At 73.5% G+C, this 56,030-nt stretch carries 50 protein-coding genes and 1 tRNA gene (1 of these 51 only partly in view); 24 read left to right on the forward strand and 27 right to left on the reverse strand.

Going from position 1 to position 56,030, the window contains the following annotated elements; all coding sequences use genetic code 11:
• Both ABZ479_RS04290 and ABZ479_RS04295 read left to right on the forward strand, forming a co-directional pair.
• Positions 1-1,549, forward strand: partial view of a family 78 glycoside hydrolase catalytic domain gene (locus ABZ479_RS04290; RefSeq protein ID WP_500459794.1) — the final stretch only. Its footprint begins 1,658 nt before the window's first position; 1,549 of the gene's 3,207 nt are visible here — the last part of the coding sequence; its start codon lies off the left edge, out of view; it ends in the stop codon at positions 1,547-1,549.
• Between the two features lie 189 nt (positions 1,550-1,738).
• Complete coding sequence (locus ABZ479_RS04295; protein ID WP_500459795.1) at positions 1,739-2,800, forward strand: LacI family DNA-binding transcriptional regulator; 1,062 nt, start codon at positions 1,739-1,741, stop codon at positions 2,798-2,800.
• Here the strand turns inward: ABZ479_RS04295 and ABZ479_RS04300 are convergent.
• Positions 2,789-3,331, reverse strand: coding sequence for a GNAT family N-acetyltransferase (locus ABZ479_RS04300; RefSeq protein WP_500459797.1), 543 nt, complete (start codon positions 3,329-3,331; stop codon positions 2,789-2,791). The genes ABZ479_RS04295 and ABZ479_RS04300 overlap by 12 nt on opposite strands.
• Before the next feature lie 377 nt (positions 3,332-3,708).
• On the opposite strand from ABZ479_RS04300, the gene ABZ479_RS04305 reads away from it, so the two are divergent.
• Positions 3,709-4,305: a TetR/AcrR family transcriptional regulator gene (locus tag ABZ479_RS04305; RefSeq protein ID WP_500459799.1), complete on the forward strand. Its 597-nt coding sequence runs from the start codon at positions 3,709-3,711 to the stop codon at positions 4,303-4,305.
• A gap of 40 nt (positions 4,306-4,345) precedes the next feature.
• Here ABZ479_RS04305 and ABZ479_RS04310 read toward each other — a convergent pair whose 3' ends face one another.
• The 3 genes from ABZ479_RS04310 to ABZ479_RS04320 all read right to left on the reverse strand — a co-directional run bounded on the left by ABZ479_RS04310 (position 4,346) and on the right by ABZ479_RS04320 (position 8,056).
• On the reverse strand, positions 4,346-5,275 hold the full coding sequence (locus tag ABZ479_RS04310; protein ID WP_500459800.1) for an SDR family NAD(P)-dependent oxidoreductase: 930 nt from the start codon (positions 5,273-5,275) through the stop codon (positions 4,346-4,348).
• 66 nt (positions 5,276-5,341) lie between these two features.
• Positions 5,342-6,817: a GMC family oxidoreductase gene (locus tag ABZ479_RS04315; RefSeq protein ID WP_500459801.1), complete on the reverse strand. Its 1,476-nt coding sequence runs from the start codon at positions 6,815-6,817 to the stop codon at positions 5,342-5,344.
• A gap of 222 nt (positions 6,818-7,039) precedes the next feature.
• On the reverse strand, positions 7,040-8,056 hold the full coding sequence (locus tag ABZ479_RS04320) for an aldo/keto reductase (RefSeq protein WP_500459802.1): 1,017 nt from the start codon (positions 8,054-8,056) through the stop codon (positions 7,040-7,042).
• Between the two features lie 238 nt (positions 8,057-8,294).
• Between ABZ479_RS04320 and ABZ479_RS04325 the strand changes: the two genes are divergently transcribed.
• From ABZ479_RS04325 to ABZ479_RS04335, 3 genes are all read left to right on the forward strand, one after another.
• Positions 8,295-10,808: a SpoIIE family protein phosphatase gene (locus ABZ479_RS04325; RefSeq protein ID WP_500459803.1), complete on the forward strand. Its 2,514-nt coding sequence runs from the start codon at positions 8,295-8,297 to the stop codon at positions 10,806-10,808.
• 373 nt (positions 10,809-11,181) lie between these two features.
• Positions 11,182-12,102: a LysR family transcriptional regulator gene (locus tag ABZ479_RS04330; protein ID WP_500459804.1), complete on the forward strand. Its 921-nt coding sequence runs from the start codon at positions 11,182-11,184 to the stop codon at positions 12,100-12,102.
• A gap of 308 nt (positions 12,103-12,410) precedes the next feature.
• Positions 12,411-12,614, forward strand: a complete 204-nt coding sequence (locus ABZ479_RS04335) for a cold-shock protein (protein ID WP_500459805.1) — start codon at positions 12,411-12,413, stop codon at positions 12,612-12,614.
• Between the two features lie 238 nt (positions 12,615-12,852).
• Here ABZ479_RS04335 and ABZ479_RS04340 read toward each other — a convergent pair whose 3' ends face one another.
• Entirely contained in the window at positions 12,853-13,233 is a 381-nt protein-coding gene (locus ABZ479_RS04340; protein WP_500459807.1) for a MerR family transcriptional regulator, read from the reverse strand.
• A gap of 179 nt (positions 13,234-13,412) precedes the next feature.
• On the opposite strand from ABZ479_RS04340, the gene ABZ479_RS04345 reads away from it, so the two are divergent.
• Positions 13,413-14,342: an oxidoreductase gene (locus tag ABZ479_RS04345; protein ID WP_500459809.1), complete on the forward strand. Its 930-nt coding sequence runs from the start codon at positions 13,413-13,415 to the stop codon at positions 14,340-14,342.
• Between the two features lie 31 nt (positions 14,343-14,373).
• Here the strand turns inward: ABZ479_RS04345 and ABZ479_RS04350 are convergent, their stop codons facing one another.
• Entirely contained in the window at positions 14,374-15,057 is a 684-nt protein-coding gene (locus ABZ479_RS04350) for an acetate uptake transporter (protein ID WP_500459810.1), read from the reverse strand.
• Positions 15,058-15,283: 226 nt separating this feature from the next.
• Between ABZ479_RS04350 and ABZ479_RS04355 the strand changes: the two genes are divergently transcribed.
• Complete coding sequence (locus tag ABZ479_RS04355; RefSeq protein WP_500459811.1) at positions 15,284-15,703, forward strand: cupin domain-containing protein; 420 nt, start codon at positions 15,284-15,286, stop codon at positions 15,701-15,703.
• 61 nt (positions 15,704-15,764) lie between these two features.
• Here ABZ479_RS04355 and ABZ479_RS04360 read toward each other — a convergent pair whose 3' ends face one another.
• Complete coding sequence (locus ABZ479_RS04360; protein ID WP_500459813.1) at positions 15,765-16,298, reverse strand: DUF6884 domain-containing protein; 534 nt, start codon at positions 16,296-16,298, stop codon at positions 15,765-15,767.
• Positions 16,299-16,446: 148 nt separating this feature from the next.
• Between ABZ479_RS04360 and ABZ479_RS04365 the strand changes: the two genes are divergently transcribed.
• On the forward strand, positions 16,447-17,088 hold the full coding sequence (locus tag ABZ479_RS04365) for a TetR family transcriptional regulator (protein ID WP_500459814.1): 642 nt from the start codon (positions 16,447-16,449) through the stop codon (positions 17,086-17,088).
• 186 nt (positions 17,089-17,274) lie between these two features.
• On the forward strand, positions 17,275-18,291 hold the full coding sequence (locus tag ABZ479_RS04370) for a GlxA family transcriptional regulator (RefSeq protein ID WP_499600400.1): 1,017 nt from the start codon (positions 17,275-17,277) through the stop codon (positions 18,289-18,291).
• 627 nt (positions 18,292-18,918) lie between these two features.
• Here the strand turns inward: ABZ479_RS04370 and ABZ479_RS04375 are convergent.
• Both ABZ479_RS04375 and ABZ479_RS04380 read right to left on the reverse strand, forming a co-directional pair.
• A tRNA-Trp gene (locus ABZ479_RS04375) sits at positions 18,919-18,993 on the reverse strand.
• Positions 18,994-19,090: 97 nt separating this feature from the next.
• Positions 19,091-21,877: a multifunctional oxoglutarate decarboxylase/oxoglutarate dehydrogenase thiamine pyrophosphate-binding subunit/dihydrolipoyllysine-residue succinyltransferase subunit gene (locus ABZ479_RS04380; RefSeq protein WP_500459816.1), complete on the reverse strand. Its 2,787-nt coding sequence runs from the start codon at positions 21,875-21,877 to the stop codon at positions 19,091-19,093.
• A gap of 471 nt (positions 21,878-22,348) precedes the next feature.
• Here ABZ479_RS04380 and ABZ479_RS04385 point away from each other — a divergent pair, with 471 nt between their 5' ends.
• The gene (locus tag ABZ479_RS04385) at positions 22,349-23,524 is read left to right on the forward strand and encodes a TDT family transporter (RefSeq protein WP_500459817.1); all 1,176 of its coding nucleotides are present in this window, start codon (positions 22,349-22,351) and stop codon (positions 23,522-23,524) included.
• Positions 23,525-24,008: 484 nt separating this feature from the next.
• Positions 24,009-25,046, forward strand: a complete 1,038-nt coding sequence (locus ABZ479_RS04390) for an alpha/beta fold hydrolase (protein ID WP_500459818.1) — start codon at positions 24,009-24,011, stop codon at positions 25,044-25,046.
• 19 nt (positions 25,047-25,065) lie between these two features.
• Here ABZ479_RS04390 and ABZ479_RS04395 read toward each other — a convergent pair whose 3' ends face one another.
• The 3 genes from ABZ479_RS04395 to ABZ479_RS04405 all read right to left on the reverse strand — a co-directional run bounded on the left by ABZ479_RS04395 (position 25,066) and on the right by ABZ479_RS04405 (position 27,606).
• Positions 25,066-26,052 carry an SLAC1 family transporter gene (locus ABZ479_RS04395; RefSeq protein ID WP_500459819.1) on the reverse strand — a complete coding sequence of 329 codons (987 nt, stop codon included), beginning with the start codon at positions 26,050-26,052 and terminating at the stop codon, positions 25,066-25,068.
• A gap of 11 nt (positions 26,053-26,063) precedes the next feature.
• Positions 26,064-26,933 (reverse strand): MIP/aquaporin family protein, encoded by an 870-nt coding sequence (locus ABZ479_RS04400; RefSeq protein ID WP_500459821.1) that lies wholly within the window; start codon positions 26,931-26,933, stop codon positions 26,064-26,066.
• 172 nt (positions 26,934-27,105) lie between these two features.
• Positions 27,106-27,606: a carboxymuconolactone decarboxylase family protein gene (locus tag ABZ479_RS04405; RefSeq protein WP_500459822.1), complete on the reverse strand. Its 501-nt coding sequence runs from the start codon at positions 27,604-27,606 to the stop codon at positions 27,106-27,108.
• A 47-nt stretch (positions 27,607-27,653) separates the two neighbouring features.
• Here ABZ479_RS04405 and pdxR point away from each other — a divergent pair, with 47 nt between their 5' ends.
• Positions 27,654-29,105, forward strand: coding sequence for a MocR-like pyridoxine biosynthesis transcription factor PdxR (pdxR, locus tag ABZ479_RS04410; RefSeq protein WP_500459823.1), 1,452 nt, complete (start codon positions 27,654-27,656; stop codon positions 29,103-29,105).
• A 12-nt stretch (positions 29,106-29,117) separates the two neighbouring features.
• Here the strand turns inward: pdxR and ABZ479_RS04415 are convergent, their stop codons facing one another.
• From ABZ479_RS04415 to ABZ479_RS04425, 3 genes are all read right to left on the reverse strand, one after another.
• Positions 29,118-29,690 (reverse strand): LOG family protein, encoded by a 573-nt coding sequence (locus ABZ479_RS04415; RefSeq protein WP_500460203.1) that lies wholly within the window; start codon positions 29,688-29,690, stop codon positions 29,118-29,120.
• Positions 29,691-29,796: 106 nt separating this feature from the next.
• The gene (locus ABZ479_RS04420) at positions 29,797-30,669 is read right to left on the reverse strand and encodes an NAD-dependent epimerase/dehydratase family protein (RefSeq protein WP_500459825.1); all 873 of its coding nucleotides are present in this window, start codon (positions 30,667-30,669) and stop codon (positions 29,797-29,799) included.
• Between the two features lie 191 nt (positions 30,670-30,860).
• Positions 30,861-31,832 carry a GlxA family transcriptional regulator gene (locus tag ABZ479_RS04425; protein ID WP_500459826.1) on the reverse strand — a complete coding sequence of 324 codons (972 nt, stop codon included), beginning with the start codon at positions 31,830-31,832 and terminating at the stop codon, positions 30,861-30,863.
• 137 nt (positions 31,833-31,969) lie between these two features.
• Between ABZ479_RS04425 and ABZ479_RS04430 the strand changes: the two genes are divergently transcribed.
• Both ABZ479_RS04430 and ABZ479_RS04435 read left to right on the forward strand, forming a co-directional pair.
• On the forward strand, positions 31,970-32,608 hold the full coding sequence (locus tag ABZ479_RS04430) for an HD domain-containing protein (RefSeq protein ID WP_500459827.1): 639 nt from the start codon (positions 31,970-31,972) through the stop codon (positions 32,606-32,608).
• A gap of 188 nt (positions 32,609-32,796) precedes the next feature.
• Positions 32,797-33,720: an NADP-dependent oxidoreductase gene (locus ABZ479_RS04435; protein ID WP_500459829.1), complete on the forward strand. Its 924-nt coding sequence runs from the start codon at positions 32,797-32,799 to the stop codon at positions 33,718-33,720.
• Positions 33,721-33,820: 100 nt separating this feature from the next.
• On the opposite strand, the gene ABZ479_RS04440 is transcribed toward ABZ479_RS04435, so the two are convergent.
• Positions 33,821-34,249 carry a pyridoxamine 5'-phosphate oxidase family protein gene (locus ABZ479_RS04440; protein ID WP_500459831.1) on the reverse strand — a complete coding sequence of 143 codons (429 nt, stop codon included), beginning with the start codon at positions 34,247-34,249 and terminating at the stop codon, positions 33,821-33,823.
• A gap of 96 nt (positions 34,250-34,345) precedes the next feature.
• Complete coding sequence (locus tag ABZ479_RS04445; RefSeq protein ID WP_500459832.1) at positions 34,346-34,930, reverse strand: helix-turn-helix domain-containing protein; 585 nt, start codon at positions 34,928-34,930, stop codon at positions 34,346-34,348.
• A 133-nt stretch (positions 34,931-35,063) separates the two neighbouring features.
• Between ABZ479_RS04445 and ABZ479_RS04450 the strand changes: the two genes are divergently transcribed.
• The 3 genes from ABZ479_RS04450 (at position 35,064) to ABZ479_RS04460 (ending at position 37,227) form a co-directional block, all read left to right on the forward strand.
• Positions 35,064-35,900: an EamA family transporter gene (locus ABZ479_RS04450; protein WP_500459833.1), complete on the forward strand. Its 837-nt coding sequence runs from the start codon at positions 35,064-35,066 to the stop codon at positions 35,898-35,900.
• 63 nt (positions 35,901-35,963) lie between these two features.
• Positions 35,964-36,671 carry a B3/B4 domain-containing protein gene (locus ABZ479_RS04455; RefSeq protein ID WP_500459835.1) on the forward strand — a complete coding sequence of 236 codons (708 nt, stop codon included), beginning with the start codon at positions 35,964-35,966 and terminating at the stop codon, positions 36,669-36,671.
• 70 nt (positions 36,672-36,741) lie between these two features.
• Positions 36,742-37,227 (forward strand): MarR family winged helix-turn-helix transcriptional regulator, encoded by a 486-nt coding sequence (locus ABZ479_RS04460; RefSeq protein ID WP_500459836.1) that lies wholly within the window; start codon positions 36,742-36,744, stop codon positions 37,225-37,227.
• 51 nt (positions 37,228-37,278) lie between these two features.
• Here the strand turns inward: ABZ479_RS04460 and ABZ479_RS04465 are convergent, their stop codons facing one another.
• The gene (locus ABZ479_RS04465; RefSeq protein WP_500459837.1) at positions 37,279-37,932 is read right to left on the reverse strand and encodes an FMN-dependent NADH-azoreductase; all 654 of its coding nucleotides are present in this window, start codon (positions 37,930-37,932) and stop codon (positions 37,279-37,281) included.
• A gap of 156 nt (positions 37,933-38,088) precedes the next feature.
• Here ABZ479_RS04465 and ABZ479_RS04470 point away from each other — a divergent pair, with 156 nt between their 5' ends.
• The gene (locus ABZ479_RS04470; RefSeq protein ID WP_500459838.1) at positions 38,089-38,754 is read left to right on the forward strand and encodes a nitroreductase; all 666 of its coding nucleotides are present in this window, start codon (positions 38,089-38,091) and stop codon (positions 38,752-38,754) included.
• Between the two features lie 41 nt (positions 38,755-38,795).
• Here ABZ479_RS04470 and ABZ479_RS04475 read toward each other — a convergent pair whose 3' ends face one another.
• Both ABZ479_RS04475 and ABZ479_RS04480 read right to left on the reverse strand, forming a co-directional pair.
• Positions 38,796-39,017 (reverse strand): hypothetical protein, encoded by a 222-nt coding sequence (locus tag ABZ479_RS04475; RefSeq protein ID WP_500459839.1) that lies wholly within the window; start codon positions 39,015-39,017, stop codon positions 38,796-38,798.
• A 166-nt stretch (positions 39,018-39,183) separates the two neighbouring features.
• Positions 39,184-39,540 carry an STAS domain-containing protein gene (locus ABZ479_RS04480; RefSeq protein ID WP_500459840.1) on the reverse strand — a complete coding sequence of 119 codons (357 nt, stop codon included), beginning with the start codon at positions 39,538-39,540 and terminating at the stop codon, positions 39,184-39,186.
• A 470-nt stretch (positions 39,541-40,010) separates the two neighbouring features.
• Here ABZ479_RS04480 and ABZ479_RS04485 point away from each other — a divergent pair, with 470 nt between their 5' ends.
• The gene (locus ABZ479_RS04485; protein WP_500459841.1) at positions 40,011-40,682 is read left to right on the forward strand and encodes a DUF4097 family beta strand repeat-containing protein; all 672 of its coding nucleotides are present in this window, start codon (positions 40,011-40,013) and stop codon (positions 40,680-40,682) included.
• Between the two features lie 215 nt (positions 40,683-40,897).
• Here ABZ479_RS04485 and ABZ479_RS04490 read toward each other — a convergent pair whose 3' ends face one another.
• From ABZ479_RS04490 to ABZ479_RS04500, 3 genes are all read right to left on the reverse strand, one after another.
• On the reverse strand, positions 40,898-41,044 hold the full coding sequence (locus ABZ479_RS04490; protein ID WP_500459842.1) for a hypothetical protein: 147 nt from the start codon (positions 41,042-41,044) through the stop codon (positions 40,898-40,900).
• 79 nt (positions 41,045-41,123) lie between these two features.
• Positions 41,124-41,528, reverse strand: a complete 405-nt coding sequence (locus tag ABZ479_RS04495; RefSeq protein ID WP_500459843.1) for a VOC family protein — start codon at positions 41,526-41,528, stop codon at positions 41,124-41,126.
• A 227-nt stretch (positions 41,529-41,755) separates the two neighbouring features.
• Positions 41,756-42,133: a YidB family protein gene (locus tag ABZ479_RS04500; RefSeq protein WP_500459844.1), complete on the reverse strand. Its 378-nt coding sequence runs from the start codon at positions 42,131-42,133 to the stop codon at positions 41,756-41,758.
• 329 nt (positions 42,134-42,462) lie between these two features.
• On the opposite strand from ABZ479_RS04500, the gene ABZ479_RS04505 reads away from it, so the two are divergent.
• From ABZ479_RS04505 to ABZ479_RS04515, 3 genes are all read left to right on the forward strand, one after another.
• A complete protein-coding gene (locus tag ABZ479_RS04505) occupies positions 42,463-45,396 on the forward strand; it encodes a helix-turn-helix transcriptional regulator (protein WP_500459845.1) in 2,934 nt (977 codons plus the stop codon).
• 446 nt (positions 45,397-45,842) lie between these two features.
• Complete coding sequence (locus tag ABZ479_RS04510; protein WP_500459846.1) at positions 45,843-49,460, forward strand: S8 family peptidase; 3,618 nt, start codon at positions 45,843-45,845, stop codon at positions 49,458-49,460.
• A complete protein-coding gene (locus ABZ479_RS04515) occupies positions 49,460-50,101 on the forward strand; it encodes a hypothetical protein (protein WP_500459847.1) in 642 nt (213 codons plus the stop codon). Before ABZ479_RS04510 ends, ABZ479_RS04515 begins: the two co-directional genes overlap by 1 nt.
• Before the next feature lie 281 nt (positions 50,102-50,382).
• Here ABZ479_RS04515 and ABZ479_RS04520 read toward each other — a convergent pair whose 3' ends face one another.
• The 3 genes from ABZ479_RS04520 to ABZ479_RS04530 form a co-directional block, all read right to left on the reverse strand.
• Positions 50,383-50,961: a GNAT family N-acetyltransferase gene (locus ABZ479_RS04520; protein ID WP_500459848.1), complete on the reverse strand. Its 579-nt coding sequence runs from the start codon at positions 50,959-50,961 to the stop codon at positions 50,383-50,385.
• A 100-nt stretch (positions 50,962-51,061) separates the two neighbouring features.
• The gene (locus tag ABZ479_RS04525) at positions 51,062-51,592 is read right to left on the reverse strand and encodes a hypothetical protein (protein ID WP_500459850.1); all 531 of its coding nucleotides are present in this window, start codon (positions 51,590-51,592) and stop codon (positions 51,062-51,064) included.
• Positions 51,593-51,764: 172 nt separating this feature from the next.
• On the reverse strand, positions 51,765-52,154 hold the full coding sequence (locus tag ABZ479_RS04530; RefSeq protein WP_500459851.1) for a hypothetical protein: 390 nt from the start codon (positions 52,152-52,154) through the stop codon (positions 51,765-51,767).
• Positions 52,155-52,230: 76 nt separating this feature from the next.
• Between ABZ479_RS04530 and ABZ479_RS04535 the strand changes: the two genes are divergently transcribed.
• Complete coding sequence (locus ABZ479_RS04535; protein ID WP_500459852.1) at positions 52,231-52,581, forward strand: hypothetical protein; 351 nt, start codon at positions 52,231-52,233, stop codon at positions 52,579-52,581.
• Here ABZ479_RS04535 and ABZ479_RS04540 read toward each other — a convergent pair.
• On the reverse strand, positions 52,566-55,952 hold the full coding sequence (locus tag ABZ479_RS04540) for a S8 family peptidase (RefSeq protein ID WP_500459853.1): 3,387 nt from the start codon (positions 55,950-55,952) through the stop codon (positions 52,566-52,568). The genes ABZ479_RS04535 and ABZ479_RS04540 overlap by 16 nt on opposite strands.
• Positions 55,953-56,030: the final 78 nt, after the last annotated feature.

Here is a 56,030-nt window from a genome sequence, read left to right on the forward strand (position 1 = left end):
CACCTACACCACGCGCGGCGACCGGCACGGTGAGACGTGGCACCCCCGCTTCAACTACTTCGGCATGCAATGGGTCCAGGTCACCGGCCTGCCGGAGGGCTGCACACCCACCGCCGGGACCGTCACCGGTCTGCAACTCCACGCGGCCACCGCCACCGCCGGCACCGTCACGACCTCCAACGACCGCATCAACCGCATCCACCGCATGTCGCGGTACTCGATCATGAGCAACATGATGTCCACCTTCACCGACTGCCCCGGCCGGGAGAAGCTGGCCTATCCCGCGGACTACCTCCAGCCCTTCGGCTCCCTGCACCGCAACTTCGGCTACGACGCGTACCTGCGCACCATGCAGCGCCACCTGGCCGAGGGCCAGTCCAAGGCGGGCGACAACATCGGCAACGTCGCCCTCAAGGCACCCGTGTACGACTGGGGCTACACCGGCCGGTTCGGCGACGAGATCAACTGGGGCAACGGGATCATCCTGGTGCCGTGGTTCCTCCACGAGGTCTACGGCGACACCCAGACCATGGCGCGGTACTACCCGCAGATGCAGGCGTTCATGACCTACATCAGGACGCGGAAGGCGGGCACGGGCGCCGACGCCTGCATCGTCGACGCCGCCCTCGCCGACTGGATCGGCGCCGAGAACACCTCGGGCCGCATCACCGGAACGTGGGGCTACCACCAGATCGCCGACCGCATGGCCAAGATGGCCGGCATCCTCGGCCGTCACGCCGACGCCGCCGAGTACCGGAGCCTCGCCGCCAACATCAAGACCGCGTTCAACGACGCCTTCTACAACACGACCCTCGGCCGCTACACCGCCCAGGGCGACGCGGGCACCACCGGTGCCACCCAGGCCGCCCAGGCCCTCGCCCTCGACGAAGGCCTGGTCCCCGAGGGCGAACGGCAACGGGTACTGGACGCGCTGGTCGAACTGATCCACGCCTTCCAGCCGTTCGGCGGCGGACCGCACCTCAGCGGCGGCACCATCGGCCTCGCCCCGATCGTCCGCGCCCTGACGGAGGGGGGCCGCGACGACGTCCTGTGGGACGTGCTGCAGGAGGACACCCGGCCGAGCTACGGGTACTTCATGGCCCCGACCACGGCGAACCCGCAGGGGCTCACCACCCACCCCGAGCAGTGGGACATGGGCAACTCCAAGAACCACATGATCCTGCTGCAGATAGAGGAGTGGTTCCACAGCGGCCTCGCCGGCATCCGACAGGCCCGCGGCACGGCGGGCTACCGGAACCTGGTCATCGACCCGCGCGTCGTCGGGGACCTCACCCACGTCGAGGGCGGCTACCGGACCCCCCAGGGGCAGGTGGCGTCCGCTTGGTCCCTGAAGAAGGGCACCTTCCGGCTGGAGGTCGAGGTGCCGCCGAACACCACCGCCGAGGTCCGGGTCCCCACGGGCGGCCGCACGCCGCACGACGTCCCGAAGGGCGCGACCTTCCGGCGCGTCGAGGGCGACCGCGCGGTCTACGACGTGCCCTCCGGCACGTACGTCTTCGTGGCCCGGGACGTGCACCCGGCCGGGTAGCGCTCCCGCACTCCGGCCGGCGAACGCCGACGGCCGGACAGCGCACGGCCGGAACCGCACGAGGGCGGCGACCCCCGGGTGGTTCCGGCCGCGGCCCCGGACGTCCCCCCGCCCACCACGCCCCGACGACGGCGGACCGCCGCCCCGAAGACCCGGGAGGACCGGCTGAGCCAGACGACCATCCGTGATGTGGCCGCCGCGGCAGGCGTGTCCGCCTCCACGGTCTCCAACTACTTCCACCACCCGGGCAAGTTGACGACCGCGACCCTCGAGCGGGTCCACCGCGCGGTGGAAGCGCTCGGATTTGTCCCCAACAACGCGGCCCGCATGCTGCGCACGGGTACGAACCCCGTGATCGGATACCTCACCGCCGACCCCGTCGGCGCGGGGGCGTCCGAGACGATGCGCGCCGTCGAGCAGCGGATCGCGCAGGAGAACATGCACCTCCTCATCGCGACCGCGGGTTCCGAGGACCGCGAGCGGTCCTATCTCCGGCTGTTCGAACAGCAACGGGTGGCCGGTATCGTCATCGCCCCCGTCGCAGACGTCGAACCCGAACTCGCCAGGATCCGCGCCCACGGCATTCCCAGCGTGGTCATCGCACGGCCCGCGACATCGCCCACCCAGCCGTCCGTCTCCGCGGACCACGCCCTCGCGGGCCGCCTCGCCGTGCGGCACCTCATCGGGCAGGGGCGCAGGCGCCTCGGTTTCGTCTCGGACGATCTCGACGCCTGGCAGTCCCAGGATCAACTGCGCGGTGCCGTGGCCGCCCTGGGCGCCGCACCGGGTGTCGCCCTGGAGGTCATCCGCGCGGCCGGCGCGCCCCTGACCGCGGGGATCGCCTGTGCCGAGGCCATCGCCCGACGGCCCCCGCAGGAGCGCCCGGACGGTCTCCTGTGCACCAACGGCGGCCTGGCGGTCGGCGCCGCCCGGGCCCTCGCCGCCGGGCAGGGAGCCCCGGACGCCCTGGACGTCCCGGTCGTCGGCTACGACGCCACCGCACTGGCGCCGCTGGCCGGGGCGCCCGTCACGGCCGTCCGCGTCCCGTACCGGGAGATGGGCGAGGCGGCGGTCGACCTGCTCTTCGCACAGATGGCCGGGAGCCACCGGGAGGCACCCGCGGCGGACCCTCGCGCCCGCCCCCAACTGCGACTTGCCCCGGAGCTCGTGCTGCCGGCGTCCGCGCTCCCCGCGACCGGACCGACGACCGGCCGCCCGCGCCCGACGGCCGGGCGGAACCTAGGCCCCTGAGCCCTGCTTCCAGTCCCGGGCGAGGAGGCCCAGCAGCACCTCGTCCAGGAACTCGCCCATCACCCAGGCGGCGGACCGCAGCGTGCCCTCGCGCACGAAGCCGTTGCGCTCGGCGGAGCGCAGCATCGGGAGGTTGTCCGACAGCGTCTCGATCTGCAGCCGGTGCAGCCCGCGCACGACGAACCCGTAGTCGCACAGCACCGCGACGACGTCGGTGCCGTAACCCTTGCCGCGCGAGGACGGCAGCAGCCCCAGCCCGACGTGCGCGGACCGGTTGTGGGTGTCGATGCCCCAGAGCGCCGCGGTGCCGACCAGCGTGCCGCCCTCCAGTTCCACCACGGAGAACGGGACGCGCCGGTGATCGTCGTCGTCCACCACGAGCCGTGGATCCTTGGAGCCGGGGGTGACCGGCCGCCACGGCCCGCCCTCGGCCCGCGAGGCGCCCGCCACGTCCTCGTAGAGCTCGGTCCGCAGGATCGGGATGTCTTCCTCGTGCCGGGCCCTCAGCCCGACCTTGCTGCCTCGTAGCATGCGAGCTTCCTATCCGGCCCGGACGCCCGGCGGCAAACCGATTTGCGGTCACCGGAACGGGGGGACCAGGACCGAGCGCCCGCCCCACCGCCGTGGGGCAGGCGTCCGGCGGCTCTGACGAGGGTCACCGTGCCCGCGGGGACGCGAAACCGAGGGCCCCCTTGCCGGGGTGCGGGCCGCCCGGGTACCGGCACGGACTTCCGGCCCCGGGACGACCTGCATACGGGGAGACCGGACGGCCCACGGGTTTGTGACAGCGGCGCGAAGGGGAGCCCGTGAGCGCACGGCCGCGTCCGAGCCGCTGACGCCGCCGGCCGCACGCGACGGGTGGACGCACGGGCGCGGCGCCCACCCGCGCACTCCGTATCCTGGTGCGCATGCAGCACGACGACGGCGCCCGGCCGGCCACCACGCGACGCAGGGACGCCGCCGCCACGAAGGCGGCGATCCTCCAGTCCGCCCGGCGGCTGTTCGTCGAGCACGGCTACGACGGCGCGGGGGTACGGGAGATCGCCGGGGCCGTGGGTGTGGACCCCCGGCTGATCGGCCGCTACTTCGGCTCCAAGGAGCAGCTGTTCGCGGAAGTCGTCGCCCTGGCCTACCAGAAGACGCTGATGATGACGCCCGAGCTGAACGCGGACGCGGCCCGCGCGCTCCTGCTCGAATCCGACGAGTCCGCCCTGGAAGGGCTGCTGCTGACGCTGCGGTCCGCGACGAACCCGCGGGCGGTGGAGATCATGAGGGACGGCATCGAGCGGAACTACCAGCAGTTGCTCGCCGACGCGCTGCCCGGCGAACGGACCGCGGGCCGCGCGGCGCTCCTGGTCGCGATCTGCTCCGGCGTCCTGCTCACGCGCCTGGTCCTGGGCAACACCCAGCTCAACCAGCCGGAGGCCGAGGAGCTGATCCCGCTGCTCCACCGGGCCCTCGACGCCGTCGCCGTCGCACCCGGGGCGTCCGCGGACCGGGGGTAGCCGGATCCCGTACGCGGCGGGCCCCGTCGGCGGCGGGGCCTCACCGGCCGGCGTTCGCGATCATCCGCTCCGAGAGCGTCCACAGACGCCGCGCGTTGTCGGGGTCGACGGCGTAGCGGGCGACGCCCTGCAGCGGGGCGCCCCGGCGGTCGAGGACCGCGGCCTCGCCGCAGTCGGCGAAGTAGCGGCCGCCGACGCCCTTCAGCAACGGCGACACCGCGACGAGGACCGACGTGGCGGCGCCCTGCTCGACGGTCTTCATGAGCTCGGCGGGAACCCTGCTGCCGGCGTCCGCGATGTGCCGCTGCAGATTGGTGCGGATGGCGCCGGGCATCACGGCGTTCGCGGTGATGCCGTCGTCGGCCCAGCGGCGGGTGGCCTCCACCGCGAACAGGACGTTGGCGGTCTTGGACTGCCCGTACGCGAGCCACGGGTCGTAGCGGCGGAAGGCGAAGTGCACGTCGTCCCAGACGACGGGGGACAACTGGTGGCCGCTGGAGCTGACCGCCACGACCCGGGCGTCCCCGGCGGCGGCGAGCGCCTCGTGCAGACCGGTCGTCAGGGCGAAGTGCCCCAGGTGGTTGGTGGCGAACTGCCACTCCCAGCCGTGTTCGGTGCGGCGCTCCGGGCTCGCCATGACGCCCGCGTTGTTGACCAGGATGTCCAGCGGGCCACGCCACGCCGCGGTGAGGGCGGCGACGGACGCCGGGTCGGCGAGGTCGAGGTGGGTCACGCTCAGACCGCGGTTCCCGGTGCCCTCGGCGATGCGCCGGGCGACGTGCTCGCCCGCGGCCGTGTCGCGGACCGCGAGGACGACCTCCGCACCGGCCGAGGCCAGCGCCCGGGCCGTTTCCGCGCCGAGGCCGGACGACGCACCGGTCACGAGCGTGCGGCGGCCGGTGAGGTCGACGCCGCGTACGACGTCCGCGGCCGTGCTCGAGAAGCCGAAGGGGGTGGTGATGGCGGGCATGGGTGGACTCTTCCTTCGTGAAGGGGCGTCAGGGGTGCCGCTCGCGGCGGTCGGGGTGTGCGGGGTTCAGATGCCGTGCACCCGCAGCCCGGGGTCGACGACCGACTGCTCGTCGTCGCCCGCCCGGCAGGTGCCCGCGGGGTGGTTGATGGAGACCGTGGACTCACGGGCGGACCGCAGCAGGGAGGCGTCGTCCCTGGCGGTGGGGTACGAGGCGGGGCCGATGAGGGCGCGCGTGATCGGGCTGTCGCACAGCTCCAGGGTGCTGCGCAGTCCGGCCACGATCAGTTCCCGCTCCGCGGCCGCGGCGTAGTACCGCGGGTCGATGAGCGGCGCCGCCGCCGGGTCGGTGGAGGCGAGCCGCACGGTGCCGCGGCTCTCCGGGGCCAGCAGCGTGACCAGGCAGGAGAACCCGGGCGCCCTGTTGCCGAGCAGGTCGATCAGCATCGGGGTGAGCTCGGTGTCCGGGGCCTCGGCGGCGCCGCCGCAGCGCAGGAAGGCGCCGGCCTGGCCGATGGAGGCCGGCGGTCCCCGGCGACGTGCGGCGTACAGGGCCCGGTTCTCCTCGCTGTGGGCGTCGAGCCACGTGGAGCCGCGCACCACGGGCCGGCCGACCAGGGCCGAGGGATGGTCCTGGAGGCCGGCTCCCACCCCCGGCAGGTCCTGCACCACGGGGATGTCCCACGCGGCCAGGTGGGCGGCCGGGCCGATGCCCGACAGCATCAGCAACTGCGGGGAGCGCACCGCCCCCGCCGACAGGATCACGGAGCGGCCGCGGGCACGGTGCGTGCCCGCGGCGTCGGTGTATTCGACGCCGGTCGCGCGCGTGCCGTCGAGCAGCACGCGGCGCGCGAACGCGCCTGTGCGGACGGTCAGGTTGGGGCGGCCCATGGCGGGACGCAGGTGGCCGCGGGCCGAGCTGTACCGTTCGCCGTCCCGGACGTTGCTGTACAGCGGCCCGACGCCGTCGAGTTCGGCACCGTTGAAGTCCCGGTTGAGCGGCAGGCCGTACTCGACGCCGGCGGCGACGAACGCCGCCGACAGCGGGGTGACGTCCTTCGGCGTGGTGACCGGGATCGGGCCCCCGACGCCGTGCAGGCGCGAAGCCCCCGGTTCGTGGTCCTCGCTGCGGCGGAAGGCGGGCAGGACCTCCTCGTAGCTCCAGCCCTTCATCCCCTGCCCGGCCCAGCCGTCGTAGTCCGAGCGGTGACCCCGGTACCAGGCCTGGTAGTTGATGGAACCGCCGCCGCCCAGGACGCGCCCCGCCGAGAGGGGGACACCGCGGCCGCCGAGCCCGGGCTGGGGCACGGTGTCGTAGCTCCAGTCGAGTTCCCCGCGCAGCAGCCCCTGGAACAGGCCGTGCGGCGGCGCGATGCGCGCGTCGGTGTCCGCCGGCCCGGCCTCCAGCAGCAATACGCGCACCGGCGGTTCCTCGCTGAGGCGTGCCGCGAGCACGCTTCCGGCGGCGCCTCCTCCCACGATCACGTGGTCGAACACCTCGTCCGCGGCACGCGGGTCCCCGGCGGTGGCGCTGTCGGCCATGGACGTACTCCTTCGCAGGGGCAAGGGGCCCCCCCGGCCCGGACGGGGGCCCTCGTGACCACGGTAAATTCCCGTGGTTGACGCGTCCAATGAGGAACGCGCACCGCCCCTGTGCGTGCGCCTCATGACCGGCCCGGCCGTTCCCGGGATCCGGGCCGGCCACGGGAGTCCGGGTCGGCCACGGGAGGACGCGGCGCGCACCGGGCCCCCGCGGCCGGACGGTCAGGCCGGCAGGGGCGGCGTGACGCCGTCGAACCAGTTGGCCGCGGCCATCGCCGAGGCCTGCTCCCGGTCGCCCGTGACGGTGAGGGCGTCGAGGGCGGCGAGCTGCTCCGTGGTCAGGACGAGTTCGGCCGCGGCGGCGTTCTCGGCCAGGAAGGCCGCCCGGCGGGTGCCCGGGATGGGGGTGACGTCCGGGGCCTTGGCCAGCAGCCAGGCGAGGGCCACCTGCCCGGGGGTCGCCTCGTGCTGCTCGGCGATGTCGCGTACGGCCCGCACCGTCCGCATGTTGCGGTCGAAGTTCGCCTCCGAGTACCAGGGCAGGGCGCGGCGGTGGTCGTTCTCCGGCAGTTCCTCGCGCGAGGTGAGGGTGCCGGTGAGCGCGCCGCGTCCCAGCGGGCTGTACGGGACGACGCTGATGCCGAGTTCCCGGCACACCGGAAGGATCTCGGACTCGATCCCGCGCTCCCACAGCGACCATTCGGTCTGCAGCGCCGTGATCGGGTGCACGGCGGCGGCACGGCGCAGGGTGTCCGGCGCGGCCTCGGAGAGGCCCAGGTGGAGGACCTTGCCCTCCGCGACGAGTTCGGCCATCGCACCGACCGTCTCCTCGATCGGTGTCCGGGGGTCGACGCGGTGCTGGTAGTAGAGGTCGATGCGGTCGGTGCCCAGTCGCTTCAGGGAGCGCTCGACGGCCTTGCGGATGTAGCCGCGGCTGCCGTCCATCCGGGCCTCGGACCCGCCGAAGGGACCCGAGACGATGCCGAACTTGGTGGCGAGCACGAGCCGGTCGCGGCGCCCGGCCGTCGCGCGGCCGAGGATCTCCTCGCTGTCGCCGTAGCCCTCGGCGGTGTCGAAGAGGGTGACCCCGGCGTCCAGCGCGCGGTCGACGATCTCCCGGGCGGACCGCTCGGGGTCGTAGCCGGACTGCCCGTAGGGGTTTGCGTAGCTCATGGCGCCGTAACCCACGGCGCCGACGGCGAGTTCGTCGGGACCGAGGTGGCGTACGGGGATGGGCATGGCGAAGCCGGCCTTTCTGCCGCTGTGAGCAGCGGGGACGGGATGTCCTCAGCTGAGGACAACGGTAAGTCCTCACCCGAGGACAAGCAAGCGCGCAGGTGGCGGCGGCCGTGGCCGGGCGACGGGACCGGTGGGGGCGCCGGTCGGGGAGACCTGCCCCGGTTAGGGTGGAAAGAGCCCGGTATCCGGATGGGAGCGGTGCGTCCGACCCGGGACACAGCTGCAAGGGATGGCCGGCATGGGTGCTCCCACGAGAGGTCCCTCCACGGCGGCAGGTACCCCCCTGGGTCCGGCGACGGCCGTGATCGTGGTCGACGACGCCGCGGTCGTCCGCGGATGGGACGACGGGGCGGCGGCCCTCCTCGGCTGCCCGGCCCGCGAGGCGGTGGGCAGGCCCCTGGCGGACGTCCTCCCTGCCTCGGGCACGGGAGCTTCCGAGGGCGGAGCCGTCGAAACCGGAGCCGTCGAAACCGGGGCGCCCGAGGCCGGAGCCCCCGGTCTCGCCGGCCGGCTCGGAGCGGAGCGCGGATGGCAGGGCCGGCAGGTCGTACGCCGCGGGGACGGCCGCCGCCTCGACCTGGAGGTCGAGATCCTGCCCGTCCCCGCCCCGGGCGGGCCGGCCGTGCGTGTGATCCTCGCGGCCGACACCGCCCGCACCTGGTGGGCCCGCGCCAGCCGCTCCCTGCTGGAGGGGATCACCTCCACCGCGCCGGTGGGCATGGCCGTACTCGACACCGAACTGCGCTTCACCTGGGTGAACGACGCCATGCAGGAGATGTGCGGCGTTCCCCGGGAGCGGTTCCTCGGCCGCCACCCGGCCGAGGTCCTGCCCGGACTGGACATGGCGCGCACCCAGGCCGAGATCTGCCGGGTCCTGGAGACCGGGATCGCCTCCTCGGGCCGCAAGCACTTCGGACGCGTCCTGGCGGACCCGGACCAAGTGGCCTACTCCACCTCGTGCTTCCGGCTGGAGGCCGAGGACGGGCGGGCGCTCGGCGTCTGCTACATCGTCCTGTCCACCACCGACCACCACCGCGCCCAGCAGAAGCTCACGCTGCTGAACGAGGCCCGCAAGCACATGGGCAACACGCTCGACGTCGCCTCCGCCGCGCAGGAGTTGGCGGACGCCGCCGTCCCCGGCCTCGCCGACCACGTCACCGTCGACCTCCTCGCGATGGTGCTCCGCGGTGAGGAGCCGCCGCCGGGACCGGCCGACGCCGCCGCGGCGAGCCTGCGCTCGGCCGGCTACCGCTCCACCCGCGGCGACGTCCCGCCGCCCGTCCCGCGGGGCGGGCCCTGCCCGTGCCCCCCGCGGTCGCCCACCGCGCGTGCGATGTCCAGCGGCCTTCCGTCGCTCGTCTCCCATGTGGACCCGGGCGACCACCGGCGCGACGCCGACGACCCGGTGCGCGGGGTCCACGAGCGCCGCCTCGGCGTCCACTCCCGGATGACCGTGCCCATCCGCTCGCGCGGCACCACGCTGGGAGCGGCCACCTTCGCACGCTCCCGGGACTCCGGTCCCTTCCGGCCCGGGGACCTGGACATCGCCGAGGAACTCACCGCGCACGCCGCGGTCTGCATCGACAACGCCCGCCGCTACACCCACGAGCACGCCGCGGCACTGACCCTGCAGTGCAGCCTGCTCCCGGTGGACCTGCCGGCGCAGAACGCCGTCGAGGCGGCCTACCGCTACCTGCCCGCCGACACGGAGGCCGGCGTCGGCGGCGACTGGTTCGACGTCCTGCCACTGTCCGGGGCCCGGGTCGCCCTCGTCGTCGGCGACGTCGTCGGACACGGCATCCACGCCGCCGCCACCATGGGACGCCTGCGTGCCGCCGTGCAGACCCTCGCGGACATCGACCTCGCCCCCGACGAGGTGCTCGCCCACCTGGACGACGTCGTCAGCCGGATCGCCCTGGGGGCCGCCGATCCGTCCGGCGTCCTGGGGGCGAGCTGCCTCTACGCCGTCTACGACCCGGTCTCCCGGCACTGCACGCTCGCCCGCGCCGGGCACCCGGCGCCCGTGCTCGTCACCCCGGACGGCGACGCCCGGCTCCTCGACCTTCCCAGCGGCCCGCCCCTCGGGCTCGGTGGCCTGCCCTTCGAGGCCCTCTGCGTCCCGCTGCCGGAGGGCAGCGTCCTCGCGCTCTACACCGACGGCCTGATCCACAGCCGCTCGCTCGACACGGACCGCGGGCTCCGGCACCTGGTCGACGCCCTCGCGGCGCCCTGGGCCCCTCTGGAGGAACTGTGCGAGGCCGCCGTCGTGGGCCTGGCCGACGGCACGCCCGCGGACGACGTCGCGCTGCTCCTGGCACGGACGGGCGGCCTGGGGGAGGGGCGCGTCGCGTCCTGGGACATCCCCCACGACCCCGCGGCCGTCGCGTCCGCCCGGTCCGAGGCGGTCCGGCAACTGGCCGCCTGGGGGCTGGAGGAGCACAGCTTCACCACCGAGCTGGTCGTCAGCGAGCTGGTCACCAACGCCATCCGCTACGGCGCGGACCCCGTCACGCTCCGGCTCATCCGTGACCGCACGCTCATCTGCGAGGTCTTCGACGGCAGCAGCACCTCCCCGCACATGCGGCACGCCCGGACGACCGACGAGGGCGGCCGCGGCCTGTTCATGATCGCCCAGCTCGCCGAGCGGTGGGGCGCCCGCTACGGGAAGGGCGGGAAGACGGTCTGGTCCGAACAACCCCTCGGGCCCGCCGGCCCGGGGCGGGACGGCACGGACGGGAACGCGGCACGATGAGCGGCGCGGATCCGGCACCGCCGCGCCGGTGGCGGGGCGCACCCGCCCCGGCGCGTGCCCTTCGGCTTCCACGGGAACCGGATCGCCGACGACGAGATGGATCGCGCCCGGCCGGTTGCCGGCCAGGCGTGACACCGCCCCGCCGGCGCCGGGTGACCCCAACCCGGACGCCGTCCGCGGCGACGCGCTCCGCGAGGCGCGCACCCTCCGTGGTGTGGCCCACCGCTCGCCGCCGTGCGCGCCGCCGGCGAGGAAGCCGGCGCGCGGGAGCGGTACGCCGGGACGGCATGACCGACCGCCGGTGGACGCCGCTCCGGGCCCGGCGACCCGCCCCGGGCCGGCACGTCCCGCACACGTGGTATCCGTGGACGTCATGGACTTCACCGATGTGTCGCTGACCTCCCTGCGCGTCTTGCGGGCGGTGGCCGAGCAGGGGACGTTCACCGCGGCGGCGGCCGCGCTGGGGTACACGCAGTCGGCGGTCTCCCGGCAGATCGCCTCGATCGAACGCACCGCGGGCGCGGAACTGCTGGAACGACGGCCCGGCGGCGTGCGGTTGACCGAGGCCGGGCGGCTCGTCATGCGCCGTGCGACCGTCGTGCTCGACGAGATCGACGCGGCCGCGCGCGACCTCTCCGGCCTGCCCCCGCAGGGCGGCACCGTGCGTCTGGGCTGGGTGCCCACCACCGGTACGACGGTGGTCCCGCAGGCCCTCGCCGCCCTGCGGCGCGAGGCGCCCGGTGTGCGCGTCATCAGCCGCGAGGGCGGGACGGCGGCGCTGGCGCGCGCCCTGCGGGCCGGCAGCATCGACCTGGCCCTGTTGTCCTCGGCCCCGCCCTTCCGCGCACCCGACGACGAGTCGCCCCCACTGGTGCTGCGGACGCTCTCGGAGCGTGCACTCTGCGTCGCCGTGCCGGCCGGACACCCCCTGGCCCGGGGCGATTTCGTCGACGTCGAGGACCTGCGCGGGCAGCAGTGGATCGCCGGTTCGTCGTCCGGCTCGGACCGGCTCCTGGGTGTGTGGCCGGGTCTGGACGAACGGCCCGAGATCGTCCACACCGCCCGTGACTGGCTGGCGAAACTCCACCTCGTGGCCGGCGGGTGCGGGCTGACGACCGTACCGTCAGCGCTGGCCCCGGCCGCGCCGCCCGGAGTACGCGTCCTGCCCGTGCGCGGCGGCCCGCAGGAGCACCGGCGCCTCGTCCTGGCCCGGCTTCCCCGGCCGCCGGCCGAACCCGTCGCCCGCCTCGCCGCCGCCCTGCGCGCCGCGGCCCTCGGGGACACGTCCGGATGACGAGGGCCGGCCGCCGGCCGGACTCCGCCGGGACCTCGTGACGCGCACGCGGGCACGAACGGGGCCGACGTCGGCGGCGGCTTTCGGATACGTCCGGACGAATGCCGCGAACGGTGCCCCGCGAGGCCGTTCCGGCCACCCGACCGGGCCCCCGGGCAGCGGAGGTCGTACCGGAGAGATGCTGGACACGCCCGTAATCGGTGGCGCGAGAGGCGGCTCATCCGGTAAGCAAGGCCAGGGCCCAGCAACGGGGTCCGGCGGCGCACCACGGGGTGCGGCGCATCAGCAGCATGTGAGGAACGAACACAGTGGCATCTGGCGTCGTGAAGTGGTTCAACTCGGAGAAGGGCTTCGGCTTCATCGCACAGGACGGGGGCGGTCCTGATGTGTTCGCCCACTACTCCAACGTCTCCGGCAACGGCTACCGCGAGCTCGTGGAGGGTGAGCACGTCACCTTCGACGTGACGCAGGGGCAGAAGGGCCCCCAGGCGGAGAACATCGTCCGCGGCTGACCGCCGCGGCACGGACGTGGCCGCCGTCGTCGCACCCGGCGACGGCAGCCGCGCGCAATCGTGCCGAGGGCGGTACGCCGATCGCGTGCCGCCCTCGGCCCCGCCCGGGGCCGCGCGCCCCTCGGGGGCCCGCCACCGGCCCGGGCCCCCCGTCGTCCGCCGGCCCCGCGCGCCTCGTGCCCCCTGTGCCCCGTGCCGGCCCGCTCGCCGTACGGGCCCGCAAGGAGGCCGGCGCGGGTCAGTCGCCTGTGGGCCGGGCGACGTCCCAGGCCCGCAGGAACCTCTTGATCGCGTCGCGGTTGCGCTGCAGCACGTCGATCCGCCGTTCGATGCTGCTGAGCTGCTGGCGCAGCCCGTCCAGGTCCGCCGCCGCCGGGCACTCCGTGATGTCCGATTCTTCCTTCGTGGCCTCGAGGCAGGGCAGGACCTCGCGGATCATGTCGGTCGTGAGACCGGCCTCGAGCAGTTCGCGGATCTGCAGCACGCGGTCGATGGCGGGTTCGCCGTAACTGCGGTACCCGTTCGGGCTCCGGAACGGGTGCAGGATGCCGACCTCTTCGTAGTAGCGGAGCAGCCGCGTCGCGACACCCGTCTTCGCGGCCAGTTCCCCGATCTTCACAGCGCTCTCCTTCTCCGGACGTCCCTGCGGACGGCGTGTCCCGCCGTCATCGCTTGACCTTCACATTAATGGCAAGGTCTAGCTTCGTGCACGGCCCGGGGCCCGCCGCTGCGGGCCTTCGGCGGGACGTGTCAACGAGAAGGCGGTATCCGGAGATGTCGGCGGTTCCAGCAACGAACATGGGCAAAAAGGGTCGCGGGTGGACCGCCGACCGGATGGCCGCACAGGACGGCCGCACCTTCGTCGTGACGGGGGCCACCAGCGGCCTCGGTCTGGTGACGGCGCGCGAACTCGTCGCGCACGGCGGCCGGGTGCTGCTCGCCGTCCGTGACGCGGCGCGGGGTGAGGCGGTGGCGTCCACGCTGCGCGGAACGTACCCCGGCGCCGACGTGGAGGTGCGCCGGCTCGATCTGCTGGACCCGGACTCGATCCGCCGGGCGGCGGAGGAGATCGGCGCGGAGGAGTCCGTCGACGTCCTCGTCAACAACGCGGGCATCTCCATGGTCGGGCACTCCGTGACGCCGCAGGGCGCGGAGCGGCACCTCGCCGCGAACCACCTCGGCCACTTCGCGCTGACGGCCCTGCTGGAACCGGCGCTGCGCCGGTCGGCCGCGCCGAGGGTCGTCACGGTGACCTCGTACCTGCACGAGAAGGCCGAACTCGACCTGGACGACGTCGCGTGGTCCCGCACCTACACGCCGCTCGCCGGCTACTCGGCGTCCAAGCTGGCCAACGCCGTCTTCGGGGCGGAGCTCGCCCGGCGCGAGCAGTCGTCGGCGGTGCCCATCACCAGCGTTCTCGCGCATCCCGGCTACAGCAACACGCCGATGCAGGGCAAGGGCACCGGGCTCACGGGGATCGCCATGCGCGTCTCCGGCCGGCTCTTCGCGCAGAGCCCGGAGATGGGAGCGCTGCCCCAGCTCTTCGCGGCGACCGAGCCCGGTCTCCCCGGCGGCTCCTACATCGGCCCCGACGGCCGGGGCGGACGGTCCGGGCACCCCGTTCCCGTACGGCTGTCGGGAGCGGCCCGCGATCCGGAACTCGGCCGCCGCCTGTGGGAGCGCTCGCAGCAGCTGACGGGCGTCTCCTGGCCGGCCTGGCCGGTCTAGCCGGGTCGCAGGCCGCCGGTACGGTCCCGCGTCATCGCTCCTGCCGGGCCTCGGCGAGGGAGGTCTCCCGTTCGCCGGTGGAGGACGTGAGGGACACGGGGCGGTTCCGCCGGCGCCCGAGGCGGGCGAGGCGCTTCCCCGGGTCGGGGAAGGTCGGGATCAGATGCCGTCCCCACGTCGTGTTGATCACGCCGGCGAAGGATCCGTACAGGGCGAGCGCCGCGCTGACGAGGCCGGTGGCCCCGCCGGCCCGCCGCGCGGGGTCGGAGTCCGCGAACTCGGCGACGGACAGCACGATGAGCGTCGTCGTGGCACTCACGAAGACGGCGAGGAGCACGCCGGTGGTCCGCAGGGTCGCCACGGTCAGGTAGGCCGCCACGACCGCCCAGGGGAGGGCGAACACCCCCGTGGCGATGTGCGCGTCGTCGGGCGGCAGCGTGGGTTCGATGACGTGGGCGTACACGGCGTAGGACATCCAGAACGCCCCGAAGAGGGAGAACGCCGTGCCGCCGAAGGTTCCCCCCTGCTTGAGCTCGAAGACCCCGGCCACCAGCTGGACGACACCGCCGCACAGGAACGCCGTCGGAAGGACCGCGGCGGCCAGCTCCGGCCGGACCCCGGCGTTGAACAGGCCGAGCATCAACGTCGTCACCCCGAAGGCGGCCAGACCCAGCGGGGCGGGGTCGGCGACGACACGGGTGGGGGGTCCTGGCATGGGGGCTCCTGTGTGGGCGACGTCGGCCGGCGACGTCGGCAGGATGGCACCGGCGGCCACGGAAACGCGCCCGCCCGCTCGCGTGGCGCGCCGCTCCGGTCCCGATGGCCCAAAGGCGGGCGGCGCCGTGTCCCCCGGGGGGCCGGATGGCAGCCCCGGGTGGGCCGCGGGCACCATGGGAAGCGGGGCGGGCCGAGCCAGAGCCTCGCGGACGGAGGTCCCGACCATGGTCACCCACCAGCCGGGCCAGGAGCTGTTCCGGTCGTTCCTGCCGCAGGACGTCGAGTGGCGGACCTTCCCGGCGTTCCCGCCGGCGGCCCGTCTCGCCGTCGTCGTGGGGAACCCCGCCGAGCCCGCGCCCTACGTGGTCCGCGTCAAACTGCCCTCCGGCGAGAGGCTGATGCCGCACCGGCACGAAGAGGACCGGGTGTACACGGTCATCTCGGGCGTCTTCTACATCGGGCTCGGAGAGACCTTCGACGAGGACCGGCTGCTGGCGTACCCACCCGGGGCGGGCATCGTGCTGCCGGGCGGTACCCCCCACTTCCACTGGGCGAAGTCCGGGCAGTACATCACGCAGGTCACGGCGATCGGCCCGATCTCCCTGGAGTACGTCGACCCGAAGGACGATCCGAGGGCGGCCTGAGGAGACCGGTCCGGCCCCGCGACCCCGCGACCCCGCGTCCGTGCGGGCCGCGGCGACCCGGTCAGGGGGTGAGGCGGCGCCGTGCCGCGGCCCGTCGCGCGTCGCGTCCCTTCGCCGTGGCGGGGGACGGCGTACCCGCCAGGCGGGCCATCGCCGCGAGCCGGGCGAACTGCTCACCCATGCCGCGCGTCCCGTCCAACGGGGTCTGGGCGTGCGGCCACACGGCCTTCGCGAGGGCGACGTGACGGGCACCGCCGAGGGCGAGCACCGGGTCGGCGTCGGTGATCCGGAGGCCCTCCGCCTGGGTGCGCAGGAGCGCGGCGGTCACCGCGTCGGCATGCCCGTGCGGGGTGTCGTACGGGTCGATCTCGTCGTCGAGGTCGAGCAGGCCGTAGCGCGCGGAGAGGATCAGGAGCCGGTCGGGGCGCAGCGCCTCGGCGGCCCTCCGGCACGCCCGGTGGTAGCTGCCGGTGTACAGGTCGGCCGCCCTGGCCCGGTGGTCCAGCTTGCGGGAGCCGCAGGGGATGACGACCAGTTCCGGCCGGAAGCCGTCGGTGTCCTGCGTCGGGGTCGTGCGTGGTCCTGCCGGGTCCATGTGCGGTCCGTCCCTTCGTCTCCGTCGTCCCGTCCGTGAGGGGCAACGCGCGTACGGGCGAGGCCCGTCGCGGCATCGGAGGACATCGGGCCCTCGGATGTGGACGTGACCGCCGAAGAGGTAGGCGACCGGTCGTATGGTCGACGTCATGGAACATGCCGGTGGTGCCGGGGAGCGGATTCTGCGCGCAGCCCACGCGTTGTTCGACCAGCGCGGCTACGCGGCGGTGGGCCTGGCGGAGGTCTGCAGGGCCGCCGGAGTGCCCAGGGGCAGCTTCCACTACTTCTTCGCCTCCAAGGAGGCGCTCGCGCTCAGCGTCGTGGACGAGCACTGGAACGCGCAACGGCGCACCTGGCTCCGTCTCCTCGGGCCCGGCGCCGAGCCGTTGCCGCGTCTGCGGGCCCTGTTCGAGGCGGCGGGGGTCCGGCGGCGCGACGCGCGACGGGACTGCGGAGCGGTCCCGGTCCGCGTGTTCGCCGGCTTCGCGGCGGAGGCGGGCGGACAGACCGCGGCCGTCCGGGAACGCCTGCGGGAGATCTGCGAAGCCCAGGTCGGCATGGTCGGGTCGGTCGTCGAGGAGGCGCGGGTGCGGGGCGAGGTGAGCGTCGCGGACCCGCGCGAGGCGGCCCGGTCCCTGCTGGCCCAGGTGGAGGGCCGGGTCCTGTTCGCCACCTTGTACGGCGACGCGGCGCGACTCGGCCCGTTGTGGCCGGACTGCCTCGCGCTGCTGGGCGCCCGCGGCTCGGCGACGGCCGCCGCGACGGACCCCGGGCCGGCGGTGCGGGAGTGAGGACTGGGAGGTTCCGCCTCCCAGCAGGGAGCAAGCAGGTCGTGGCCGGGACGAGGGCGGCGGGCGCACGATGAGAGGTGGAAACCGGGGAACGGCCGGGCCGCCGGGGCGGCCCCGGGTTCCCCCCGCTCAGGCGACGAGCCGCGGCGGGCGAGGTGCGCGCGGCGCATGACCGGGAGGTGTCCCATGGTGCACAAGCGCTCCGGAGCGGGTCCGCTCACGGTGAGGGTGTTCGTCTTCCCCGGGGTGCGCCTGCTCGATGTGACGGGCCCCATCGAGGTCTTCGCGTCGGCGAACGACTGGGGCGGCCCGTACCGGGTGCAGGTCGTCTCCGAGGACGGAGCGGACGTGGTCACCGCCGCCGGGACGCGTCTGAGCGCCGACCTGTCCGTCGACGACGTACGCGACCCCAGCGACGTCCTGGTGGTCCCGGGCGGCCCGGAGTGGGAGACCCTGGTCAAGGACGACGCGCTGCTGGACGTCGTACGTGGACTGAGCGACGGGGCCCACTGCACGGCGTCGGTCTGCACGGGCGCCTTCCTGCTGGCCGCGGCCGGCCTCCTCGACGGCCGGCGGGCGGCGACCCACTGGCGGCAGACCCGTGAACTGGGCCTGCGCTACCCGGCCGTGAGCGTCGACCCGGACGCCATCTTCGTGCGCGACGGGAAGATGATGACCTCCGCCGGCGTCACCGCCGGGATCGACCTGTCCCTGGCCCTCGTCGAGGAGCACTACGGGGCGGAGGTCGCCCGGGCGGTCGCCAAGGACATGGTCGTCTTCATGCAACGGCCCGGCGGACAGTCCCAGTTCAGCGCCCGCTCGCGGCTGCCGCAGCCGCGCCAGGAGATGCTGCGCGAGGTCCTGGACTCGGTCGCGGAGAACCCCGGCGACAACCACTCGCTGTCGGCGATGGCCCGCAGGGCGGGCGTCAGCGTCCGTCACATCACCAGGCTCTTCTACGACGAGGTGGGCACGAGTCCCGGCCGGTACGTGGAGCAGGTACGGCTGGAGGCCGCCCAGGCGGTGCTGGAGACCGCGGACGACCCCATGGCCGTCGTGGCGCGGCGCACCGGCTTCGGTTCACCCGAATCGCTCCGCCGGGCCTTCGTCCGCCATCTGGGCGTGACCCCCGCCGCCTTCCGGGCCGGCTTCCGCACGACCGGCCCGGGCACCGCGGAAGCGGCCGGATCCGGACCTCGGTGACGGGACGTCACATTAACTGTCGGCACGTCTGGTTCGGGCCCGGAACCGGCACCCTTCGCGTGTCCTGGCCCGCCGGCGAAGGTCCGCCCGCCGTCGGAGTCTGAGCCGGACGGGCCCGGGCGCGGCCCCGGTGGCGCTCGTACGTCCTCGGGCGGGCCCAGCGACCGTATCTGCCGTGCAAGGCGCCTTCTCCCCGGCCCGCACGGACGTGTGGTGCGGGGCCACGGCCGGCTCAGGACCTGGGCGGCACACCGGGCGTCCGGCCGGCCCGGGATCACGCAGCGACACACTGCACGAGCCGCCGGAGGAACGCCTCCTCCGGCTGGTGACCCGGGGCCACCACGGGGTCTTCGACAGCGTTCCGGCGCCCTGCCTCCACCATGCCGGGGGCCCGCCGGACGCGACTGCCGGCGGTCGCGGACGTGAGACTGCGGGTCCTTGCGGTCGCCTCGGCGACCGGGCGCGACGCCCTGACGGACTGATCGCACCCGGCGCCGTGACGTACCGGCGCCTGTGCAGCGACCGCCACAGCCTCGACCTCCTGGCCGGTGAGGGCCGCGACCCCGACCGTGACATCCGGCGGCCGGTCCCGGAGCGGAGAGCACAGGAGCGGAGGGGACGGGAGGGCGGAACCGGCCGGAACCGAACCGGCGTCCTCACGGTTCTGGAGACCGCACGCGACTACCTCTGCGCTACGGCTCCGCCCCGGTGCGACAGGATAGGCAGTGCCCTTCCCCGGCCGAAAGCCGGGGAAGGGCACGTGACGACACAGCCCGGCGCGCCGGGCCCCGTCGCGGGGTCAGCGGAACGCCGACTCCACGAGTTCCCGCTGCTCGGCCGCGTGCCGCCGGGCGGAGCCCACCGCGGGAGCCGAGGCGGGCGGCCGGCTGACGCAGCCCACGGCGTGCCCGGCCAGCCGCTCGAGGTGCGGCCTCACGAAGGACCACGCGCCCTGGTTAGCGGCCTCCTCCTGCACCCACCGCACCTCGGCGTCACGGGGGAACCGGGCGAGTTCCGCGCCGAGTTCCGCGTCCGGGAACGGATAGGGACGCTCCAGGCGGACGATCGCCGTGTCCTGCACGCCGGTGTTCCGCCGGTGGGCGTCCAGGTCGTAGAAGACCTTCCCCGAGCACAGCAGCACCCGCCGGACCCCGGCACCGTCGGCCGCCGCGTCCGGCAGGACGGGACGGAAGGAGCCCGTGGTGAAGTCCGTCAGCGCGGAGGTCGCCTCCTTCAGCCGCAGCATCGACTTCGGGGTGAACACGACCAGCGGACGCCGCCGTTCGCCGAGTGCCTGACGCCTGAGCAGGTGGAAGTAGTTGGCGGGCAGCGTGGGGACGGCGACGGTCATGTTCCCCTGCGCGCACAGCTGGAGGAACCGTTCGATCCGGCCCGAGGAGTGGTCCGGCCCCTGCCCTTCCAGGCCGTGCGGCAGCAGCAGCGTGACCCCGGAGCGCTCGCCCCACTTCTGCTCGGACGACGCGACGTACTCGTCGACGACGCTCTGCGCGCCGTTGGCGAAGTCGCCGAACTGGGCCTCCCACAGCACCAGGGCGTCGGGCCGCTCCATCGAGTAGCCGTACTCGAAGGCCAGGGCGGCCATCTCGGAGAGCATCGAGTCGTAGGGGGAGAACCGCGCGGCGCCCGGGCCGAGGCCGTTCAGCGGGGTGTGCTCCGCTCCGGTGCGCCGGTCGGTGAGCACCGCGTGCCGCTGGCCGAACGTGCCGCGCCGGGAGTCCTGTCCTGACAGCCGCACCGGCACCCCCTCCGACAGGAGGGAGCCGATCGCCAGCGTCTCGGCCGTGGCCCAGTCGATCGTGCCGGCGTCCGGCATCGTGGTGCGCCTGCGGAGCTGCGGCAGCACGCGCGGGTGCACCGTGAACTCCGGGGGCTGGGCCGTCTGGGACGCGATGACGCTGCGTGCGGTCGCCTCGGTGATCGCGGTCGGCACGGGAGCCTCGGCGTCCTCCCCGGGGACGCCCCTGGGCCCGGCGGTCGCACCGGAGCCGGGCGCCGGCAGGGCCCGCGTCTCGGCGAACGCCCGCTCCAGCCGCTCCCGGTAGTCCCGCAGGGCCGCCGCCACCTGCGACTCGTCGACGTCCCCGCGCTCCACCAGCGACTGCGCGTACAGCTTGCGCACGGAGGGCCGGGCGTCGATGCGGTCGTACATGGCCGGCTGGGTGATGGACGGGTCGTCGACCTCGCTGTGCCCGTGGCGGCGGTAGCAGATCAGGTCGATCACGACGTCCTTGTGGAACGCCTGGCGGTAGTCGAAGGCCAGGCGCGCGATCCGGACGACCGCCTCGGGGTCGTCCGCGTTGACGTGGAACACCGGGGCCTCGACCGTCCGCGCCACAGCGGTGGCGTAGGTGCCGGAACGGCCGCTGGCGGGCGCGGTGGTGAAGCCGAGCTGGTTGTTGATGACGACGTGCACCGTGCCGCCGGTGCGGTAGCCCGGCAGTTGCGACATGTTCAGCGTCTCGGCGACGACCCCCTGCCCGGCGAACGCGGCGTCGCCGTGGACGACGACCGGCAGGACGGGGAAGGCCCCTTCGCCCGGCTCCCCGTCACCGTCCGCCCGGTCGCCGCCGGCCAGGTCCTGCTTGGCACGCACGACGCCCTCGGCCACCGGCCCGACGATCTCCAGGTGCGAGGGGTTCGCCACGACGGAGACGGGGATCGACCGGCCGTCCAGGGCACGGTAGGTCCCCTCCGCACCGAGGTGGTACTTCACGTCGCCGGAGCCCTGGGCGGACAGGATGTCCGCGGCGTCCTCGAACTCGTGGAAGACGTCCCGGTACGACTTGCCGACGATGTTGGCCAGCACGTTGAGCCGGCCCCGGTGCGCCATCCCGATGACCGCCTCCCCCACCCCGTCGCGGATGCAGCGCAGCAGCAGGGCGTCGAGCAGCACGACCGCCGACTCGCCGCCCTCGAGCGAGTACCGCTTCTGGCCGACGTACTTGGTCTGCAGGAAGGTCTCGAACGCCTCCGCCGCGCCCAGCCGGTAGAGGACCTGCAACTGGCCCGCCCGGTCCAGCCGCGGCGGGGGCGCCTCGACCCGTTCCTGGACCCAGCGGCGTTCCCCGAAGTCCTGGATGTGCATGTACTCGCTGCCCACCGTCCCGCAGTAGGCGGTGCGCAGGACGTCCAGCACCTCGCGCAGGCGCATCGTGGCCCGTCCGGCGAAGCCGTCGACGACGAACTCCGACTCCAGGTCCCCGTCGCCCAGTCCGAAGGCCGCGAGGTCCAGTTCCGGGTGCCCGGCCGCCGGTCCGGCGGCGAGCGGGTCGGTTTCGGCCACCAAGTGCCCGCGCACCCGGTGGGCGTGGATGAGGGCGGCCACGCGGACGGCCTTGACCGCCGCGTCCCGTGCGTCGTCGCCGGGGGCCGCGGTGCCGGTGCGCTCCCGCCGGTCCGCCGTCGCGGCCGGGGAGCCGGGGGAGACGAAGAAGTCCCGCCAGCTCGCGTCGACCGATCCGGGGTCGTTGAGGTAGCGCTCGTACTGCTCGTCCACGAGCCATTCGTTGAGGCCGAACTCCGGACCGCGCAGTGCGGGCTCTTCGGCGCTTGATGTCGACGCCACTGGGTGGATCGCCTTCTTTCCTCGTTCGGGACAGCGATGGCGGGCGTGGTCCCCGGGCCGGCACGGCCCGAGGACCTCGTCTTCCGGCGCCTCGCTCCCGGCGGGGGAGCGTCCCCTCCGCGTGCCGGAGGAGGCAGCGCACCGCTGACCGTGTGGCGTGTTCGAGGCTAGGCCGGTACGGGGCCGGCGCGGAGAGCGCGACGTGCCCGGGAGGCGTCACATCAGGACCTCCCACCGGGGCGCCCCCCAGCCCCTACCCAACGCACCGGCACGGCGCAAGAGGCCGACGTCCCGAAGTGAGGGCGTCGTGGCACACGCTGTGATGCGGTGGGAGCCGGGTGTCACCGTAACGTCGGAGGGCCGCCGACGAGCCGACGGCTTCGGCCGCGGCCCGTGAGCCGTCGGGCCGGGGTGCCGTTCCGCCGAGTGCCGCCGGCGATCCCCGATCCGAGGAAAGAAGCGTTCTCCGCCGTGACACCCGAGCCCAGCGACACCCGGACCCTCCTGCTGCCCCCGAGGGACCCGGGACCCCGGCACGCCACCCCACGTGCCCGGCCGGGCGCGCGGACCGGGACGCGGCGCCCCCATCTGGGCCCGGGCTGGTTCGCCGCCGTCATGGGCACCGGGATCGTCGCCAACGCCGCGGTGACGCTGCCGCGCAGCTCACCGTGGCTGCGTGACGCCGCCACGGTGGTCTGGGCGGGGGCCGCGCTGCTCCTGGTCGTCCTCGTCGCCGGCTACCTGCGGCAGCGGGCGCTGCGGACGCACGCCGCGGACCCGGCGCTGGCGCAGTTCCTCGGCGCACCGCCGATGGCCCTGCTCACCGTGGGGGCCGGGACGCTGCTGCTCGGCGGACCGCTGTTCGGGGAGCGCGCGGCCCTGACCGCCGACTGGGTGCTGTGGTCACTGGGCACCGCACTCGGCCTCGTCACGGCCTGCGCGGTGCCCTACCTGATGGTCACCCGGCACCGCTTCGCCCCGGACGCCGCGTTCGGCGGCTGGCTGATGCCGGTGGTGCCGCCGCTGGTCTCCGCCGCGACGGGCGCGCTGCTCGTCCCGCACGCCCCCGCCGGGCAGGCCCGGCTGGCCCTGCTGCTCGCGTGCTACGCGATGCTCGGGCTCGGCCTGGTGGCGGTGCTGCTGGTGCTGGCGATGGTCTACAGCCGGCTCGTCCACCACGACGCGCCCACCGGGGCCGTGGTGCCCACGGTGTGGATCGGCCTGGGCGCGATCGACCAGGCGGTGACGGCGATGGGCACGCTGGCGACGGCGGCGCCGAGCGCGCTGCCCGGCCCGTCCGCACGGGGCGCGGCCGCCTTCGCACTCCTGGGCGGCATCGGGCTGTGGGGCTTCGCGATGCTGTGGCTGGCGCTCGCCACGGCGCTCACCGTACGGCAGTTGAGGGCGGGACTGCCCTTCGCGCCCACCTGGTGGTCCTTCATCTTCCCGCTGGGCGCCTGCGTCACCGGCACGGGCGTCCTCGCCGCCCGCACCGGCTCCCAGCTCCTCGTGTGGACGGCGGTGGCGCTCTACGTCCTGCTCGCGGCGGCCTGGGCGGCGGTGACGTGGCGTTCGCTGCGCCACGCCGCCGGACACGTCGCCCGGCGGTCGTCCCGGCACCGTCCGGGTCAGGGGCCCGCGGCGTGACGCGGGCAGGCGGCGACGACCGCCTGCCACCGGGGACCGGCGTTCCGGGTGCCGGGGTGCGCGGCGCCACATGTTGCGTCTCCGTCACCGGGGGCACCCCCAGCCGGACCCGCCGGCGGAACGCAGCCCTGCGCGGGGCGCCGTCCCAGGGCCGAGGAGCGCGCGGAGGTCGCCGGCCGACGGGGGCACACGCCTCCCGACCTGGATGTTTCCCTCCAATGGCGTATCCCCGCGGGCTGTGCTCATGATGGTGCGGTAGGGCCGATGTCCAGCTCTGCCTCCGGCGGCGGGCACAGCCCGGAGCGCGGTCACGTCGCTCCCGCACGTGCGGTGTTCAGCGCCGCACGGGGAGGACGAGGGACGCGCGGGGGAACGCGTCTGCGCGCTGCCCGGATTCCGCGGGCCGTTCCGCCGTGAGCGCGCGCCGGTGGGCGGCCGGCGGCCCAACGACGTGCATCACATGATGACTTCAGGTGGGTGAATCATGGATATCCCAGCGAGAAGGGGCCTCGGCCACCGGTTCGTCGCGCTCCTCGCGGTGCTGGCGGCCGTCCTGCTGGTCTCCCCGAACGCGAGCGTGAGCGCCGTCGGGCGGGACGACGGCAGCGGGCAGGACGCGGCCGTGGCGAGGTCACCGTCGCCCTCGGACTTCCCGCAGGCGAAACCCCCGTCCGGTTTCACGTCCCGGTACGCCGAGGTGAACGGCTTCCGCATGCACTACCTGCGGGGCGGCAAGGGCTCACCGGTCGTGCTGATCCACGGCTTCCCCCAGTCGTGGGCCGAGTGGCGGGACCAGATGGGCCCGCTCTCCAAGAACCACACCGTGATCGCCGTCGACCTTCGCGGCGCCGGCAACTCCGAGGTCACCAAGGGTGGTTACTCGAAGGCGCAGATGGCCGACGACGTGCACGAGCTGCTGAAGAAGCTGAAGCTGAACAACGGCGTCCAGGTCGTCGGGCACGACGTCGGCCTGTGGGTCAGCTACGCCTACGCGGCCCAGTGGCCGCGGGAGGTCCGCCGGATGGCCGTGATGGAGGCTCCCATCCCGGACGACAGCCTGTACCGCTTCCCGGCTCTGGAGGCGAACCCGAAGACCCCGTCGATGTGGCACTTCGGCCTGTTCCAGCTGCCGCTCGCCGAGCAGCTCATCTCCGGCCACGAGCGGGTCTTCGTCCAGGGCTTCGTCGGCGAGCTCCTGGTGGACAAGTCCGCGTTCACGCCGTCCGACTACGACTTCTACGCCCACTACCTCAAGGAACCGGGCCGCACGCTCGCCTGGATGAAGATGTACCGCGAGCTGCGCGGTGACGTCGACCAGAACAAGAAGTTCCTGGCCGAGGGCAAGCTGAGGATGCCGGTCCTGGCGATCGGCGGGCAGGGCTCGTTCGGCGGCAGGATCGCCGACCAGTGGCGCGACTACGCGCGCGTCGACGGCCGCGTGATCAAGGGTTCGGGCCACTGGGTGACCGAGGAGAAGCCCCAGGAAGTGACGAACCTGCTGCAGTCCTTCCTGCAGAAGTAGGCCCCGGGCCCCACGGGCCTCAGGCGCCGCCGCCCTGCGGCTGGGTCGCCTGCGGTGGCGGCGCCGGGGGCAGGAGCTGACGCCGGGCGAGGGCCACCACGGTCCGCAGGGCGATCCCGCCGATGAGCACGGTGATCGCGGCGAGGATCACGTAGGTGTACGCGGCGGCCCCGGGCGTGCGCTGGCGCTCCACCCAGTGGACCGCGACGGCGGCGACGGCCGCCCAGCTGAAGGTGAAGGCCCAGGTGCTCGGCATGAAGGGCAGCTTCAGGTAGGCCGGGAGCAGCCGGAGCTGGGCCAGCACCATCAGCAGTCCGTAGCCGCCGAGGAAGGCCGAGACCCCGTCGATGGCGTCGTTGAAGAGCGTGAAGTAGGCGAGGCTGGCCACGGCGGCGGGGGCGACCTCGATCGCCAGCGTCGGCAGCAGCGGGGCGGGCGGCAGCGGGCGGAACAGCAGCCGTCCCATGATCACGGAGCCGAGGATCATCCAGCACACCGTCCCCAGCCCGAACATCACCTGGCCCAGCCGCTGCTGCCCCACCGCCCCCGCGCACGCCGCGGCCAGCAGTCCGCCGGCGACCGTCGGCAGGAAGTAGCCGGGGTGGAACCGGTCGAGGTCGACCCGCCCGTAGATCCACTGACCGGTGAACCATGCGCCGAGCAGCACGGTGAGCACGAGGAAGACGTCCGTCACCACCCGCCCCGCCGTGGGCGCGTGGGCGTACAGGCCGTTCGCGGCGATCACCATCGGGACGATCACGCACAGGGCCGCGAACGGACCGGCCGCCGGGTCGGTCAGGTCCCGGACCAGGGAGCGGTTCCGCAGCGCGTGGTTGAGGTAGGCGACCGTCACCAGCACCCACACGGCCGCTGACAGGATCAGCAGCCCGTCGGCCACGCCCCGTGGCGCACGGCCCGCGCCGGCGGCGACGAGCCAGGCGTCCGCGAGGCCGACGAGACCGAAGGGCATGCCGAACAGGTTCAGGGGAATCGGTCGCTTTGTCATGGTATGGGAAACTATCTCACCCTTTTGCCCTCGGTGGTTTGCCGGACGGCGGCGGCCGCTTGCGCGTCCCTCGCGGAACCCGGACCCGCCGGCGGACCCGCGGGAACGGACGCGGGCACGGATGCGGGCTCCGGCCGGAGGCCGGAGCCGGTGAGGAACAGCCGGACGGACATCCGGTGGATCCCGGCCCCGAGGGCCGCTCCGAGGACGGGGGCGAGCAGGTAGATCGCGAGGTCGGTGGTCTGTCCGGAGAGGACCGCGGGACCGAACTGCCGGGCCGGGTTGACCGAGCCCCCGCTGAGCGGGCCGAGGGTGGCGATCACCAGCCCCACGGACAGGCCGATGACGGGGGCCAGAGCACGGACGAAGCGCGGGCGGAGCACGAAGAACGCGATGACGAGGGTCAGCCCCAGCATGCCTGCGACCTCCGCGAGGAGGACCGGCATCGGCTGCCACGCCGGGGCGGGCCGGATCGCGGCGTACGAGACGGACGGGAACCCGACCGCCCGGCCCCACACCAGGCGTGCGAGGCCCGTCCCCGCGGCCGATCCGGCCAGTTGGGCGAGCACGTACGGCAGCACGTGCCGGCCGGGGAAGGCCTTCATCAGCCACAGGGCGACGGTGACGGCGGGGTTCGTGTGGCCCCCGCTGCGCCGCCCGGGCGGGCTGAGGATCAGGCCGGTCAGGACGGCGCCGCTGATCGCCCCGATGGCGACGAGGGCGACGCGCAGGTCCGCGACGCACAGCGGCGAGCCGGGGTCGCGCAGCCATCGCACGACGGTCACGGCCACGAACAGCAGGACGGTCGTGAGCAGGAACTCGTCGGCGGCACGCGCCAGGGGGCGGGGTGCCCGGCGTGCGGGAGGGGGAGCGGTACCCACGGTGGTCTCCTCGTCGGTGTGCCCGTCGGGGACGGATGCCCGCCGGGCGCCGACGTCCGCCCGGGACCTGACGTCCGCCCGGCCCCGGGCGTCTCGGGCGCCCGGCGTTCCGGACGCGTGGAAGGTCGTGCGCGTGGAAGGTCGTGCGCGCCGCGGCTCGGCGTACGTCGGCTCAGGCGCCCGGCGTGTAGTGGCCGGGCACCATGCGGGTGGACACACCGATGCGGTTGAAGGCGTTGATCGCGACGATCGCGGCGATCAGGTGCGCCAGTTCGGTCTCGTCGAACTGCTCGGCGGCCTTCGCGTACACCCCGTCCGGTACGAACCCGTCCGTGACCACCGTGATCGCCTCGGTGAGCTCGATCGCGGCGATCTCCCGTGCCGTGTAGAAGTGCTTCGCCTCCGTCCACGCCCCGAGCTGGATGACCCGCTCCGCCGACTCGCCGGCGGCCAGTGCGTCCTTGCTGTGCATGTCCAGGCAGAAGGCGCAGTGGTTGACCTGCGACGCGCGGACCCTCACCAGATGCAGCAGGCCGGCGTCGACGCCGCGGCCCGCCGCCGAGTCCAGACGGACCAGCGCCCTGAAGGCCTCGGGGGCGAGCTTCGCCCAGTCCATGCGCGCCGTGTGCTCCGGAAGACGGGTGGTGTTCTCGTGTGCTTCGTTCATCGTCATACCGGCAACGCTAGGCGTGAGGTGGTACGGGAGTATGGTCCAATTCCATGAGCGATCACCAGACCAATTCCGCCGCCGAACCGCCGTCCTCCTCGTTCGGCGCCGACCTCCACCTGGAGCTGCGCGGGACGAAGCTGCGCACGGGCCTCACCGACGCCCTGCGGGAGGCCGTGCGCACGGGGCGCCTGGCGCCCGGCACCCGTCTGCCGCCCTCCCGTACGCTCGCCGCGGACCTCGGTGTCTCCCGCAACACCGTCGTCGAGGCCTACGCGGAACTGGTCGCCGAGGGCTGGCTCACCGCCCAGCAGGGCTCCGGGACCCGGGTGGCACCCCGGGCGGAGCCGCAGGGCCCCCCGGCCGGTGCCCCCGTCACCGCTCCCGTCAGGCCGCGGGCCCCGCGCCCCAGGTACGCCATGCAGCCCGGCGCGCCGGACCTCGCGAGGTTCCCCCGCACACAGTGGCTCGCCGCCGCCCGCCGGGCCCTGACCGCCGCGCCGAACGACGCCCTGGGCTACGGCGACCCCCGCGGGCGGCCGGAACTGCGCGCCGCCCTCGCGGACTACCTGGCGCGGGCCCGCGGCGTCCACGCCGAGCCGGGACGGATCGTCGTCTGTTCCGGCTTCCACCACGGACTGGCACTCATGGCGCGGGTGCTCACGACGCGTGGGGTGCCGGCGGTGGCCGTCGAGGAGTACGGCCTGGACCTCTACCGCGACCTGCTGACCAACGCCGGCCTGCGGACCCCGCCCCTGTACGTCGACCGGCACGGCGCCCGCACCGGCGACCTGCCCGGACTGCGCGGAGCGGGCGCGGTGCTGCTGACCCCCGCCCACCAGTACCCGACGGGAGTCGCCCTCAGCCCCGAGCGGCGCACGGCCGCCGTCGACTGGGCCCGGGAGACGGGCGGCCTGATCCTGGAGGACGACTACGACGGGGAGTTCCGCTACGACCGCCGGCCCGTGGGCGCCCTGCAGGGCCTCGACCCGCTGCGGGTGGTGTACTTCGGTTCGGCGAGCAAGTCGCTCGCGCCGGGGGTGCGGCTGGGCTGGATGGTGGTCCCGGACGGCCTGGTCCCCGAGGTGGTGGAGGCCAAGGGGTTCGGCGACTACATGTCCAGCACGCTCGAGCAGTTGACGCTCGCGGAGTTCATCGTCTCGGGCGGCTACGACCGGCACGTGCGGTCGATGCGGCAGCGCTACCGGCGCCGCCGCGACCAGCTCGTCGCGGCCCTGGCGGAGCGGGCCCCCGGGGTGCGCGCGACCGGCATGGCGGCGGGGCTGCAGGTCGTCCTCGAACTCCCCCGGGGGACGGAGACCTCCGTCGTCCGGGCCGCGGCCGGGCGGGGACTCGCGGTGAGCGGGCTGCGGGAGTTCGCCCACGAAGCGACGGGCCCCGGCCGCCGCCCGCCCCGACGGGACGCCCTGGTGGTCAACTACGCGGCGCCCTCGGACAGCGCGTGGACCGGCGCGCTGGACACCCTCTGCGGAGTGCTGCCGTAGGCCCGCGGGCGCTCAGCCGCCGGTCCGCTCCACGGGGGCGGCCCCGCGGGCCGTCCCGGGGCGAGCCTCCAGGTGGGCGAGCGCGGCGGCGCCGGTGTCGGCGACGAAGAGCAGGTCCGCCAGGGGCAGCGGGAGGAAGCCCTCCGCGTCCATCCGCCGGAGCTGGAGCACCAGGCCGTCGTAGAAGCCCGCCGTGTTCAGCAGCACGACGGGCTTGTCGTACAGCCCGTGCTTGCGCAGCTCCAGGACCTCGGTGACCTCGTCCAGGGTGCCCACGCCACCGGCCAGCACGACGACGGCGTCGGCCGCGGCGAGCATCCGCGCCTTCCGGGAGGCGAGGTCCTCGGCGAAGACCATGTCGTCGGCGTCCCGCCGCGCCCACTCCCGCAGGAAGCCGACCGAGACCCCCGCGAGACGGCCGCCCGACTCCCTTACGGCGTCGGCGACGACCTTCATCAGCCCGGTGTCGGACCCGCCCCACACCAAGGTGTGGCCTCCCGCGCCCAGGAGCCGCGCGAACTCGCGGGCCGGCCGCGTGTGGTGCTCGTCGAGGTCGGCGGCGGAGAGGAAGACGCAGATGTTCATGGGGGCGGGAACCGTTGCCGTCATGGCGCGAACCTACGGCGGGGCGCACCCTCGGACGTGGTCCAATCGCGGGGCGCGAGCACGGACCAATCCGCGGCCCGGGGCCTCAGGCCGGGTGCGCCGCGAACCCCGTACGCCACGAGGCGTGTTCCGGCCGCCACCCGCGGGAACGGGCCAGCCGGTTGGACGCGCCGCGCGCCCAGTCCAGGCGCCCCGTTACGGGTTCGGGGGCCGGCACACGCAGGGCATAGGCGAGCGCCGGCAGCCACTCGCGGGCCTGCGCGGGTTCGTCGTCGACGATGTTGACGGGGCCCGAGGGCCAGCCGAGCGCGGCGACGGCGGCGCGGGCGGCGTCGGCGACGTGGAGGAACGACATCACGGAGTGGTCGGCCACCACGCTCCCCAGGAAACGGGCGGACGTGTCCCCGGCCAGCGCCGCGGCGACCGGCCCTCCCGGCGCGTACCAGGTGCCCGGTCCGTAGAGGATGCCGTACCGCAGCAGCACCGCGGTCCCCATCTCGGCGGCCTTCTCCTCCAGGGCCCGGACGCCCGCCACCATCGGCCCGCGCGGCGCCGCCGCGCCGGTGTCGAAGGGGGTGCCCTCGTCCGCCGGCCCCTCGCCGGGCACGTAGGCCCAGGCGATCGACTGGGCGACGATCCTGGTCACGCCCGCGGCCACGGCCGCGTCCACCAGGTTGCCCGTCCCCTCGTGCCGCAGCCGGTCGGTCGCCTCCCCGTCCGCGGCCGCCAGGTCGGTCAGCTGGTGCACGACCGCGTCCGGCGCGGCCTCGGCGACGACGTGCCGCAGCGCCTCCCGGTCGAGCACGTCCGCCCGTACGGCCGCCGCCCCCTGCCGGCGGATGCGCTCGGCACCCGCCTCGCTCCGTGAGACGCCCGTGACGTGATGCCCCTCGGCCAGCAGCAGCGGAACGAGCTGACGGCCGACCGCGCCAGTGGCGCCGGCAACGAAGACACGCATGGTCAACGCTCCTGTGATCGAGCGGAGTCGTCCCTTCGGAGTGGACGGCCCCTTGTCGTACCGGCCACGCTACGGCGCCAGTGGTACGGGTGACCGATCCATTCCGGGTCGAAAAGGGCGGACCAATGATTGTGTGACTCCCGGCGGCACGGATCACCCCGCGTCGGCGAATTCCCGGTTCGGCCCCGGCGTCATGCCGGTTCGGCTCTTTGAGCCGTCCGGAACCTGCGCTGGAATGCGGCGGGGCTGATGGACATCCTCTTCGCGAAGACCCTGCGCATGCTCTCGTAACTGGGGAATCCGGCCAGCGATGCCACCTGGGTCGCGGTGTGCCCCTGGTCGAGCAATGCCTTTGCCATGTCGAACCGGATCGTTTCCACGTACCGGGCCGGCGTCGTGGACATTTCGTCGCGGAAGAGCCGGGTGAGATGCCGGGGACTCACATTGAGGTGCTTGGCGAGCTCGCCGACCGAGTGGTTCCCCGCGGGGTCGGCCGTCACCAGGTCGGCGATCCTCCGAATGGACGGCGACCGGGGCGGGGGTCCTTGCAGCGGCGCAGAGAACTGCGACTGACCGCCCGAGCGCTGCAGGTAGACCACGAGGGACCGGGCGACGTCACGGGTCAGGTCGGGGCCGTGGTCCTCCTCGACCAGGGCCAGCGCGAGGTCGATGCCGGCGGTCACGCCCGCGGAGGTGTAGGTGGCGCCGTCCCGGACGTAGATCGCGTCGGGCACCACGCTGCTCGTGCGGCACCGGGCGGCGAGTTCGTGGGTGACCTTCCAGTGCGTGGTCGCGCGCTTGCCGTCCAGGAGGCCCGCCGCGCCGAGCACGAACGCCCCGGTGCAGATGGAAGCGGTCCGGTCCGCCTCGACCGCCAGCGCCCGGGCCGCCTCGACCAGGTCACGGCCGATGGTGTTGCGCGGGTAGCGGTCCGTGCCGGGCACCACCAGTGTGTCGGGAGCCGCGTCGGTGGCGCCGCCGGCGACCGCGATCCGGACCCCGATGGACGAGGTGACGTCCTCCCCGGTCGGGGAAACCAGCACCACCTCGTAGTCCGCGCCGAGCCGGTTCGCCTCCGCGAACACCTCCGCGGGGCCGGCCATGTCCAGCAGCGTCACCCCGTCGTAGACGAGGATCACGACCCGGTGCGCGGCCGCGTCCACATGCCCGTTCTCCGCCCGTCCGGAAAGGTGTGGACCGTGGCCCGACCAGGGTGGCGCGGAAGGCCCGGTGGTCGGCAGTGTGGAAGACGGAAACACCTTCCATTGATAACACGCGCAGGTGAGGAAGTGCAGAGCTGATGACCGAGACCATCGCCGGGGTGGAGATTCCCGAAACGGCCGCGGCCGACCAGGCGACCCGCCTCGTCGAGGAGATGACCAGCCCCCTGATCTACCACCACTCCCGGCGCGTTTTCGTCTTCGGTGCCATTCACGCCCACCGGCTCGGCCTGAAGCCCGACCCGGAATTGCTCTACCTGTCCGCGATGTTCCACGACACCGGACTGATGACGCCCTTCTCCGACGCGGAACAGCGGTTCGAGGTCGACGGGGCCGACCACGCGCGGACCTTCATGCGGGAGCACGGATTCCCGGCCGCCGCCGCCGACACGGTCTGGACCGCCATCGCACTGCACACGACGCCAGGGATCCCCGACCGCATGGGCCCGGAGATCGCCCTCACGAATCTCGGCGTGCTGACCGACGTGCTCGGCCTGGGCCTGGACGAGCTGGACCCCGCCCGGGTCGAGGAGGTCACCGCCGTCCACCCGCGGGGCGACTTCAAGAACCAGTTCCTGCAGGCCTTCGTCGACGGCCTCGAGCACCGCCCGGAGACGACGATCGGGACGGTGAACTCGGACGTGCTGGAGCACTTCGTGCCCGGCTTCCGCCGCACGACCACGGTCGAGCGCATCCTCGGCGCTCCCTGGCCGAGCTGAGCAGGCGGCCACGGAAGGCGACGTGATGCACCCGGCAGGTCCGCACCGCCACGGTGGCGACAGCGGCCAGGGCGAGCGCGCGCTCGCCGGTCCACCTCCTGTACCGGGAGCGGTGGGGACTCCCGGTCACGACGCCGACGGCATGCCGCCGCACCGCCCTTCGAGAACCCCCCCGGAAAGGAAACCCCATGCAAGCCATCACCGTTCGGGACCGTGACGCCGGCGTCGGCGGGCTCGCCCTCACGGACCTGCCCCACCCGCACGCCGCCGAGAACGACGTCATCGTGCGGGTGCACGCCGCCGGCTTCACCCCGGGGGAACTCGACTGGCCGGCCACCTGGACCGACCGGGCCGGCCGCGACCGCACGCCGACCGTGCCCGGGCACGAACTATCGGGCGTCGTGACCGAACTGGGCTACGGCACCACGCGCCTGACCGTGGGCCAGCGGGTGTTCGGCCTGGCGGACTGGGCCCGCAACGGCTCCCTGGCCGAGTACGTCGCCGTCGAGACCCGCAACCTCGCTCCGCTGCCCGCGGACGTCGACCACACGGTGGCCGCGGCGCTGCCGATCTCCGGACTGACCGCGTGGCAGGCCCTGTTCGAGCACGGCCGTCTCGAGGCGGGTCAGACCGTCCTGGTCCACGGTGCCGCCGGCGGCGTCGGGTCCCTCGCCGTGCAACTCGCGCACGAGGCGGGCGCCCGGGTGATCGGCACCGGCCGTGCCGCCGACCGGGACACCGCCCACTGCCTCGGCGCGGACGTCTTCGTGGACCTGCAGAACGACCGGCTCGAGGACGTCGGGGCCGTGGACCTCGTCCTCGACGTGTTCGGCGGCGACATCCTCCAGCGCTCGACGGCGCTGGTGCGGAGCGGCGGCACGCTCGTCACGATCGCGGAGCCGCCGACCGTCCGGCCCGAAGGGGGCCGGGCCGTGTTCTTCGTGGTCGAGGTCGACCAGGCCCGTCTCGTGGACCTCGTCCGGCGGGTGCGGGACGGACGGCTCAAGCCGGTCGTCGGTGACGTGCGGCCGCTGGCCGAGGCCCCCGACGCCTTCGCCCGCGTCGGGCGCCGCCTTCCCGGCAAGACGATCATCAAGATCGCCGAGGACTGAGCCCGGGCGCGCACAGCGGTACGGCCGCACTCCCGGGGAGGCGGGCCCCGCGGGCCGGACGGTTCCGTCCGGCCCGGAGGGCTCCCCGCCTCGGAGCAGGTCAGTCGACCGTGCCCAGATCGGCGGTGAGCCAGCGTTCCGGCCGCATGCGCACCACGACGTGATCGGCGAGTTGCTCTTCCGCCATGGCCACGAACCTGTCGAGGGCCCCGCCCGAGAGGTAGCGTCCGGCCATCGCGCGATGGAGCGCGCCGCTCCCCTCGGTCACCTCGGTGACCGGTCCTTCGACCGAGACGTACCGGGGCGTCGGCTCGGTGCGCTGTACCAGCAGGCTGAAGCGGCCCGCCGCCCTGAGCAGCGTCATCTTCCGGGAGCCCGCGCCGGTGAGGATCCACGGCAGGCCGCCGGGCTCGTAGGAGTACCAGATCGGGACCATCAGCGGGCCGCGGTCGTCACCGGCCGCGACACCCAGCGCCGCCACATGCGGCTCGGACAGAAAGCTCTCCCGTTCCTCGCGTGAAAGTTCCATGCCCCGACTGTAGGCCCGCCCTCTGACGGTGCCTCCGCTCGCGTGCGCGGGGGACAGGGCGCCGGGTCCGGCAACCGCCCCTCGTGACCCGCGTCCTCAGGCGCCGGCGGGCGGGCCGGGCGGCAGGTGCACCGTCATGATCAAGTGGCAGGTCTCCGTGCCCGCACCGCGGTAGGCGTGGGCCGCGTCGCCTTCGAAGGTGGCGGTCTGCCCGGCTTCCACGGTGTGCTCGGTACCGTCGACGACCAGCGTCATCCGGCCCTGGGTGACGCTGACGGTCTCCACCACACCGGCCTGGTGGGGGTGGCTGGGGTACTCCTCGCCGGGCTCAAGCCGCCAGCGCCACACCTCGACGGGGGCCGGCCCCGACGTGGTCAGCATCAGGCGGGCCTGGCCGCCCTTCTCACCGGTCCACAGCGGGGTCAGGTCGTCGGCGGACACGACCCGGACACGGCCCTCGGAACCGCCCTCCATCAGCGCCGAGACGGAGACTCCGAGGGTGTCGGCCAGCCGCACCAGCGTGGCGAAGTTCGGATTGCCCTGGGCCTTCTCCAGCCCGACCAGCGCGCCCTTGCTGACCTGCGCGCGGCGGCCGAGTTCGTCCAGGGACAGGCCGGCCCGGGTCCGGGCGGCCCGGACGTTGTGTGCGAGCGTCCGCAGTGCTGTCTCGGCCTCGGCCATCCGTCGTCCCCGTTTCCCGTCTTCGTCGGTCGTCGGCGTACCAGTGGAATGAACCGTCCGGTCGGTTGACTGGCCCATGGTGGTTGATCCGATGTACGGTTCAGTCGTTCCACTGAATGGTAAGGGATGTGCCGTGATCGCTCTGCTGCTGGCCCTCGGCAGTTCGCTCGCCTACGGATGCGCCGACTTCCTCGGCGGCCTCGGCGCGCGCAAGGCCCATGTGCTGCGCACCGTGACGGTCGCGGCCCCGGCCGGCCTCGTCGTCGAGCTGCTGCTCTGGCCGTTCCTCGACGCGTCCTTCAGCGGCGGGGCGCTGGCCTGGGGCGCGGCGTCCGGGGTCGCCTCCGCCGCCGCGTTCGCCCTGCTCTACGGGACGCTGGCGATCGGCCCGATGAACGTGCTCTCCCCGGTGACCGCCCTGGTCTCCGCTGTGCTGCCGGTCGGGGTCGGCCTGCTGCAGGGGGAGCACCTGGGCCCGGCCGGCCTGGTGGGCCTGCCCCTCGCGCTGCTGGCGGTGGTACTCGTCAGCGCGGGCCACGGGGCCGGGTCCGCGCGGCCCTCACGTACCGCTCTGCTGATGGCCTTCGGCGCGGGCGCCGCCATCGCCCTCCAGCTGGTCTGCCTGCACCAGGCGCCCTCTGACAGCGGCATCGCACCGCTGATCGTCGGCCGGGCGGTCACCTCCGCGGTCACCCTGGCGGTGGCCGGCGCGCTGTCCCGCACGCTGGGCCCCGAGCGTCCCGCGTACGCGATCTCGGCCACCGCGGGCGGACTGGACTCGCTGGCGAACCTGCTCTTCCTGCTCGCCGCCCGCAGCGGCGACCTGGCGGTCGTCGCCGTGATCACCGCCCTCTACCCGGCCGGGACGGTCCTGCTCGCCCGCGGCGTACTGGACGAACGCATCCACCGCGGCCAGCTCGTCGGAATGGGCACCGCCGCCGCGGCCGTCGGCCTCCTCGCACTGACCTGACCTGCCCCGACCCGAGACCCGTCCCAATACCCCGTCACGACCCAGGAAACGGAAGCCCCGCACATGACCGCCTTCAGCCTCGACCCCGCCGTCGCCGACGCCTTCCCCGACACCCTCATCGCCCTGGTCACCGCCACCGGTCTGCGCGGCCGTCAACCCTGGCCCCGGACCACCACGGTCCTGGAGGACCTGGAACGGCAGCTCGGGGACGGCACATGGCACCCCGCCGACGAGACCGACCCCCGCGTCGAGGCCTGGCACACCGCCTACCGCTCCTTCGGCACCAACCCCCGCCGCGTCCGCCCCAGCGTGGACGCGCTCGGCCGCCGCCTCGCGAAGCGGGGCGCGCTGCCCCGCATCAACCCCGCGGTCGACACGTACAACGCCGTCTCCGTCCACCACGGCCTGCCCGCAGGCGCCTTCGACCTGGACAACGTCTCGGGCGACGTCGTCATCCGCCCCGCCGACGGCACCGAGACCTTCACCCCGCTCGGCGAACCCGGCACCGTCGAGCACCCGAAGCCCGGCGAGATCGTCTACGCGGACGCCGAGCGGGTCCTGACACGCCATTGGAACCACCGCGACGCCCACCACACCCGCGTCACCGAGGACTCCACGAGGGCCGTCTTCATCCTCGAGACCCTCCACGGATCGCGGGACGGCGACCTCCTCGAGGCCGCCGCCGAGGAACTGCGCGGCCTGCTGGCCCTCCACTCCGGTGAGACCGCCGTGCACCGCCTCACGGCGGCGCGGCTGCGGGTCTCCGTGTAGACGGTCGCGGAGGCGATTCGGTGTCGGTCGAGACGGTATCGAACGGAATCATGGCTGGTAGCGTGGGCGCGTGAGCACCCGCGTTCCGCCCGAAGGCACCGTCCCGCGCGCCACCGACCGGCCCGGCGACGCCTCCCCCTTCGCTCTGGGTCTCCTGCTGCGCCGGGCGCACTGGCGCGCGGCCGCGGTGATGTCCGAGGCGCTGCGGCCGCTGGGCATCGAGTTGCGCCACTTCGCCGTGCTGCTCGTCCTGGCCGACCGGGGTCCGACCGTGCAGCGCGACCTGGGGGTCGCGACCGGAACCGACAAGGCGGGGATCATGCGGGTCGTGGACGACTTGGAGCGCAAGGGGCTCGCCGTACGCAAGCCCGTCCCGGGGGACCGGCGGGTGCGGGCCGTGGAGATCACACCGCAGGGCATGGAGCTCTTCGACGCGGCGCATACGGCCGCCGCGCCGACGGCCGGGCGCCTGGTCGCCGAACTGGGCCCCGGTGAGCCCGAGTTGCTCGGCGAACTGCTGACTCGTTTCGCGCATCCGCGGGGCGGCGAAGCGTAGAGCGCGCGGCGCCCCGGGCCCACGCCGTGCCGCCCCGCCGGGGTTACCGCGTCACGCGGCGGAGAGACGCTTCGCCATCTCCCTGGCCTTGACGCCGGCGTCCTCGATCGCGCGCCTGCGGGAGGCCTCGTAGAGCGGGATCAGCTCCGACATGGCCGGATTCCGGGGGGCCAGCGTGAGCTCCGGCACGATGAAGTCCACCTCCAGGCCGAGCGAGCCGTGCAGCACCGCCTCCAGGTAGTTCTGCACGAACTCGTAGCCGTGACGCGGAGTGCCCGGAACGTAGGAGCCGCCCCGGCTGGCGACGACGAGGACCGGCTTGCCCTGGGCGGACGGGGTCTCACCCGAGGTGCGTCCGGGCACGATGACGCTGTCCAGCCAGGTCTTCAGGGTCGAGGGGATCGTGAAGTTGTACATGGGGGCACCGATCAGGAGCGCGTCGGCCCGCTCCAGTTCCTCGATGAGCTGCAGGCGCGTGGCGAACGCGGCCGCCTGTTCCGGGCTGTGCTCGGAGGGTGCGTGGAAGCCGGCGGACCAGGCGTCGGCGGTGATGTGCGGCACCGGGTCGGCGGCGAGGTCGCGGTGGACGACCTTGCCCTCCGGGTCCTCCTCCTGCCACGCCCTGCGGAACGCGGCGGCGACCGAACGGGAGGAGGAGGCCTCACCGGGGAAGACGGACGAGTCGAGGTGCAACAGCGTGGCCATGGACGTGCTCCAAAGGCAGGTGGCCCGGGGTGGTCACCGCGGGCAGCGGGTTCGTACCCGAGGTAGTCAAACACACTACCGTGTTGAATGAAACTATCTCACGTACTACAGTACCAAGGGTAACGATCATGAGCGCCGACGAAGGGGAGCGCATCCATGGACGTCTATGAGGCCGTCACGAGCAGGCGGGCTGTGCGCGCATTCCGTGACCAGCACGTGTCGCGGCAGGTGCTGGAACGGGTGCTGACGACCGCGGCCTGGGCGCCGTCGGCGTCGAACCTGCAGCCCTGGCACGCCTACGTGCTGGCCGGCGAGCCGCTGGAGCTGCTGAAGAAGCGGGCCGGTGAGCGCCTGGCCGCCGGTGAACCCTGGGACGAGCCGGAGTACGAGCAGTACCCGCCCGCACTGAAACCCCCGTACAGCGGGCGCCGGGCCGCCTTCGGCGAGCAGCGCTACGGCGCGCTCGGCATCGCGCGCGACGACCAGGAGGCGCGCCACAGGGCCGCCTCCGCCAACTGGCAGTGCTTCGGCGCGCCCGTCGCCCTGTTCTGCTACATCGACCGCGACATGGGCGGGCCCCAGTGGTCCGATGTTGGCATGTACCTGCAAACGGTGATGCTACTGCTCCGCGCCGAGGGGTTGCACAGCTGCACCCAGATGGCGTGGGCGAAGTACCACGCGACGGTCGCGGAGATCCTGTCACCCCCGGACGAGCTCATCCTCTTCTGCGGCATGTCGATCGGATTCGAGGACGCGTCGGACGCGTCCGCCCGTACGGGCCGGGCGCCGCTGGACGAGACGGTTACCCTGCTGGGGAGCTGAGTCGCGGCGCCCTGCGGTCGGCGGCGCAGGTCCGCGTATGTCTAGAGCCGGGTCATGACCCGGACCGCGGCCTTCTCGCTGGCGTATCCCTCGAGGGCCGCCCACTCGGCGACGTCGAATGGCCAGTCCGCGTCCGCGTACGCGATGACGACGTGCCGGCCGTCCTGCCGGACGGTGTGGTGCGGGTCGCCGGGCGCGGTCCCGGCGGCCACGACAGCGGCGGCCGAGGAGGCGTCGCGGCACTTGAGGCGGGTCTCGGGCATGGTCAGCGCTCCACGTTCGCTGGTCGGCGTGTCGGGCGGTGCTCGTCCGGAGCCTAGTCCGAGGGGCGGTCGCCTTCCTGCCGGATGCCGCATTCGGCGCAGAATCGCCCCCCCTCACCCCCCTCGGCGCCTGGGTGACGTCGCGTGAGCGGCGGGCCGCGAGCCCTCAGCAGCAGGCGCCGACCGCGCTGTCGGGGGCCGCGGGTTCGGCGCGGTGGAGGATGCGGAACAGGTCCCGTGTCCCCGTGAGGTCCAGAACGCGTTCTGCTTGGTGCCGCAGGCCGGTGAGTTCGAGCGCGCCCTTCTCGGCCTCGGCGCGGAGGCGGAGGTTCAGCAGCATGTTGAGACTGGTGGAGCCGACGAACGTGACGCCCGTGAGGTCCACGCGCAGGGTCCTGCCCTCGAACCGCAACGCGTCGGTGACGGCCGTGACCTGAGGGCACGTCTCGAGATCGAGTTCGCCGGCCAGCGCGATCGTCGTCCGCGCGGGTACCTCACTGAGGCTGATGCCGATGCGTTGCACGGGAACCACCGTTCGGGTCAGAGCCCATCACGGTCGGCTCCCGCTCGGAAAGCGGCCGTAAGGCAGGCGACTTGGTGCCGCCCACAGTCGAGCGAGACCACCCGTACCATCCTTCGGCCACGTGACGTGACCGCTCGGTGGCGCGGGGTCCCTCACCAGGCCAGGCTGGTCACTTCGACCCTTGCACACCGGCGCTCCCGATACCAGGCCCCCTCGCGTGCGCCGGCCCTGTTCTGGCCGCGCTGGCCGTGTCGGCGCACGCGGAGCGTTCATTGTCCACTCATTGCAACGAATCCGGTCGCGGCGTTGCGTTGAATGTGTAGCCATTGCAATGAATTCGCTGCAAAGAGCTGCGAAAATAGGTGACTTGAGCAATATGTTTGTTGCCAGATCAGAGAATGCAACGTAGCGTTTCTGGTGTCGGAAACAGCGGGGCGCATGAGCGCCCGACGTACGCGAAGGAGAGCACGATGCAGAAGTTCGACACGCCCGCCCCGGTCTCGGCCGTCCTTGCCGTTCCCGCTGGACGCATCCGGTTCATCGCCGCCGAACGGGCCGACACCACCGTCGAGGTCCGGCCCGCGGACGCCGCCAAGAGCCGGGACGTAAAGGCGGCGCAGCGGACCGGGATCGCCTACGCCGACGGCGTCCTGCGGATCGAGGCCCCCGCGGCGGAGAACCGGATCCTCGGTGCCTCCGGGTGCGTCGAGGTGACGGTCCGGCTGCCCGCCGGTTCCCGCGTCGAGGCGAAGACGGCCGTCGCCGAACTCCGCGGCGTGGGAAGGCTCGGCGACGTCGTCGTGGAAGGGCATCGGGCCGCGGTCGAGCTCGACGAGACCGGGAGCGCCCGCATCGCCCTCCTGGCCGGCGACGTGTCGGTGGGCCGCCTCGGCGGCCCGGCGGAGATCAGCACCCAGAAGGGCGACCTCCAGGTCGCCGAGGCCGTACGCGGCACCGTCACCCTGCGCACCGGGCACGGCGGGATCTCGGTCGGCGCCGCACGCGGGGTCTCCGCCTCCCTCGACGCTGCCACCTCCTACGGCCGGATCCACGACGCCCTGCGGAACACCGACGGAGCCGACACTGGCCTGAACGTCCGCGCGACCACCGCCTACGGAGACATCACCGCCCGCAGCCTGTAGGGCGGGGGGCGGTGGGAGCACCCCTCACGACCGGCCCGGCAGGAGCGATTCTCACACTGCCGGGTCCGCGGGTCCCTGGGACCGCCGTTGCGATGCGGCGGTCCCACGTCATGCCGGCAACCGTACGAGCGAGGGCTTGACCCTGCGTCGGTCATCCGCGGTGCGACGCGTCCGTCCCCCACCCGGTCCCTCGGCCCGGCAGCCTGCACCGACCTCTACCGAACGGCCTCGTCGCGTTCGACCGCGGCGATCGCGCTGCGGCGCCATCGCGGGATCGCGATCGCGGACACGACCAGTGTCAGGCCCGCCAGCACGGGCACTCCGTAGATGAGCGCGGCGACGGCATGTCCCATCGATTCCACGTTCCCTCCCTGCGCGCGATCGTAGTGCCCGCGCCCACCGGAGTTCCGGTGCCCTCCGGGCCGTGGCCGTACGCCTCCGTCACCCGGCCGCGGCGAGCGGGGGCAGGGGCCGCAGCCGTCGGCGCAGGAGGCAGAATTCGTTGCCCTCCGGGTCGGCCAGGACGTACCAGGCCTCGCTGCCGGTCTGGCCGACGTCGGCGTGCGTGGCGCCGAGGGCGAGCAGCCGCTCCAACTCGGCGCCCTGGTCGCGGTCGGTGGCGTTGACGTCGAAGTGCAGCGGGAGCTTCGCGGCCCGCGGATCGCTGCTGGGGCTGAGGACGAGGGTGGGCTGTGGACCGCCGAAGCCGGCGTCGGCCGGCCCGATCTCGATGCTTCCGTCGTCCTCCCGGCCGAGTTCGACGTAGCCGAGGACCTCGCTCCAGAACGCCGCGAGCCGTTCGGGGTCGGTGGCGTCGATGACCAACTCGCTGATGCGGCATGCCATGCCCGGCAGTCTAGGCAGGCGCGAACGCCGAGGGAGGGCGCGTCCGCGTCATCCGGATGGAGTGGACGGCGGACCGATTCGCCTGCTTCGCCCGGCGAGGAGCGGCCGGAACCCGCCGCGGGGCCAGAGGACTTGGATCGCGGATGCACCCCGAGGCGGTCGTGGGAGGGCCGGCGTCACGGGTGGGTGATGCCGGCCCTCCGGCTGTCTGCCGTCCGTGCCGGCGCTCAGCCGCGGCGGTCGCCGAACGAGTGGCCCAGCGCGTCGATGACCGACTTCTTGTGGTCGTCGATGGAGGACGGTTCGATGCTGCTGCTCCGAACGTCGATCTTGCCGTCGGGAGACGCCTTGTCGATGACCTCGGGCAGCTCCGCCGCGAGGGCCTCGGGCTTCACGCCCGCCTGCCTGCTGGCTTCGGCGACCTTGTCGGCGCCGAAGGCGTTCTCGATCTGCTTGGTGGTCACCGGTTCGTTGGGACCGTTGCCGAGCCACGAGTCGACGACGCCCTTGAGGCCGCTGTCGCTCAGGAACTTCGTCGCACCTTCGAGCAGCGCTTGCAGCTCGCTCATCATGCCGCCGCCGCTGCTCCTGGTGGGGTCAGCCATGGGTTGCTCCCGTGCTTGTGGTCTGTGCGGGCGACGCGCGGCGCTGTGGGACGCTGCGCCGGTCGGCATCGGGGGTGGGCCGACATGCTGTTGTCGCAGGTCGCGCACGGTGTCGCCTCGCTCGTACACCCCCTTCCAGGCCAGCACGAGGTGCCCCGGGCCGCCGTGCCGATTAGGCCGAACGGGTGACGCGCCGGGCTCCCGGGGGGCTCCGGCGGGGCCCCGGATCACCCGTCGTTCTACTGTCCGAGCCGATGCCGCCACCCGGATGATCTCCCGCGGATAGGGTCGGCACTGGCGCAGCGGCGGTCGACTGAGGGGGCACGAGGGTGGCTGGACGGGTCCGTACCGAAGCCGGTGACCTGCCGGCGCTGTCCGCGCCGCGGTTGGTCGGCCGGGACGTGGAGCTGGACACGCTGGCCTCGGCGCTCGGGCGGACCCCCGCGGTGGTCCTGCTCGACGGTGAGGCCGGCATCGGCAAGACCCGGCTGCTGCGCGAGTTCCTGGCGGCCCAGGCCGAACGCGGGCGGCGCTCCCTGGTCGGGGCCTGCCCGGAGCTGCGGGTGCCGTACACGCTGGGCGCGGTCGTGGACGCCGTGCGTGACGGCGTTGACAACGTTGTCAGGCTGCGGCTGAGCGGGCTGGGCGGCGCACTGCGGCCGCTGTTCCCCGAGTGGGCCGACGAGCTGCCCCCGGCGCCGGAGCCGCTGGAGGACGCGACCGCCGCACGGCACCGGCTCTTCAGCGCCTTCGTCGAACTCCTCGGCCGGCTCGACGTCGCGGTGCTGGCGATCGAGGACGTGCACTGGGCCGACGAGGCGACGCTGGAGTTCCTGCTCTTCCTGCTCTCCCGCCGACCGCAGGCGCTCAGCGTGGTGCTGACCTACCGGCGGGAGGAAGTGCCGGCCGATTCCCTGCTGCTGCGGCTGACCTCGCGGCCGCCCGCCGGCGCGCACCTGGTGAGGCTGACGCTGAAGCCCCTGGACGTCGGCGAGACCGCCTCCTTGGTGTCGTCGATGCTCACCGGGGGCCCTGTCTCGACCGAGTTCGCGGCGTTCCTGCACGCGCGCACCGACGGCGTGCCGCTGGCGGTGGAGGAGTCGGTACGGCTCATGCACGACCGGGCCGACCTGGTCCACCGGGACGGCGGGTGGGCACGGCGCCGGCTGGACCACATCGAGGTGCCGCCCACGATCCGCGACGCCATGCTCGAACGCGTCCAGCGGCTCCGGCCCGCGACCCGCACCGTCCTCTACGCGGTGTCGGTGCTCTCGGGCCCGGCCGACCACGCCACCCTGAGGGCCGTCAGCGGCCTGCCCGACGACGGGTTCGCCGTGCCGGCCGCCGAAGCGCTCGGCTGCGGCCTGCTGCGTGAGGACAGACCCGGGCAGTGGTCGTTCCGCCACCCGCTGGCGTGCCACGCCGTGTACGACGCCATCCCGGCCGAGGAGCGGCGCGGCATGCACCTGCGGGCGGGCCGGGCGCTGGAGCGGTGGCCGGTGCCGCCGGTGGCCCAACTGGCCCGGCACTACCGGCTGGCCGGCGAGGCCGGCCCGGCGTGCCGGTACACCGAGCGGGCGGCCGAGCTCTGCCTCCAGTCCGGGGACGCGGCCACCTCGGCGCTGCTGCTGCACAGCCTGGTCACCGGCGTGGTCCTTCCCGCGGAGTCGTTGGTGCGACTGGTGACGAAGATCCAGTTCCAGGCGCTGCCCGGCTCCGACCCGTACTCGCGGACCATCGACTCGCTCCGGTCGGCCCTCGCACGTCAGGTCCTGACGCCTGATCAGCAGGCCATGCTCCGGTTCCAGATCGGCCGGGTGCTCATGGTGGCCGGCGAGATCGAGGCCGGGCGCGGCGAGGTCCTCGCGGCGGTGCCCCATCTCCCGCCGGACTCACCGGAGGCGGCGCGCGCCCGCGTCCTGCTCGCCCTGCCCCTGGGGAACGCGCGGCCTGTGGCGGAACACCTGCGGTGGCTGCGGGAGGCACCGCCCCCGGCCCGGTCGATGGCCTCCCTGGACCGGCTGCGGCTGTCCGTGGAACGCGCCTTCGCGCTGTTGATGCTCGGCGAGGAGAGCGGCTGGGAGGCGGCCCGGCGGATACCGGACGACGTCCTGGACCCGCGGGAGGCGTCCATCGTCGCGATAGGCCACACCAACGTCGGCGAGGAGGCCACGCGGTGGGGACGGTACGACGAGGCCGGGGCGCGACTGGCCAGGGCCCGGGCACTCGCGGAACGCCACCAGCTGCTGGACTACCTCGACAGCATCGCCTCCTCCCGGGCCCACCTCGACTGGTTCACCGGCGCCTGGTCCGGACTCGCCGAACGGACGGCACGCCTGGTCGACGACGACAGCGGCGTACGGCTGAAGGACCGCTGCGAGGCGGCCCTGGTGGCCGGCCTGATGCGGGCCGCCGCCGGGGACCGGGAGGCGGCGGAGGAGCGTCTGCGCTTCGCCGGGCGCGACGACCAGCAACGCATCGAAGCCGCCGCCGCGCTCGCCCAGTTGTGCCTGCGTGACGGCGACGTCGACGGAGCGCTCCGCCTCACCGACCAGCCGGCCGAGATCGCCGTCGGCAGCGGACTCTGGTCCCGCGCCGTCGACTTCGCCCCGGCACGCGTCGCAGCCCTGGTCGCCGCCGGCCGGCTCGGCCGTGCCGCCGACCTGGTGGACACCTTCGCCGCGGCCCTGGGTGACCGGGACGCCCCCGCGCCGCAGGCGTCCCTGCTCCTGTGCCGCGCCATCGTGGCGGAAGCCGGTGGAAGCCTCGCGGAGGGCGCGGCGCTGTTCCGCCGGGCGGCCGCCGCGTGGGAGGCGCTGCCGCGCCCGTACGACGCCCTGCTGGCCCGGGAGCGCTCCGCCCGCTGCCTGCTCGCCGACGGCCGGGAGGAGGCCGGGCTGCCGCTGCTGTCCGAGGTCGCGCGGGCGCTGTCGGAACTCGGCGCGCACTACGACGCCGACCGCATCACCCGCTTCCTCGGCACACGGGCCGGGGGCGCCCCCGCGGCGGCGCGCGGCCGGGGACGTCCCGGGTACGGCGACCGGCTCTCGCCGCGTGAACTGGAGGTGGCCCGCCTCCTGGTCGGCGGCATGACGAACCGTCAGATCGCGGACGTGTTGGTGGTGTCGGCGCAGACCGTCGCCAGTCAGGTCAGGTCGGCGATGCGCAAGCTGCACGTGACGTCGCGGACGGCGCTCGCGATCAGGGTGGTCGAGTCGGGCCTGGTCGGCGGGTTGAGGCAACCGTCCCCGGTCGACGAGTGAATTCCGAGGGCCGCCCCGGGCACGAAGAAAAGCCCCGGCGCTCGCGGCGGGATTAAATCCCGCATCTGACCAATCGAGCCGGGGCCGGGCCCGGTCGCACACTCGTGCCCATGTTGCCCGCAGAACCGCCCACACCCCGACCGGCCGACGCCCCGGCCGTCTCGGCTCGCCGTGCGAAGGACGAACCGGTTCCGGCAGGACCGCAGGCCGCGCGGGCCGACGCCCCGACCACCGAGGACGCGGGTGATGCCGCCGTTGCCGGCGAGTACGAACCGCTCTAGTTCGACGAGGTCCCGGCCGGCCGTGGAACGCCGTCGTTCCGCCCGCCTCCCACGCCGGACCTCCCGTACCTCCCGACCTCCCCGATCCTGCCCGTCATCCATCGCACAGGAGACCCATAGATGAGGCCAAGAGCAAGGAAGCGTCTCGGCAGACGCCTTGGCGCGGTGACCGTCGGTCTGACCGTCTTCGGCATGGTCGTGTCGACGACGGCGACCCAGGCCGCCGAGCCGGCCCGGCAGACCCCGTCCTCCGGCGTCGTACGGACGGACAGCCCGACCGCGATCGCCGGCCACGACCTGGCGCGGGTCGTCGCCGCGTCCGGCGGGTCCGTCTCCGTCACGCTGATCACCGGCGACACGGTGCACATCGGTGTCGACGACAAGGGCACGCCGGTCGTCCGCGACACCGAGAGCGCGGCACGTCCCGACGGAATCCCGGTCGTGTTCCACACCATCACGCGACAAGGCAAGGTGTACGTCGTGCCGGACGACGCCCTCGCGCTGGTCGGCAAGGGACTCCTCGACTGGTCGCTCTTCGACCTGGGCGAGTTGGTGTCGCTGGTCGCGGCGGGCAAGGGCGACGCGGTGCCGGTGCTCGTCACCTACACCGGCACCGCCGGTGCCGAGAAGACGCGCAAGGTCGCCGGGGCATCCGGCGGCAGGTCGCTCCCCAGCATCAACGGGCGCTCGCTGAACATCGCCGACGGTGGCCGCTGGTGGCGTGAGGTGCGGGGCAAGACGGCCTCCAACTCCGCCGCCGCCCGGTCCGCCGGTTCCCTGGCCGGGGTCGAGAAGGTCTGGCTCAACGGCCTGGCCCATGTCGACCTCGAGCAGTCGGTCCCGCAGATCGGGGCACCCGTCGCCTGGGAACGCGGCTACGACGGCACCGGCGTGACCGTCGCGGTGCTGGACACCGGGATCGACGCCACCCACCCGGACGTCGCCGGAAGCATCGCCGGGAAGGTCGACTTCACCGGCAGTCCCTCTGGCACCAAGGACGGGCACGGACACGGCACCCATGTCGCGTCCACGGTGCTTGGCAGCGGCGCGGCGTCCAAGGGGTTGCGCAAGGGTGTCGCCCCCGGCGCCAAGCTGCTGGTCGGCAAGGTCTGCGACGACAACGGGCAGTGCCCCGACGACGGGATCATCGCGGCGATGGACTGGGCCGCCCACTCGGGGGCCAAGGTCGTCAACATGAGCCTGGGCGGCGAGCCCACGGACGGCACCGACCCGCTCAGCCAGGCGCTCAACGAGCTGAGCCGTGAGACCGGGACCCTGTTCGTGGTCGCGGCGGGGAACTCGGGCTTCTTCCCCAAGAAGGTCGTCTCCCCGGGCTCCGCAGATGACGCCCTGACCGTGGCGGCCGTCGACAAGAACGGCGAGATGGCCGCCTTCTCCAACCGCGGACCGCGGATCGGGGACGGCGCCGCCAAGCCCGACATCGCGGCCCCGGGCGTCGCCATCGTCGCGGCACGCGCCGCCGGCACGGCCATGGGCACCGTGGTGGACCAGTACTACACGGCTTCCGACGGCACCTCGATGGCCACCCCGCATGTGGCCGGTGCCGCCGCGATCGTCGCCCAGCAGCATCCGGAGCTGACCGGTCAGCAGATCAAGGCGCTGCTGATGGACACCGCCACCGACCTGGGGCACGACGTGTACGCCCAGGGCAGGGGCCTGGTGGATCTCGCGACGGCGACCAATCCGCGGATCGTCCAGAAGGGGAACCTGAACTTCGGCCGCCTGACCTACCCGCACTCGGCGGTGACGAAGAAGATCACGTACACCAACCGCGGCGACCGGGCGACCACGCTGCACCTCACGACGCCGGTCTCCTACGCCGACGGGAAGCCCGCCGCGGCAGGGCTGGTCACCGTCAGCACGGACGAGGTGGTCGTTCCCGCGGGCGGGTCCGCCGAGGTGTCGGTGACGCTCGACGGCAGGGTGCTCGGCCCCGACGCGGACTTCGGCGCCTACAACGGGCTGCTGAGCGCCCGGGACGACTCCGGCGACATACGGCTGAGTTCGGGGGTGCACACCTTCGTCGAAGCGCAGAAGTTCCCGCTGACCCTGAACGTCGTCGCGCCTGTGGGTGCCACCGACGTCCGCTACGGCAGCGCCACCTTCATGCCGGTCGACGACCAAGTGCACCTGCACGCGGGTCCGGTCCACGAGACCGGTGCGGCCACGACGACCGAGCAGCTCTTCCGCGGCACCTACGCGGTGGAGATGCCGGTCAGCTGGCGGGACGCGACCGGCGAGTGGCAGCAGGCCGACCCGATCGCACCGGAGGTCGGCCTCACCAAGGCGACCACGGTCACGCTGGACCTGCGCAAGGCCAAGCCCCTGAGCGTGCGGTACCCGGAATCCACCGAAACCTACGCGGCGATCGACTACGTCAACCGCGTGTCGGCGACCGGGGCTTGGGCGATGCTCACGAATCTCTTCGCCGACTACAAGGCCGACGACCCGAACTGGTGGGTGCTGCCCACGGGCAAGGTGAGCACGGGCACCCTCACCCACGACTTCTACAGCTCGCGCACGACTCCTGTCGTCACGCTGCGCGCCACCGGCGGCGGTGCCCCCGCCGCCCTGTCCGCCCGCTACGTGACCCCGAACGCCGTGCTGAGCGAGACCCAGGGCTGGCTCCGCGACAACGGGGACCCGAGCACCCGTGAAGCCGCGATCCCGGTGCCCCGACTCCCGGTCAGGGGCCGGCTGTCGGTGGTCCACGCCGGCACCGGGTCGGCCGCGGAACTCGCGGACGTCGACGCCCGGGGCAAGCTCGTACTCCTGACGCCGACCGACATCTGTCAGGACACCTGCGACTACCCGAAGCTCCGGGACGAGCGGGTGGCAGCGGCAGCCGCCGCCGGCGCGGTCGGCGTCCTGGTCGCGGCACCGGGCCTCACCTCGCTGGGCAGCCCCGCGACCTTCGACCAGTGCGTGGACGGGCCGAAGAGCTGCCCGGAGATCCGGGCGTACGCCGCACTGCCCATCGTGTCGGTGCCGTACGCGGAGGCCGAGGGCCTGATCAAGCGGATCAAGGCCGCCCGGTCGCACGTCAGGATCAGTCTCGGCGGCAGCGTCGTGCCGAGGGCATATGTCGCGCGGTACCACGACGACGGACAGATCCGGTCGAACGACTACCGGGTCGGCAAGGGCGACCTCGACCGCGTCGACCTCTCCTTCCACGCGGCACGGCCCGGAGCGGTCCACCAGCTGAGCTGGCGGCAGTACTTCAAGGGCGCCACCAACCCGTCGCACCTGGCCCTTCCGGAGCCGTCCACCCGTCAGACCATGACGACCTTCGTCAAGCGTCAGGACAACTCCATCAGCCGCTTCTCCGCCTCCTGGGCCGACCAGGGAGCGGACTCGTTCGTGGAGCACAACCGCTCCGAGATGAACGACCTGGTCCCCACCGGCAGAAATGAGATCCACTGGAACGCGGGGCCGGCCGTGCCGGGGGCCGCGTCGCAGCTGCGGACCGAATCCGGCTTCTCGGTCGGGGCCGGACCGTGTGCGGGCTGCCGGCAGGGGGACACCTTCTACCCCAGCATCTTCCTGACGGGCAGCGGCGGCGGCCGTCAGGCGCTCATCGGCATCGTCGGCGACGAGCTCATCGAGCACAACTTCATCGAGATCCCGACCTGCGGGGCGGCTCCCTCGCCCACCTTGCCGAACCTCGACTCCGTCTGCGACTTCACGCTGCTGAACGCGTCGGGTGACGAAGTCGAGCGTCGCTCACTGCACCTCCCCGACCAGAACTGGGACACCCTGTGATGGCACTCGAAACCGCTGAGGAGATCTGCGCGATGAACACCCGTGTGCCGTCGGCGCGGCGCCGCAGAGGAGCCCTCATGGTGCTCGCGGCCGCCGTGGCCCTGTCGCTCTCCGGCTGCAAGGGCGGTGACCTCGTCTCCTACGACCTTCCGGCGAAGTCGGCCCGGTACACGTTCGAGGCGAAGACCAACGACGTCAAGACGGTGTGGGAGTACACCTCCGCCAAAGCGACCAAGGACGAGGCCCCGGAGCTGAGCCCGTGCATGGGTGAGGTGCTCGCCGGCGACACGGCGCCGTGCCGGCCGGAGCCGCTGATCTTCCTGCGCTACGACTTCGGCCTGGCCCTGGACAACACCGTCGAGGCCGGGGCGGCCCACGAGGTCACCGTCACCGGCTACTACCAGGAACGCCTCACCGCCCTGCCCAAGGTGACGTCCCTGAAGGCGGAGACCAGCTTCGACGGCGGCAGGACCTGGCGCCCGGCCACCACCCGGGCCGCCGGGAAGAACACCTTCACCACGACGGTCAAGAACCCCCGGCGGGACCAGGCCGCCAAGGGGGTCGGACTGAGGATCAGCGCGACCGACAGTCAGGGCAACACCGTCCGCCAGACCATCCCGACGGCGTACACGCTGCGCTGACGGCAACCCGCCCCCGGACACGGGTGACAGGGCGGGGCGAGACCGGTTCTCGCCCCGCCCGCCCGTGCCGCGGGGGAGAGCACCGGACTTCGGCCGCGTCATCGGGCCCCCGAATCTCCTTGCCAAGACAAGCACCCGAGTGCGTGACGGGTCAATTTCCCCGCCGCGGCGGGGCGACCGGGAGCGCTCAGCGGGCGCCGGGCAGTGTCGCCGAGCCCGTGGGGCACTGGTCGTTCCGGATCAGGGACGTGCCCGCAACCGGCGAAACGCGGCCACCGGCGTCACGTCGACGTCGTCGCTCCACGAACGGACTTCCAGGACGGCGTGACCGGGGACCGGACGCCGAGCCACTGCTCGGCGCCGTAATCCTCGAACCGCTCCACCTCGGTGAACCCCAGCTTCGCCGCGAGGCCCATCGAGCGGGCGTTGGCGGTCCGGGTGGTGAGCACCACGGGTGCGCCCGGGTGCGTGTCGGCGAACCATCGGAGCGCCGCCGAACATGCCTCGGCGGCGTAACCCTGCCCCCACGCATGCGGCAGGAACATGTAGCCGAGGGCGGCCTGCCCGTCTTCCGGACGGACGTGACCCGGGCGCTCCGGGGCGTGCCGGTCGAGCGTGACGATGCCGATCGCCGCTCCGTCGAGTTCGGCCACGAAGAAGCCGGGGCGCCGCCCGGGCACTTCCGGCACCTCGCGTTCCAGCTCGTCACGCGGCCGGGCACCGCCGATGTACGCGCCCACCTCCGGCGAGGCGAACAGCTCGATCAGCGCCGCACGGTCACGGGCCGTTGACTCGCGGAGCACGAGCCGCTCGGTCCTGATCGGAGCAGGCGGCCAGGCGACTGGTCCACGTTCCCTCACGAGGGCCAAACTACCGTGCCCATGAAGGGTGAGGATGCCGCACCGTTCCGTCCGTGACGTCCCGACGAAGGCCTCGCGCCCGCAGATCGTATGACGAGGTCTACTGCCCGCCCAGCCGCAGCGCAGCAGCCACGTAGAGGCTCCCGGACACCGTCACGAGCAGGAAGACGAGGGTCGTGTGGAGGGCGAGACCACGCCCCGGGGCGAGACCCAGAAAGGTCCGGGCGGCTCGGCTCACCCGGGGCGCGGGGACTCCTCGCGCGGCGTTCGCCTCCGCCTTCTCGATCGCCCGGCGCAGCTTCCTGCGGCTTCGCTCGGTCGTGAGTCCCAGGCGCACACCGTGGGCGTCGCGCACCAGCAGGGTCCGCTGCGCGCCGCCGACCGAGAAGGACGTCAGGAGCCGGACGCCGGTGATCCGGTCGAGGTCGACCGACCGTTCGCCGGTCAGGGTGCGCGCGGTCAGACGCGACGACGAGTGCCGGAACGGGGGTCGCTCCTCGCACAAAGCGGGCAGAAGGACGACGCCCGCGATCGCCGGGAACAGGCCGAGCGCGATCGCGCCCTCCGGGACGACACCGGCCCCGGCCAGCCCGCACCCGACCAGGGGCAGCAGGACGAAGGCCGCGGCCAAGGCCGATCCCGCGCGGGCGCGCGCCACGCCATGAGTCGTCGTTCCCACTGGCCCCCCGTTTCCGCCGGCAATCACCAGCATGCACGCGCGACGGGCCTTTGCGTAGTGCCGGTGTCCCATGCTTCCCTCGGCGAGCGGCGCGGGCGCGTCAGGCGCGTGCGCGCCGCCGGTCCTACGGACCGGGCCAGAGCGGCTTCTGCACCTGCAGGTCGACGACCGACACCCACTCCGCCGACGGGATCGCCCGCTCCACGACGAACCACTCGTCGGGGCGTTCACCGAAGTGCGTCGCGGTCAGCACGTGGACGGTCTGGGCCGGCAGCCTGGTCCCCGCCCAGGCGTGCCAGCGCTGCGCCTCCGGCGCCGGCACCTCGACGGTGAACCGCACCGTGCAGTCCCGGAAGGGTTCCGGGAGCGAGGCGGGGCTGGGGTCGGACGTGAGGTGCACGCTCCGCGCCAGCTCCGGCAGGTCCTCCTGATCCGTCGGCCAGGTGGCCTTGAGCTCTGCGTCTGCCAGGATCAGCGGCCACCGCTCCGGCCGCGTGAAGTGGAAAAGCAGCATGCAAGGACTTTACTGAAATACCGCCGCTCCCGGACCACGCGCCGGAGCAGCGGCCGCGGCTCCTACGATTCCGGCCATGGCACGCTTCGAAGACCTCCTCCGCTCCCTCTGGGACCCCGGCGACCCGCACGGGACGCAGCCGCCCCTGACCGGCCGGGCCGTCGCGGAGGCCGAGCACGCGCTGGGCGTCACACTCCCCGGCTCCCTTGAGGCCCTGCTGCGCCGGCAGAACGGTGGCGTGGTCGCGGCCGCCAGGGACGCCTTCCCCACGAGCGCGCCGACCTCGTGGAGCGCCGACCACGTCCCGTTCGAGTTCGTCATGGCCATCGGGCGCAGCGGGCCCGCCCGCACAACACGGCGGCAGGGCCCGCCAGTCGGAACCGGTGGGCCCTGCCTGTGCGTCGTGCAGGGCTACTTGAGCAGGTAGGCCTTGACGACGGTCTGCTTGAAGGTGTTGCCGGCCGCGTCCTTGACGTACGTGCGGAAGCTGACCGAGCCGCCCGCCGCGTGGCGCGGGTGGTCGACGGTCACCGTGCGCTCGGTGCCGGAGCCGGTGACCTTCGCCGGGCGCCAGGTCCTGCCCTCGTCGTAGGAGACCTCGGTGGTGAAGGTGCGGATCGCGATCCTGGCGGCACCGACCGGGCGCTGGATCAGGACCGGGATGCGCAGTTCACGCCCCGCCCGGGCGCGGTTCCACTCGTCGAGTTCCGGGGCCATGCGCACCGCGTACAGCGGCAGCGTCTGCGGGGTCGCCGTGGTCTGCGACCGGAACCGCCACTCGGCCCGCAGTTTCGTGGAGACGGAGCTGACGGGGGCCAGGTCGCGGTCCTGGTCGAGCGTCAGGCGGTAGTCGGCGGGGGTGGGGTCGCCCGGGACCGTCGCGAAGCCGTAGAAGTCCGGGACGGCTTCGCCGTTGCGCGACAGCTCCCACTTCGGCTCACGGCTGGTCGACGTTCCGGCCACCAGGTCCATGCCTCCGTTGGCGGCGTCCTGGACGCCGATCCACAGGTCGTCGCCGTCGCGGAAGGTGTCCATGTACTCGGGCGAGAAGCCGACCGCCTGGACCCCCTGGTTCCAGCGCTCCTCGAACGCGGCCCCGCTCCGGTAGCCGCGGAGGGTGCCGAGGTACATCTGCCCGCGCGGGCTGTCGGGGTCGAAGATGTTCCACTGGTCGAAGCCGGTCTGCCAGCTCAGACCGTCGGCCGCCGAGAAGTAGTCGACGCGCCGGTCCGGGACGCGCAGCCCGTCCATCCGCTGCAGGGCGAAACGGACGTCGTCGACGTACATGTAGAGCAGGCGCGTCGCGGTGGTGCCCGGGGCGGTGGCGGCGAAGGTGGTGTTCACCTGCGCCAGTTCGGACCTGCGGGGGCGGTAGCCGGGGTCGGCCGGGATGGCGCCGTGGACGGGCCGGGTCAGGTAGTACGCGGACGGGGGGTTGCCGCCGCCGGTGGCGGGCTCACCCCAGACGGAGTTGACGAGGTAGGTGAACTTCGAGTCCTTGTGCCGGGCCGTCGGAGTGGCGTAGAGGTGCTCGACGTGGTCGTCGCCGACCGCGTCGTTCACGGTGACGGACAGCAGTTCGTCGCCCTGGCTGATGGTGCCGATCTCCGTCGAGAGGATGCGGGCGGTGCGGCTGGGGGCGGAGATCGTGACGGGCTCGGCGGCGCGCGCGTCGATGACCGCCGAACGGTCGGCGGTCGTGACGACCTTCGGGACGCCCACGACGGTCGCCTCGGTGAAGTCGGCGTCGAAGAAGAAGCCGCTCACGGAGTAGGTGCCGTTCGGCAGGCGCAGCGTGGTGCCGGCCTCGCCGAGCAGTTCCCGCTCGTAGGTCCCGCCGTCGGCGGAGTCGATCAGCAGGTAGGCGTACGCGGGGGCCTTGCCCGCGCGGTCCTTGAGGGTCAGCCGCAGTTCGTGCGAGGGCTGCTCCAGGTCCATGCCGAACGGGACGCGGACCGACACGCCGCCGTCGGCGGTGGTCGCGCGGACCACGCCGCTGTAGGCGGCGTACTCGGTGGTGGTCCGCGGGTCCACGGTGAGGGTGACGTCCGCGGTGCCGCCGGCGGGCACGGTGACCTGGTCGGCGCCGAGCCGGAAGAGCCCCTGGGGGGCGGGCTCGTCGCGGACGCCGCGGCCGGCGTTGTGCGTCAGGTGCAGGGTGACGGGGGCGGTGCCCGGGTTGCGGTAGGTGATGGTCCGGCTCACCGGGTTCCGCACGTCGTCGGTCCACTGGACCAGGCCGAAGTCGAGGGCGGTGGTGTCGGCGGTGACCTGCTGGTCGACGGCGCGGGCGACGTCCACGCGTCCGGCGCCCTGGTAGTAGGCGCCGCGCTCCTTGGCGCCGTCCGTGGTCTGCATCAGCCGCCGCTTGACCTGCTCCGGGGTCCAGTCGGGGTGTTGCTGGAAGAGGATGGCGGCGGCGCCCGCGACGTGCGGGGTGGCCATGGAGGTGCCGCTCATCGCGACGTAGCCGTCCTCGGCGGTGGTCCCGCCGGCCATGGCGGCGGTGACGTTCACCCCGGGGGCGATGAGGTCCGGCTTCAGGCCGGAGTCGCCGGTGCGCGGGCCGACCGAGCTGAACTCCGCGCGGTCGTCGTCGGCCTCGGCGGCGCCGACGGCCAGCGCCCGGTCGGCGGAGGCCGGCGAGGAGACCCGGCTGCCCGCCCCGTTGTTCCCCGCGGCGGCCACCACCAGCGCGCCGTGGTCACGCGTCACGGTGTCGACCATGGCCTCCACCGCGTCGGTCCCGGGGGTGTCCGTGTCGCCCAGGCTGAGGTTGATCACCTTCGCGCCGTGCTGGGCGGCCCAGGCGAGGCCCTCGATGACGGCGGAGTCGTCGCAGTTGCCGTCGGCCGTGCAGACCTTGCCCGCGAGGATCCGTGCCCCCGGTGCCACGCCCTTGTAGCGGCCTCCGGAGGCCGCACCGGAACCGGCCACCGTCGAGGTCACGTGGGTGCCGTGGCCGTGGCCGTCGGCGGCGTCCGCTTCACCGGTGAAGTTCGCCGAGTCCACCACCAGCCCCTTCAGGTCCGGGTGGTTCGGGTCGTAGCCGGTGTCCAGCACCGCGACCTTGACCCCCTCCCCGGTCAGGCCCTTCTCCCACGCGTGCGGCGCGCCGATGCGCGGCACCGTCGTGTCGAGCTGCACCTTGGCGCGACCGTCGAGCCAGATCCGGCGCACACCCGCGCCGAGGACCGTCGCGTCGGCCGTGCCGGGAGCGATGCCCCTCCAGAACGCGCCCGCGTTCCGGCGGCGTTCGGACACCGTGGCGAAGGAGGTCCCGGCGATGGCGTTCACCTCGCCGGCGCCCGCCGCGGTCAGCCGCCGCTCGGCGGTGCCTGCCGCACCGGTGTACTGGACGATCAGCGGCAGGCTCCCGCGCTCCGCGTACTTCCCCTTCACCAGGGCCGAGACGTCGAACAGCGCGCGGTCCAGCCGCTCCGCGGCGAGCAGCGGCAGCGCGTCGACGGGTACGACCGTCCACTTCCCGCCGTCCTGACGCTTGACGAACCGGATGTGCTCGCGGCCCTCGGCGGGCTCGACCGACACGCTCTGCCTGCCGGAGGGGTCCGTCTCCAGCGTGACCCGGTCACCTGTGATGAGGGTGACCTGCTGCCGGGCGGTCGGCGGGACGCCGGCGGCCTGGGGCCGCGCCGCCGCGTCGCCGGGTTCGGTTCCGTGCGCGGCGCCGGGGGTCACGGCGAGTCCCGCCAGCAGGGCTGCGAGAGCGGTCGCCGCCACGAGCTGCGGCCGGGGGCTGGTGACGCCCACCCGCCATCTGATGTTCATGTGACTCATGGGGGCAGCGTGACGTGGGTGTTCCTCGAGGTCAGCCCCGTCGTGCTGTCGTTCACAGGACAAGTCACCTTTGCGCCA

This window comes from Streptomyces sp. NPDC005722 (genome assembly GCF_040630935.1).
GTDB lineage: Bacteria > Actinomycetota > Actinomycetes > Streptomycetales > Streptomycetaceae > Actinacidiphila.

Bases quoted from the DNA above. Each gene is read 5' to 3' on its own strand.
- ABZ479_RS04300 (WP_500459797.1), bottom strand. From the start codon at position 3,331: ATGCTACGAGGCAGCAAGGTCGGGCTGAGGGCCCGGCACGAGGAAGAC.
- ABZ479_RS04305 (WP_500459799.1), top strand. From the start codon at position 3,709: ATGCAGCACGACGACGGCGCCCGGCCGGCCACCACGCGACGCAGGGAC.
- ABZ479_RS04310 (WP_500459800.1), bottom strand. From the start codon at position 5,275: ATGCCCGCCATCACCACCCCCTTCGGCTTCTCGAGCACGGCCGCGGAC.
- ABZ479_RS04315 (WP_500459801.1), bottom strand. From the start codon at position 6,817: ATGGCCGACAGCGCCACCGCCGGGGACCCGCGTGCCGCGGACGAGGTG.
- ABZ479_RS04320 (WP_500459802.1), bottom strand. From the start codon at position 8,056: ATGCCCATCCCCGTACGCCACCTCGGTCCCGACGAACTCGCCGTCGGC.
- ABZ479_RS04325 (WP_500459803.1), top strand. From the start codon at position 8,295: ATGGGTGCTCCCACGAGAGGTCCCTCCACGGCGGCAGGTACCCCCCTG.
- ABZ479_RS04330 (WP_500459804.1), top strand. From the start codon at position 11,182: ATGGACTTCACCGATGTGTCGCTGACCTCCCTGCGCGTCTTGCGGGCG.
- ABZ479_RS04345 (WP_500459809.1), top strand. From the start codon at position 13,413: ATGGGCAAAAAGGGTCGCGGGTGGACCGCCGACCGGATGGCCGCACAG.
- ABZ479_RS04350 (WP_500459810.1), bottom strand. From the start codon at position 15,057: ATGCCAGGACCCCCCACCCGTGTCGTCGCCGACCCCGCCCCGCTGGGT.
- ABZ479_RS04355 (WP_500459811.1), top strand. From the start codon at position 15,284: ATGGTCACCCACCAGCCGGGCCAGGAGCTGTTCCGGTCGTTCCTGCCG.
- ABZ479_RS04360 (WP_500459813.1), bottom strand. From the start codon at position 16,298: ATGGACCCGGCAGGACCACGCACGACCCCGACGCAGGACACCGACGGC.
- ABZ479_RS04365 (WP_500459814.1), top strand. From the start codon at position 16,447: ATGGAACATGCCGGTGGTGCCGGGGAGCGGATTCTGCGCGCAGCCCAC.
- ABZ479_RS04370 (WP_499600400.1), top strand. From the start codon at position 17,275: ATGGTGCACAAGCGCTCCGGAGCGGGTCCGCTCACGGTGAGGGTGTTC.
- ABZ479_RS04390 (WP_500459818.1), top strand. From the start codon at position 24,009: ATGGATATCCCAGCGAGAAGGGGCCTCGGCCACCGGTTCGTCGCGCTC.
- ABZ479_RS04395 (WP_500459819.1), bottom strand. From the start codon at position 26,052: ATGACAAAGCGACCGATTCCCCTGAACCTGTTCGGCATGCCCTTCGGT.
- ABZ479_RS04405 (WP_500459822.1), bottom strand. From the start codon at position 27,606: ATGACGATGAACGAAGCACACGAGAACACCACCCGTCTTCCGGAGCAC.
- pdxR (WP_500459823.1), top strand. From the start codon at position 27,654: ATGAGCGATCACCAGACCAATTCCGCCGCCGAACCGCCGTCCTCCTCG.
- ABZ479_RS04415 (WP_500460203.1), bottom strand. From the start codon at position 29,690: ATGAACATCTGCGTCTTCCTCTCCGCCGCCGACCTCGACGAGCACCAC.
- ABZ479_RS04420 (WP_500459825.1), bottom strand. From the start codon at position 30,669: ATGCGTGTCTTCGTTGCCGGCGCCACTGGCGCGGTCGGCCGTCAGCTC.
- ABZ479_RS04430 (WP_500459827.1), top strand. From the start codon at position 31,970: ATGACCGAGACCATCGCCGGGGTGGAGATTCCCGAAACGGCCGCGGCC.
- ABZ479_RS04435 (WP_500459829.1), top strand. From the start codon at position 32,797: ATGCAAGCCATCACCGTTCGGGACCGTGACGCCGGCGTCGGCGGGCTC.
- ABZ479_RS04440 (WP_500459831.1), bottom strand. From the start codon at position 34,249: ATGGAACTTTCACGCGAGGAACGGGAGAGCTTTCTGTCCGAGCCGCAT.
- ABZ479_RS04445 (WP_500459832.1), bottom strand. From the start codon at position 34,930: ATGGCCGAGGCCGAGACAGCACTGCGGACGCTCGCACACAACGTCCGG.
- ABZ479_RS04455 (WP_500459835.1), top strand. From the start codon at position 35,964: ATGACCGCCTTCAGCCTCGACCCCGCCGTCGCCGACGCCTTCCCCGAC.
- ABZ479_RS04465 (WP_500459837.1), bottom strand. From the start codon at position 37,932: ATGGCCACGCTGTTGCACCTCGACTCGTCCGTCTTCCCCGGTGAGGCC.
- ABZ479_RS04470 (WP_500459838.1), top strand. From the start codon at position 38,089: ATGGACGTCTATGAGGCCGTCACGAGCAGGCGGGCTGTGCGCGCATTC.
- ABZ479_RS04475 (WP_500459839.1), bottom strand. From the start codon at position 39,017: ATGCCCGAGACCCGCCTCAAGTGCCGCGACGCCTCCTCGGCCGCCGCT.
- ABZ479_RS04485 (WP_500459841.1), top strand. From the start codon at position 40,011: ATGCAGAAGTTCGACACGCCCGCCCCGGTCTCGGCCGTCCTTGCCGTT.
- ABZ479_RS04495 (WP_500459843.1), bottom strand. From the start codon at position 41,528: ATGGCATGCCGCATCAGCGAGTTGGTCATCGACGCCACCGACCCCGAA.
- ABZ479_RS04500 (WP_500459844.1), bottom strand. From the start codon at position 42,133: ATGGCTGACCCCACCAGGAGCAGCGGCGGCGGCATGATGAGCGAGCTG.
- ABZ479_RS04515 (WP_500459847.1), top strand. From the start codon at position 49,460: ATGGCACTCGAAACCGCTGAGGAGATCTGCGCGATGAACACCCGTGTG.
- ABZ479_RS04530 (WP_500459851.1), bottom strand. From the start codon at position 52,154: ATGCTGCTTTTCCACTTCACGCGGCCGGAGCGGTGGCCGCTGATCCTG.
- ABZ479_RS04535 (WP_500459852.1), top strand. From the start codon at position 52,231: ATGGCACGCTTCGAAGACCTCCTCCGCTCCCTCTGGGACCCCGGCGAC.
- ABZ479_RS04540 (WP_500459853.1), bottom strand. From the start codon at position 55,952: ATGAGTCACATGAACATCAGATGGCGGGTGGGCGTCACCAGCCCCCGG.